The sequence below is a fragment of the Labedaea rhizosphaerae genome (assembly GCF_004362825.1).
Taxonomy (GTDB): domain Bacteria; phylum Actinomycetota; class Actinomycetes; order Mycobacteriales; family Pseudonocardiaceae; genus Labedaea; species Labedaea rhizosphaerae.
Genome location: NZ_SNXZ01000004.1, coordinates 1 through 57,671, shown reverse-complemented (window position 1 = coordinate 57,671; position 57,671 = coordinate 1). Strand labels below are relative to the sequence as shown.

The 57,671-nt window shown below is 71.1% G+C and carries 51 protein-coding genes and 1 pseudogene (1 of these 52 running past the window's edge); 32 read left to right on the top strand and 20 right to left on the bottom strand.

All coding sequences use genetic code 11. The annotated features are described in order from the left end of the window. On the bottom strand, positions 1-925 hold the 5' portion of the coding sequence (locus EV186_RS22940; RefSeq protein ID WP_133851471.1) for a CHAP domain-containing protein. It extends 215 nt beyond the left edge of the window; only the first 925 of its 1,140 coding nucleotides appear in the window; its start codon is at positions 923-925; its stop codon lies off the left edge, out of view. Between the two features lie 129 nt (positions 926-1,054). Then, entirely contained in the window at positions 1,055-2,746 is a 1,692-nt protein-coding gene (locus EV186_RS22935) for an AMP-dependent synthetase/ligase (protein ID WP_133851470.1), read from the bottom strand. Between the two features lie 125 nt (positions 2,747-2,871). Between EV186_RS22935 and EV186_RS22930 the strand changes: the two genes are divergently transcribed. Both EV186_RS22930 and EV186_RS22925 read left to right on the top strand, forming a co-directional pair. Beyond that, positions 2,872-3,246 carry a polyketide cyclase / dehydrase and lipid transport gene (locus EV186_RS22930; RefSeq protein ID WP_208115760.1) on the top strand — a complete coding sequence of 125 codons (375 nt, stop codon included), beginning with the start codon at positions 2,872-2,874 and terminating at the stop codon, positions 3,244-3,246. Between the two features lie 2 nt (positions 3,247-3,248). Continuing rightward, positions 3,249-4,037, top strand: a complete 789-nt coding sequence (locus tag EV186_RS22925) for a metallophosphoesterase family protein (RefSeq protein WP_133851469.1) — start codon at positions 3,249-3,251, stop codon at positions 4,035-4,037. A gap of 87 nt (positions 4,038-4,124) precedes the next feature. Here the strand turns inward: EV186_RS22925 and EV186_RS22920 are convergent, their stop codons facing one another. Then, on the bottom strand, positions 4,125-4,331 hold the full coding sequence (locus EV186_RS22920) for a hypothetical protein (RefSeq protein WP_133851468.1): 207 nt from the start codon (positions 4,329-4,331) through the stop codon (positions 4,125-4,127). Positions 4,332-4,519: 188 nt separating this feature from the next. On the opposite strand from EV186_RS22920, the gene EV186_RS22915 reads away from it, so the two are divergent. The 4 genes from EV186_RS22915 to EV186_RS22900 all read left to right on the top strand — a co-directional run bounded on the left by EV186_RS22915 (position 4,520) and on the right by EV186_RS22900 (position 7,575). Further along, entirely contained in the window at positions 4,520-4,957 is a 438-nt protein-coding gene (locus EV186_RS22915; RefSeq protein WP_133851467.1) for an SRPBCC family protein, read from the top strand. A 5-nt stretch (positions 4,958-4,962) separates the two neighbouring features. Continuing rightward, a complete protein-coding gene (locus EV186_RS22910; RefSeq protein ID WP_133851466.1) occupies positions 4,963-6,090 on the top strand; it encodes an ArsA family ATPase in 1,128 nt (375 codons plus the stop codon). A gap of 73 nt (positions 6,091-6,163) precedes the next feature. After that, positions 6,164-6,589, top strand: coding sequence for a hypothetical protein (locus EV186_RS22905; RefSeq protein ID WP_133851465.1), 426 nt, complete (start codon positions 6,164-6,166; stop codon positions 6,587-6,589). Between the two features lie 23 nt (positions 6,590-6,612). After that, a complete protein-coding gene (locus EV186_RS22900) occupies positions 6,613-7,575 on the top strand; it encodes an ROK family glucokinase (RefSeq protein ID WP_133852114.1) in 963 nt (320 codons plus the stop codon). A 154-nt stretch (positions 7,576-7,729) separates the two neighbouring features. On the opposite strand, the gene EV186_RS22895 is transcribed toward EV186_RS22900, so the two are convergent. After that, on the bottom strand, positions 7,730-8,248 hold the full coding sequence (locus EV186_RS22895) for a hypothetical protein (protein WP_133851464.1): 519 nt from the start codon (positions 8,246-8,248) through the stop codon (positions 7,730-7,732). Next, the gene (locus EV186_RS22890) at positions 8,245-9,030 is read right to left on the bottom strand and encodes an alpha/beta hydrolase (protein WP_243754220.1); all 786 of its coding nucleotides are present in this window, start codon (positions 9,028-9,030) and stop codon (positions 8,245-8,247) included. Before EV186_RS22890 ends, EV186_RS22895 begins: the two co-directional genes overlap by 4 nt. 197 nt (positions 9,031-9,227) lie before the next feature. Here EV186_RS22890 and EV186_RS22885 point away from each other — a divergent pair, with 197 nt between their 5' ends. The 6 genes from EV186_RS22885 (at position 9,228) to EV186_RS22860 (ending at position 14,690) form a co-directional block, all read left to right on the top strand. Continuing rightward, a complete protein-coding gene (locus EV186_RS22885; RefSeq protein WP_133852112.1) occupies positions 9,228-10,004 on the top strand; it encodes a lysophospholipid acyltransferase family protein in 777 nt (258 codons plus the stop codon). Positions 10,005-10,025: 21 nt separating this feature from the next. After that, positions 10,026-10,520 carry a polyadenylate-specific 3'-exoribonuclease AS gene (locus EV186_RS22880; RefSeq protein WP_133851463.1) on the top strand — a complete coding sequence of 165 codons (495 nt, stop codon included), beginning with the start codon at positions 10,026-10,028 and terminating at the stop codon, positions 10,518-10,520. A gap of 126 nt (positions 10,521-10,646) precedes the next feature. Then, positions 10,647-11,672, top strand: a complete 1,026-nt coding sequence (locus EV186_RS22875) for a 6-phosphofructokinase (protein ID WP_133851462.1) — start codon at positions 10,647-10,649, stop codon at positions 11,670-11,672. 23 nt (positions 11,673-11,695) lie between these two features. Beyond that, complete coding sequence (locus tag EV186_RS22870) at positions 11,696-13,054, top strand: amidase family protein (protein WP_133851461.1); 1,359 nt, start codon at positions 11,696-11,698, stop codon at positions 13,052-13,054. Positions 13,055-13,099: 45 nt separating this feature from the next. Beyond that, a complete protein-coding gene (locus EV186_RS22865) occupies positions 13,100-13,816 on the top strand; it encodes an ESX secretion-associated protein EspG (protein ID WP_133851460.1) in 717 nt (238 codons plus the stop codon). A gap of 25 nt (positions 13,817-13,841) precedes the next feature. Continuing rightward, the gene (locus tag EV186_RS22860; RefSeq protein WP_208115759.1) at positions 13,842-14,690 is read left to right on the top strand and encodes an aminoglycoside phosphotransferase family protein; all 849 of its coding nucleotides are present in this window, start codon (positions 13,842-13,844) and stop codon (positions 14,688-14,690) included. 401 nt (positions 14,691-15,091) lie between these two features. On the opposite strand, the gene EV186_RS22855 is transcribed toward EV186_RS22860, so the two are convergent. Continuing rightward, positions 15,092-16,075, bottom strand: a complete 984-nt coding sequence (locus EV186_RS22855; protein WP_166659289.1) for an HNH endonuclease signature motif containing protein — start codon at positions 16,073-16,075, stop codon at positions 15,092-15,094. A 178-nt stretch (positions 16,076-16,253) separates the two neighbouring features. Here EV186_RS22855 and EV186_RS22850 point away from each other — a divergent pair, with 178 nt between their 5' ends. Continuing rightward, the gene (locus tag EV186_RS22850) at positions 16,254-17,474 is read left to right on the top strand and encodes an IS256 family transposase (protein ID WP_424983413.1); all 1,221 of its coding nucleotides are present in this window, start codon (positions 16,254-16,256) and stop codon (positions 17,472-17,474) included. A gap of 28 nt (positions 17,475-17,502) precedes the next feature. Here the strand turns inward: EV186_RS22850 and EV186_RS40555 are convergent, their stop codons facing one another. Next, complete coding sequence (locus tag EV186_RS40555; protein ID WP_279538317.1) at positions 17,503-17,637, bottom strand: hypothetical protein; 135 nt, start codon at positions 17,635-17,637, stop codon at positions 17,503-17,505. A gap of 293 nt (positions 17,638-17,930) precedes the next feature. After that, a complete protein-coding gene (locus EV186_RS22845) occupies positions 17,931-18,965 on the bottom strand; it encodes a DUF2891 domain-containing protein (protein WP_208115758.1) in 1,035 nt (344 codons plus the stop codon). Positions 18,966-19,066: 101 nt separating this feature from the next. Here EV186_RS22845 and EV186_RS22840 point away from each other — a divergent pair, with 101 nt between their 5' ends. Together EV186_RS22840 and EV186_RS22835 are read left to right on the top strand one after the other, a co-directional pair. Then, entirely contained in the window at positions 19,067-20,455 is a 1,389-nt protein-coding gene (locus EV186_RS22840) for a class II 3-deoxy-7-phosphoheptulonate synthase (protein ID WP_133851456.1), read from the top strand. A 17-nt stretch (positions 20,456-20,472) separates the two neighbouring features. Then, the gene (locus EV186_RS22835) at positions 20,473-21,258 is read left to right on the top strand and encodes a hypothetical protein (protein WP_133851455.1); all 786 of its coding nucleotides are present in this window, start codon (positions 20,473-20,475) and stop codon (positions 21,256-21,258) included. Between the two features lie 49 nt (positions 21,259-21,307). Here the strand turns inward: EV186_RS22835 and EV186_RS22830 are convergent, their stop codons facing one another. The 3 genes from EV186_RS22830 to EV186_RS22820 form a co-directional block, all read right to left on the bottom strand. Further along, positions 21,308-22,786, bottom strand: coding sequence for a flotillin family protein (locus EV186_RS22830; RefSeq protein WP_133851454.1), 1,479 nt, complete (start codon positions 22,784-22,786; stop codon positions 21,308-21,310). 44 nt (positions 22,787-22,830) lie between these two features. After that, the gene (locus EV186_RS22825; RefSeq protein ID WP_133851453.1) at positions 22,831-23,046 is read right to left on the bottom strand and encodes a hypothetical protein; all 216 of its coding nucleotides are present in this window, start codon (positions 23,044-23,046) and stop codon (positions 22,831-22,833) included. A 101-nt stretch (positions 23,047-23,147) separates the two neighbouring features. Beyond that, positions 23,148-25,301 carry a Stk1 family PASTA domain-containing Ser/Thr kinase gene (locus EV186_RS22820; protein ID WP_243754219.1) on the bottom strand — a complete coding sequence of 718 codons (2,154 nt, stop codon included), beginning with the start codon at positions 25,299-25,301 and terminating at the stop codon, positions 23,148-23,150. A 95-nt stretch (positions 25,302-25,396) separates the two neighbouring features. Here EV186_RS22820 and EV186_RS22815 point away from each other — a divergent pair, with 95 nt between their 5' ends. Next, entirely contained in the window at positions 25,397-25,762 is a 366-nt protein-coding gene (locus tag EV186_RS22815) for an Rv2175c family DNA-binding protein (RefSeq protein ID WP_133851451.1), read from the top strand. Here EV186_RS22815 and EV186_RS22810 read toward each other — a convergent pair. Then, positions 25,744-26,640, bottom strand: a complete 897-nt coding sequence (locus EV186_RS22810; RefSeq protein ID WP_133851450.1) for a phytoene/squalene synthase family protein — start codon at positions 26,638-26,640, stop codon at positions 25,744-25,746. The genes EV186_RS22815 and EV186_RS22810 overlap by 19 nt on opposite strands. After that, positions 26,637-28,061, bottom strand: coding sequence for a polyprenol phosphomannose-dependent alpha 1,6 mannosyltransferase MptB (gene mptB / locus EV186_RS22805; RefSeq protein ID WP_133851449.1), 1,425 nt, complete (start codon positions 28,059-28,061; stop codon positions 26,637-26,639). The genes EV186_RS22810 and mptB overlap by 4 nt, the downstream gene beginning before the upstream one ends. A gap of 472 nt (positions 28,062-28,533) precedes the next feature. On the opposite strand from mptB, the gene EV186_RS22800 reads away from it, so the two are divergent. Then, positions 28,534-29,991, top strand: coding sequence for a hypothetical protein (locus EV186_RS22800; protein ID WP_133851448.1), 1,458 nt, complete (start codon positions 28,534-28,536; stop codon positions 29,989-29,991). Between the two features lie 91 nt (positions 29,992-30,082). Here the strand turns inward: EV186_RS22800 and crtI are convergent, their stop codons facing one another. Both crtI and EV186_RS22790 read right to left on the bottom strand, forming a co-directional pair. Next, the gene (gene crtI, locus EV186_RS22795) at positions 30,083-31,543 is read right to left on the bottom strand and encodes a phytoene desaturase family protein (RefSeq protein ID WP_133851447.1); all 1,461 of its coding nucleotides are present in this window, start codon (positions 31,541-31,543) and stop codon (positions 30,083-30,085) included. Then, a complete protein-coding gene (locus EV186_RS22790; protein ID WP_424983193.1) occupies positions 31,543-32,655 on the bottom strand; it encodes a polyprenyl synthetase family protein in 1,113 nt (370 codons plus the stop codon). The genes crtI and EV186_RS22790 overlap by 1 nt, the downstream gene beginning before the upstream one ends. A 169-nt stretch (positions 32,656-32,824) precedes the next feature. On the opposite strand from EV186_RS22790, the gene EV186_RS22785 reads away from it, so the two are divergent. After that, positions 32,825-33,709, top strand: a complete 885-nt coding sequence (locus EV186_RS22785) for a methylenetetrahydrofolate reductase (protein WP_133851445.1) — start codon at positions 32,825-32,827, stop codon at positions 33,707-33,709. Here EV186_RS22785 and EV186_RS22780 read toward each other — a convergent pair whose 3' ends face one another. After that, positions 33,710-34,372, bottom strand: a complete 663-nt coding sequence (locus tag EV186_RS22780) for a DUF3153 domain-containing protein (protein ID WP_243754218.1) — start codon at positions 34,370-34,372, stop codon at positions 33,710-33,712. A 68-nt stretch (positions 34,373-34,440) separates the two neighbouring features. On the opposite strand from EV186_RS22780, the gene EV186_RS22775 reads away from it, so the two are divergent. Further along, complete coding sequence (locus EV186_RS22775; RefSeq protein ID WP_133851444.1) at positions 34,441-36,132, top strand: DUF885 domain-containing protein; 1,692 nt, start codon at positions 34,441-34,443, stop codon at positions 36,130-36,132. Positions 36,133-36,166: 34 nt separating this feature from the next. Here the strand turns inward: EV186_RS22775 and EV186_RS22770 are convergent, their stop codons facing one another. Genes EV186_RS22770 through EV186_RS22760 form a run of 3 tightly spaced genes read right to left on the bottom strand, consistent with a single transcriptional unit; the run spans position 36,167 to position 37,989 of the window. Then, a complete protein-coding gene (locus EV186_RS22770) occupies positions 36,167-36,736 on the bottom strand; it encodes a GNAT family N-acetyltransferase (RefSeq protein ID WP_133851443.1) in 570 nt (189 codons plus the stop codon). Next, positions 36,733-37,257: a YbaK/EbsC family protein gene (locus EV186_RS22765; RefSeq protein ID WP_133851442.1), complete on the bottom strand. Its 525-nt coding sequence runs from the start codon at positions 37,255-37,257 to the stop codon at positions 36,733-36,735. Before EV186_RS22765 ends, EV186_RS22770 begins: the two co-directional genes overlap by 4 nt. A gap of 12 nt (positions 37,258-37,269) precedes the next feature. Next, positions 37,270-37,989 carry a hypothetical protein gene (locus EV186_RS22760; RefSeq protein WP_133851441.1) on the bottom strand — a complete coding sequence of 240 codons (720 nt, stop codon included), beginning with the start codon at positions 37,987-37,989 and terminating at the stop codon, positions 37,270-37,272. A gap of 153 nt (positions 37,990-38,142) precedes the next feature. Here EV186_RS22760 and EV186_RS22755 point away from each other — a divergent pair, with 153 nt between their 5' ends. The 4 genes from EV186_RS22755 (at position 38,143) to EV186_RS22740 (ending at position 40,828) form a co-directional block, all read left to right on the top strand. After that, complete coding sequence (locus tag EV186_RS22755) at positions 38,143-38,676, top strand: TetR/AcrR family transcriptional regulator (protein ID WP_243754217.1); 534 nt, start codon at positions 38,143-38,145, stop codon at positions 38,674-38,676. A 191-nt stretch (positions 38,677-38,867) separates the two neighbouring features. Then, entirely contained in the window at positions 38,868-39,311 is a 444-nt protein-coding gene (locus EV186_RS22750) for an SAV_6107 family HEPN domain-containing protein (protein ID WP_166659288.1), read from the top strand. After that, positions 39,308-40,105, top strand: a complete 798-nt coding sequence (locus tag EV186_RS22745; protein WP_133851439.1) for a maleylpyruvate isomerase N-terminal domain-containing protein — start codon at positions 39,308-39,310, stop codon at positions 40,103-40,105. The genes EV186_RS22750 and EV186_RS22745 overlap by 4 nt, the downstream gene beginning before the upstream one ends. 30 nt (positions 40,106-40,135) lie before the next feature. Next, positions 40,136-40,828, top strand: a complete 693-nt coding sequence (locus EV186_RS22740; RefSeq protein WP_133851438.1) for a VOC family protein — start codon at positions 40,136-40,138, stop codon at positions 40,826-40,828. Positions 40,829-40,877: 49 nt separating this feature from the next. On the opposite strand, the gene EV186_RS22735 is transcribed toward EV186_RS22740, so the two are convergent. Next, positions 40,878-45,470, bottom strand: coding sequence for an ATP-dependent helicase (locus tag EV186_RS22735; RefSeq protein ID WP_133851437.1), 4,593 nt, complete (start codon positions 45,468-45,470; stop codon positions 40,878-40,880). Positions 45,471-45,568: 98 nt separating this feature from the next. Between EV186_RS22735 and EV186_RS22730 the strand changes: the two genes are divergently transcribed. The 9 genes and pseudogenes from EV186_RS22730 to EV186_RS22690 all read left to right on the top strand — a co-directional run. Next, positions 45,569-47,245, top strand: coding sequence for an Hsp70 family protein (locus EV186_RS22730; RefSeq protein ID WP_133851436.1), 1,677 nt, complete (start codon positions 45,569-45,571; stop codon positions 47,243-47,245). 63 nt (positions 47,246-47,308) lie between these two features. Beyond that, on the top strand, positions 47,309-49,087 hold the full coding sequence (locus EV186_RS22725; RefSeq protein ID WP_133851435.1) for an Hsp70 family protein: 1,779 nt from the start codon (positions 47,309-47,311) through the stop codon (positions 49,085-49,087). A gap of 203 nt (positions 49,088-49,290) precedes the next feature. Next, positions 49,291-49,938: an ABC transporter permease gene (locus EV186_RS22720; RefSeq protein ID WP_133851434.1), complete on the top strand. Its 648-nt coding sequence runs from the start codon at positions 49,291-49,293 to the stop codon at positions 49,936-49,938. Beyond that, positions 49,931-51,112: a betaine/proline/choline family ABC transporter ATP-binding protein gene (locus EV186_RS22715; RefSeq protein WP_243754216.1), complete on the top strand. Its 1,182-nt coding sequence runs from the start codon at positions 49,931-49,933 to the stop codon at positions 51,110-51,112. Before EV186_RS22720 ends, EV186_RS22715 begins: the two co-directional genes overlap by 8 nt. Next, positions 51,112-51,882 carry an ABC transporter permease gene (locus tag EV186_RS22710; RefSeq protein WP_133851433.1) on the top strand — a complete coding sequence of 257 codons (771 nt, stop codon included), beginning with the start codon at positions 51,112-51,114 and terminating at the stop codon, positions 51,880-51,882. Before EV186_RS22715 ends, EV186_RS22710 begins: the two co-directional genes overlap by 1 nt. Continuing rightward, positions 51,882-52,862 carry a glycine betaine ABC transporter substrate-binding protein gene (locus EV186_RS22705; protein ID WP_133851432.1) on the top strand — a complete coding sequence of 327 codons (981 nt, stop codon included), beginning with the start codon at positions 51,882-51,884 and terminating at the stop codon, positions 52,860-52,862. Before EV186_RS22710 ends, EV186_RS22705 begins: the two co-directional genes overlap by 1 nt. A 294-nt stretch (positions 52,863-53,156) precedes the next feature. After that, a complete protein-coding gene (locus EV186_RS22700; protein WP_133851431.1) occupies positions 53,157-55,100 on the top strand; it encodes an Hsp70 family protein in 1,944 nt (647 codons plus the stop codon). A 139-nt stretch (positions 55,101-55,239) separates the two neighbouring features. Beyond that, a complete protein-coding gene (locus EV186_RS22695; protein ID WP_133852107.1) occupies positions 55,240-57,258 on the top strand; it encodes an Hsp70 family protein in 2,019 nt (672 codons plus the stop codon). A gap of 83 nt (positions 57,259-57,341) precedes the next feature. Further along, positions 57,342-57,671: pseudogene (locus EV186_RS22690) on the top strand (Hsp70 family protein); the annotation flags it as partial.

Below are 57,671 nucleotides of genomic sequence, written 5' to 3'. Positions count from 1 at the left end.
ATGCCAGGTGGTGCTGCTGCCCCCACGTGTAGACGTCGCCGGTGAACGCGTACTGCGGGATGTTCACGCCCGCCTTGCGCCACACCCACGTCGCGAAGAGCGAGCACCAGTAGGTCGTCGGTCCGTACTTCTGCTTGTTGCTGCCCGGCGGGTGCTCGGTGGTGCCCAGTTCCTTGCGGGCCCGGTTCACGATGTCCTTGCCCTTGGCCGAACCGTGGGTCTTCGGCGGCTCGTGCTTGTGGACCTTCGCGGGTGCCTTGTGGTGCGCCTTCTTCGGGTCCGCGTAGCCGTCGTGCTCGACGTGCTTCTCCAGCGCCTTGAGCTGCCGGGCCGCGTGGGCCATCTCGGTGTTGACCTTGTCGAGGTGGCTCTTGGACTCCGCGGTGTAGTGGCGCACCAGGTCGACGACCTGGCCGACGCCCTTCACCAGCGCCGCGTGGGCACCGCTGCCCTGCACGCTGCGGGCCGCGTCGAGGATCGGCGTGGCCTTGCCGACGTACTCGTCGATCAGCCGCACCACCGCGGTGTGGCCGGAGTCGAGGTGACCGGCGACGCCACGCACGATGGCCGCGCCCTTGCTCGCCGACTGGGCGGTCGTGGCGAGCGAGGCGTTGACCTTCTTGGCCCGGGTGTGGAACTTGTCCGCGGTCGCACCCGACCAGTGCCCGGTCAGGCTGCTCGCGTTCTTCGCGTGCGTCTGGTGGTACTCGTCGACGTTCTGGCCGACCGTGGTGAGCACCAGTTCGGCCTTCTGGGCGTCGTCGGCCTTGCCCGCCAGCCGGTTGCGGTGCTCGATCATCTGCGCGGCGGCGGCCAGCGCGATGGACCGCGAGTCGGTGGCCGGCGCGGCCGTCCCGCCGTTCGCCGCCGATCCGCCGTGGGCGGGCTTGTTGTGTCCGACCGCGCTCTTGTCCTGGCCCGCCATCGCTGCTCCTCGCCTCGCGCTGATGAGAGCAACGATCGCCGCAGCACCGCTTCGAGGGCCATCCACCGTGCACGCGTGAGCAGCTCAGCTGCACAGCCGGTCACAGTTGGGCGGTCAGTTACCGACGGGTCAGCCGTACAACGCGGCGATCTCTTCCGCCCGCACCTTCGCGATGACGTCGCGCCGCGGCGACTGCCCGCCGGCCAGCTCGCCGGTGGTCTCGCTCAACTCCTCGTCGAGCACCCGGAACCGGCGGATCCGCACCGACGCACCGCGATTCGCCGCGCTCACGGCCGCGGCCAGTGCGGCGTCGAGGCCGACCCGGTCCTCGCCGAACCACAGGTCGGCGACGTCCTGGTCCACGGTGAGCAGCGCGCCGACGAACGGGCGCTGGTCGCCGACGACGACGCACCGGCTCACCAGCGGGTGGCTGCGCAACCGGTCCTCGAGCGGGCCCGGGGCGACCTCAGGGCCGTCGATCGTGCGGATGGTGTCGCCTTCGCGGCCGGTGACGTGCAGGTACCCGGCGTGGTCCAGGCGGCCCACGTCACCGGTGGCCAGCCAGCCGCCGCTCGCGTCCTCCGCTGGTGCGACCGCGTCGCCGCTGATCAGGATCGTGCCGTCGTCCTCGACCCGGACGGCCACGCCGGGCAGAGGCATGCCGACCGAGCCGGCCACCGCCGCGTTGCCGGGCGTCTCCAGCGCGGCGAACCCGCCGGCCTCGGTGAGGGAGTAGCCCTGGAACACGGGCACGCCCGCGCCGCGGAAGAAGTGGGTCAGCCGCCGGTCGAGCTGCCCGCCCGCGCACAGCACGCCGATGCAGCGCCCGCCGAGCGCGCCCCGCACCCGCGGGTAGACCAGGCGGGTCGCGGCGAGGTGCGCGAGCCGCAGCGACACCCCGTGCACCTGCTCCTGGCTGCGCCGCACGGCGACGTCCGCGGCGAGGTCGAACACCCGGCCGTTGCCGTCGGCGTGGGCCCGGCCGGCCAGCAGGCCGTAGACGCGTTCCAGCGTGCGCGGCACGGTCACCAGGAACGTCGGGCGGAACGTGCCGAGGTCGGTGCTCAGGCTCTCCTCGTCGGGCAGGTGGCCCAGCGTGGTCCGCGCGTACACGCAAGCGAGCGCGGTGGCGCGCAGGTGCGGCTGGGTCATCGCGCCGAAGAGCAGCGTGGAGTGCCCGGGCCGCAACAACTGCGGCACCGCGGCGAGGCAGCCGCGGGCCTGGGCGAGCAGGGTGCGGTGGGTCTGGCGCACGGCCTTCGCCGGGCCGGTGACCCCTGCCGTGTGCACGATGCTCGCCAGGTCGTCGGCCCGGACGGCCAGCCGGCGCCGGTCGACCTCCGTGTCGTCGACACCGGCGCCCAGCGCGGTGAGCTCGTCGATCGCCGGGGCGACGTCCTCTTCCGCGTCGAGCTGCCACACCCAGTCGAGGTCGGCGAGGCGGTCGACCACGCGCGCGACCACCTGCCGGTGCGCGGCCGAGTCGACGACGAGCGCCTTGGCCCGCGACTGGGACATGATGCGTTCGACCTGCTCGGCCGGGGCCGAGGGATCGATCGGGACGCTCACGCACCCCACGGTCCAGCAGGCGAACTCCAGCAGCGACCACTCGTAGCGCGTGCCGCACAGCAACGCGATCTTGTCGCCGGGCGCGAAGCCGACGCTGATCAGCCCGCGGGCGACCGCACGCACGTGCGCGGCGAAGTCGCGGGCGGTGACGTCGAGCCACGAGCCGTCGACGAGCCTGCGGAAGCTGACGGCGTGGGCGAACCGCTCGGCGTTGGCCGTCACCATGTCGGTGAGGTTTTCCTCGGCGCTCACCTGCACAGGGGGCGTCCCGACGCCGGTCTGCCGCACGGTCGGTCCCCCTTCTGCGTGATGGCGTGCCCACGAAAGTAGCGCGCCGTGCCGGGCCGGTCGCAAGCGCCATCTGGGATGCTGGAGCCGTGGCAGCTGTGGACGTCGTCGACGAGACCTTCCTCGCCGTGCCGCCCGAGGTGGTCGCGGCCGTGTTCTCCCGGCCCGAGTCGTGGCGCCGCTACTGGCCGGACCTGCACCTGGACCTCTACGCCGACCGCGGCGCCGAGGGCTACCGCTGGGCCGTGACCGGCGCCCTGACCGGCACGATGGAAGTGTGGCTGGAGGCCGTGCTCGACGGCACGGTGCTGCACTACTTCCTGCGCGCGGAGACCGAGTTGTCTGCCCGGCAGGCCCGCAAGGTGGCGGGGGCGCGGCAGCTGGCGGCCAAGACGCTCGCGCTGGACCTGAAGCAGGTCCTCGAGGACGGCCGGCGGCCGGGCGTGCCGCCCGTCAGGGCCTGACCGTGCGCGTTCACGTGGTGTCCGATGTGCACGGCAACGCGGACGCGCTGGCCAGGGCGGGTGACGGCGCCGACGCGGTGGTGGTGCTCGGTGACCTGATCGACTTCGTCGACTACCACGACCACGGCAGCGGCATCCTGGGCCGGCTCTTCGGCCCCGAGAAGGTCGCGGAGTTCGCCGAGCTGCGCAGGCAGCGGATGCACGGGGCGACCGCGTCGTTCGCGCGGATGCTGTGGGAGAGCCTGGACAACGCGGCCGAGGCGGTCGAGGAGGCGTTGCGCGAGCAGTACGCCAAACTCTTCGCCGCCCTGACCGCGCCGACGTACGCGACACCGGGCAATGTGGACGTTCCGGAACTCTGGCCGGACTACGCGGGCGAGAACGTCCACATCCTGGACGGGGACGTGGCGACGATCGGCGGCCTGCGCTTCGGCTTCGTCGGCGGCGCGTTGCTCGCCCCCGGCGCGCGGCTGCGCCGGACCGGCGTGTGGGCGCCCTACCTGAGGCCCGCTGAGGACTTCGCGGCCCGCATCGCCCAGTTGGCGTCGGTCGACGTGTTGTGCAGCCACATCCCGCCCGACGTGCCGGAGCTGGCGTACGACGTGGTCGCGCGGCGGATGGAGTTCGGGTCGCGTGAGCTGCTGAAGGTGATCAGGGAGCAGGCGCCCCGGTGGGCGCTGTTCGGCCACGTGCACCAGCCGCTGGCGCCCCGGATGCGGGTGGGCCGGACGGAGTGCGTGAACGTCGGCCACTTCCAGCGAACCGAGCGCCCGTACGTCCTCGAGTGGTGACATGCCCACGTCATGTGGCGGCGCAGTCAGCCGATCATTTCGGCCATCTGGTCTCCCGTGCTTGCGCAGGTGGGTGGGTATTAACGGCTACTTGTCCGCGTGTTCGGCGCTCGCCTCGCGCTCCCGCACTGCACTGAGGCCGTACATGCCGCCGAGCAGGAGGCCGAGACCGCCGCAGAGCATCAGGGCCTCGAACCCGGCACCGAGCTTGCCGATCATCGTCATCAGGACGATCGAACCGATCACCGAAAACAGGCCGGTGTAGATGAGTGTGTACGCGGTCTCGCGAGACATGGGTGACCTCCTGCCGTCCCACCAGGGTCGCGGCCTGACGATGGGCTGTTACTCACTTCGCGCAGTCCACGATTGGCGATTACCCACCCGGCGTGTCTCACGCTTCGACGTGGGACTCGGCCGCGCTGGATGTGGGACACGCCCACGTCATCAACTGCCGAACCTACTGGCCAGGTAACCTTCTTCGCATGGCCGACGAGTCGACGCAGTCCATCGTGGTTGACGCGGAGCCCGACGAGATCATGGCGGTGATCGCGGACTTCCCGGCCTACCCCGAGTGGGCCGCCGCGGTGAAGAAGACCGAGGTGCTCTCCGAGGACGCCGACGGGCAGGCCGAGCAGGTCCGGTTCACGCTGGACGCCGGGCCCTTCCGCGACGTCTACACCCTCGAGTACGACTGGGCCGACGACGGCCTGTCCGTGCGCTGGCACCTGGTCAAGGGCCAACTGCAGAAGGCCCAGCGCGGCGAGTACGCCCTCGCCGCCCAAGGCGACAAGACCAAGGTCACCTACACGCTCTCGGTCGAGCTCGCGGTGCCGATGATCGGCCTGTTCCGCCGCAAGGCCGAGAAGATGGTCATGGACACCGCGCTCAAGGAGCTCAAGCGCCGGGTGGAAGGGCGCTAGCCCGGGTGCGAATCCTGCTCTTCACCGGCAAGGGCGGCGTCGGCAAGACCACCATCGCCGCCGCCACGGCCGCGCGCCTGGCCCGCGACGGCCGCAAGACCCTCGTGGTCTCCACCGACGCCGCGCACTCGCTGGCCGACGCCCTCGACACCCGGCTGCGACCCGATCCGTCCGAAGTGGACTCGAACCTGTTCGCGTCCCATGTGGACTCCCGGGAGCTGGTGGACCGGTCGTGGCCGCGGCTGCGCGAGCAGGCCCGCGGCGTGCTCGCCGGGCTCGGCATCGACGAGCTGGACGCTGAAGAGCTGACCGTCCTGCCCGGCGTCGACGAGCTGCTCGCCCTCGGCGAGGTCGCCCGGCTGGCCGCCGCGGGCACCTGGGACGTGGTGATCGTCGACTGCGGACCGACCGCCGAGACGCTGCGCCTGCTCGCGTTGCCCGAAGCCATCGCCCGCTACGTGGATCGCCTGTTCGGCAAGCGGGTCCTGCGCGAGGCGTTGCGCACCCTCGCCGACCACCTCACCGAGCTGCGCCGCGTGCTCACCGACCCCGACGTGACCAGCGTCCGGCTCGTCTTCACACCCGAACGCGTGGTCGTCGCCGAGACCAGGCGCACGCTCACCGCGCTGGCCCTGCGCGGCATCCAGGTCGACGAGCTGATCGCGAACCGGCTCGCGCCCAAGGCCCGGCGCTGGGGCGGGCCCGCCGGCGCGTGGCTGCGCACCCGGCGCGGCGAGCAGGACGTGGTGCTCGGCCAGCTGGAGTCGTCGGTGACCGCGCCGGTCCGCGTGCTCGAACACCGCGCGGCGGAACCGGTCGGCTCGGCGGCGCTGCTCGAACTCGCGGACGAGCTCTACGCGGAATGGGGCCCGCTGGACGGTCCCGGCGGCGAGCGCGTCCCGCTGCTCGACGTGCAACGCACCGGCGACGGCTACCTGCTGCGCATCGCGTTGCCGCTGCCCGACGACTCGGCGCTCAACCTCGCGCGGGTCGGCGACGAGCTGGCGATCACCGTGGACGGCCTGCGCCGGCTGATCGCGTTGCCCGCGGCGCTGCGCCGCTACGAGGTGGTCGACGCCGAGGCAAGCCAAGCGGGACTGGTGCTGCGGTTGCGACCGGAGGTGACCGCGTGAGCGAGCTTGCGAGCGAACCATTCAACACAGCGCCCAGGCGGTCGCCTGGTCCGAGCGACAGCGAGGGCCTGGCATGACGCAGTCCACAGCGGACCCGGGGACCCGGCTGGCCGAGGAGGTCAGGCTGCTGCTCGACGCCGTCGCCGACCGGGCCGGCCCGTGGCTGGACCGGCTCGCCGCGAGCAGCCACGAAGACCACGACCGGCCGGTCGCCTGCGGCTGGTGTCCGTTGTGCGCCTTGGTTTCCGTGCTGCGCGGCGAACCGAGTGAGCTCGCGGGTGTGGTGCTGGAGCGGGCGGCCGAGCTGGTCGCGTTGCTGCGGGCCGTGCTCGCCGACCGGTGGGAACCGGGGACCATGCACATGCCCGGGTTCCGGCCGTCGCCGTCATCGTCACCGTCGTCACCTTCGCCGCCGGAGGAGCGCTACCCGGGTGATCAGGCGCTGCGCGTGCAGAAGATCCCGGTGCGCCGGGCCGGGAAGGCACAGGACGAGGATTGATGGTCTTCCCGTGGATCGGCCCCATGGTGACCGTCGGGGTCGACGTCGGCGGCACGAGCGTGCGGGCCGGGGTGGTCGACAAGTACGGCGAGGTGCTGGACACCGCGCGGGCCCCGACGCCCGGTGACGAGCGCGCGCTGGAGGACACCATCGTGACGGTGGTGTCCGAGCTGGCGGCGCGCCACCGCGTGCGCGCCGCGGGCCTGGCCGTCGCCGGGTTCGTGGCCAACGACCGGCGCTCGGTGATGTTCGCGCCGCACCTGGCGTGGCGGCACGCGCCGGTGGCCGACCGGATCGCCGAGCGCGTCGGCGTGCCGGTGGTGCTGGAGCACGACGCCAACGCGGCCGCGCTCGCCGAGTACCGCTTCGGCGCGGCCCGCGGCTGCCGGGTCGCCGTGCTGGTGGCGATCGGGACCGGCATCGGCGCCGGATTGTTGTTGGACGGCAAGGTGTTCCGCGGGGCGAACGGCGTCGCACCCGAGCTCGGGCACCTGCGCCTGGTGCCGGACGGTCGGCCGTGTTCATGCGGCAAGGCCGGGTGCTGGGAGCGGTATTGCAGCGGCACGGCGCTCGCGGCCACGGCGATCGAGCTGATGGGGCGGCACCCCGGGCAGTCGACCGTGCTGGCCCGGGTGGCCGGCGACGAGGGTTCGATCACCGGGCGCCGGGTGGCCGGCGCCGCCCGCGACGGCGACGTGGTGGCCCAGCGCGCGATGGCCGAACTCGCGCGGTGGCTGGGCGAGGGGCTGTCGATGGTCGCGGACATCTACGACCCCGAGGTGATCGTGATCGCGGGCGGGGTGTCGCAGTCGGCCCCGCTGTTCCTCGACGACGCGCGCGAGCACTACCGCAGCATGATCACCGGCGCCGGGTACCGCCCGCTGGCCCGCATCCGCACGGCCCAGCTCGGCGATGACGCCGGACTGGTGGGCGCGGCGTCCCTGGCCCGGGACGTGGTCGCCGTGCGCCCACACCCCTCCCGCTGACGCCCCGCCGGGCGTGTCCCACATTCCCGCCGGGTGTGTCCCACACTCGCGCTGGGCGTGTCCCCCTTTCTGACCGGGTGTGTCCCACGCTCGGGCTGGGTGAGTTCCACGTTCGGCGTCTTGCGCGCGAAGCAAAAGATGGGGTCGCGAACCCTCAGATCTGGGCGCCGTTGTCGTCGTCTCCGCTGCGGTCGCGGGACGGGTCGTTCTTGATCCGCAGCAGCAACAACACGATGCCGGCGCCGATCGCGACCAAGGCGATCGGCGTGCCGAGCCGGGGCACGAGGCCGAACAGGCTGGGCACGACCATCAGCACCAGCCCGAGCACCAGCAGGATGATCGCCAGGATGGTCACCGGGCGCAGCCGCGGCAACGGCGGCGGGTCCGGCGGCACGTAGTGCTCGTCGTCGGACTCCCAGGACCAGTCCCACTCGGTGTCGGTGCCGCGCCACGTCGCCGGGCGGGTGGCGGGCAGTTGCTCGGTGTCCGGGCCGGCGTCGGCCGCGGGTTCGTCCTTGGCCTTCTTCTCCGGCGCCGGTGCGCGCTCGCCGGCCTCCTCGGGCTCGTCGAGCAGCGACGACCCGAAGCCCTCGCGCTCCAGGTCCGCGATGATCTCGGCGAAGGCCGCGTCCACGTCCTCCGGCCCGTCGGGTCCGCCGTGCCGGTCCTTCACGCGCGGTCACCGGCCCGTTCTGCGTGCACCCGCCGGACGAACTCCGTGCTGCGCTCGAAGATCAGCGGCGCGTCGTGGTCGAGGGTGGCCACGTGGTAGCTGTTGGCCAGCACGACCTCGGTGACGTCGGTCGAAGCGATCCCCGCCAGGACCGCCGCCGAGTTCTCCGGCTCGACGACGTGGTCGACCGCGGAGTGCAGCAGCAGCGTTGGCTGGACGACCTTGCCGAGATCGGCGCGCACGACCCGCCAGAGCAACGACAGGCTCGCGGCCGCCCGCAACGGCATCCGCTCGTAGCAGCCCTCCAGCACACCTGGCTTGGCGATGTCGTTGCCGATGCCCGGCAGCGACGCGAGCACCTTCGACAACACCGGGAGCAGCTTCGCGTCCTTGCGCAGTGTCAGCACCGACGGGTTCACCAGCACGATGCCGGCGATCTCGGGGTGCTCCTCGGCCAGACGCAGGGTGAGCGCGCCGCCCATCGACAACCCGAACACGAACACCGACCGGCACCGGCCGGTCAGCTCGACGAACGCCTTCTCGGCGTGGGCGTACCACTCGGTCCAGGGCGTCTTGTTGAGGTCACGCCAGTGCGTGCCGTGGCCGGGCAGCAGCGGCAACCGCACGGTGAAGCCCGCCTCGGCCAGGTGGTCGGCCCACGGCCGCATGCTGACCGGCGAACCGGTGAAACCGTGGCACAGCAGGACGCCGATCTCCTCGGATCCGTCGTGCGCGAACGCCGCGGATGCCGCGGATGCCTCGGATGCCTCAGCACTCGACACCGGAGCCCTCCTCGTCAGGCGGGGCGTGTGGTGTGGCCATCGTCGCACGCATCGGCACCGCCAGGACAGTTCCCCGGGAGTTGTTGTGTCGTTGTGCAGTGCGGCGTGGTGTTGTGCCACCCACACCTGGTTCGTACGCTCACAGGCGGCGTACCCGGTGGTACGTGCGTGACGACGAGCGGGAGGCGCTGGCCCGAGTGCTGTACTACCTGATGAAGTGGGTTTTCATCGGTCCTCTGCTGCGGTTGTTCTTCCGCCCGGAGGTCGAAGGGCTCGAGCACTTGCCCGCCGAGGGCGGCGCCATCCTCGCCAGCAACCACCTCGCCGTCGCCGACTCGTTCTTCCTGCCGCTGATGCTGCCGCGCCGGGTGACGTTCCCGGCGAAGCTCGAGTACTTCACCCAGCCCGGCCTCAAGGGCAAGTTCAAGAAGGCGTTCTTCACCGGCGTCGGCCAGATCCCGATCGACCGCTCCAGCGGGTCGGCCGCTCAGGCCGCGCTGGACACCGGCATCCGGCTGTTGCGTGAGGGTCACCTGCTCGGCATCTACCCCGAGGGCACCCGCTCGCCCGACGGCCGGCTCTACAAGGGCAAGACCGGCATGGCCCGGATCGCGCTGCAGGCGGGCGTGCCGGTGATCCCGGTGGCGATGTTCGGCACCGACAAGGCCAACCCGATCGGTTCCAAGATGTGGAAGCCGACCAAGATCCGGATCAAGCTGGGCGCGCCGATGGACTTCTCCCGCTACGAGGGCCTCGCGGGCGACCGGTTCATCGAGCGGTCGATCACCGACGAGATCATGTACACCCTGATGGAGCTGTCGGGTCAGGAGTACGTGGACATGTACGCCGCGAAGGCCAAGGAACTGGCCTCGGCCCAGGAGAAGGGCCAGCCCGCCGACCTGCCGAAGCAGACGCAGCGCCAGGTGCCCACGGCCACCGAGGCCGACCGGGTCCCGCAGACCGAGGCGGGCTGAGCCGCCCGTAAAGTGCCCGGCGTGCGGTTTTTCTACGACACCGAGTTCATCGAGGACGGCCGGACCATCGAGTTGGTGTCCATCGGCGTCGTGGACGAGAACGGTCGCGAGTTCTACGCCGTGTCCACCGAGTTCGACCCCGAGCGGGCCGGGCCGTGGGTGCGCGCGAACGTGCTCGACAAGCTGCCGCCGCCGGCGGACAAGGCGTGGGCCGATCGCGCGACGATCCGGGAACGCCTGCTGAACTTCCTCAGCCCGCACGGTGAATCCGTGGAGCTCTGGGCGTGGTTCGCCGCGTACGACCACGTCGCGCTCGCCCAGCTGTGGGGCGCGATGCCGGCCCTGCCGCGCCAGCTGCCCCGCTTCACCCGTGAGCTGCGCCAGCGCTGGGAGGACGTGGGCAAACCGACCCTTCCGCCCGCGCCGCAGGACGCGCACGACGCCCTTGCCGACGCACGGCACAACCTGCGCCGCTGGGCGGTCATCGACGAGCACTGGCGGCGCAAGCGCGCCTGACCGCACCGACCAGGTCGTGGAACCCACCTTGCTGCACCGATCCAGTGGATGGCAGGCTGGATCCCGGTCGAGGGTGATCGCGACCACACCACGAGTCGACCACAACCACGATCAAGTGAGGTGTAGATGCGGATCGGCGTGCTCACCGGCGGCGGCGACTGTCCCGGGTTGAACGCGGTCATCAGGGCGGTGACCCGCAAGGGCATCGAGACACATGGCTGGGAAGTGGTGGGTTTCCGCAACGGCTGGCAGGGGCCGCTCGAAGGCGACTCCCGCCCGATCGGGCTCAACGACGTCGAGGACATCCTCGCGCGGGGCGGCACCATCCTCGGCTCGTCGCGCACCAACCCGTACAAGACCGAGGACGGCCCGGAGCGCATCCGCAAGGTGCTCGCCGACCAGGGCATCGACGCGCTGATCGCGATCGGCGGCGAGGACACGCTCGGCGTCGCGAAGCGGCTGACCGACGACGGCATCGGCGTGGTCGGCGTCCCCAAGACCATCGACAACGACCTGGCCGCGACCGACTACACGTTCGGCTTCGACACCGCCGTGCACATCGCGACCGAGTCGCTCGACCGCCTGCGCACCACGGCCGAGTCGCACCACCGGGCCCTCGTGGTCGAGGTGATGGGCCGCCACGCCGGCTGGATCGCCCTGCACTCGGGCCTGGCCGGTGGCGCGAACGTCATCCTGGTGCCCGAGCGCCCGTTCAACGTGCAGACCGTGATCGACTGGGTGCAGCGCCGCTTCGAGCGCCAGTACGCGCCGATCATCGTGGTCGCCGAGGGCGCGGTGCCCGAGGGCGGCGCCGAGGTGCTGGTCGCGGGGGAGAAGGACTCGTTCGGCCACGTGCGCCTGGGCGGCGTCGGGACTTGGCTGGCCGACGAGATCGCCCACGCCACCGGCAAGGAGTCGCGTGCGGTCGTGCTCGGCCACGTCCAGCGCGGCGGCACACCCACCGCCTACGACCGGGTGCTGGCCACGCGCTTCGGCCTGCACGCGGTGGACGCGGTCGCCGACGGCGACTTCGGCGTGATGGTCGCCTTGCAGGGCACCGACATCGTGCGGGTGAAGCTCGCCGACGCGACCGCCGAGCTGAAGACCGTGCCGCTCGAGCGCTACGCCGAGGCCGAGGTCTTCTTCGGGTAAAGATCGGGGCTAGGGTCGGTGGCGTGGACGTTGATCAGCTCCTGACCGCGGGCGCGCACGCGCAGGCAACCGCCTTGGCCGACGGTTCCGTCACCGCCCCTGCCCTGACCGAGGCCGCCCTGGCCAAGATCGCCGCGCACGACCGGGAGCTGAACAGCTTCCGCGTCGTCTACACCGACGCGGCGCGGGCCGCGGCGGCCGACGCGCAGCGCCGCCTCGACGCGGGCGAGCGCACGCCGCTGCTCGGCGTGCCGGTCGCGATCAAGGACGACCAGGACGTCGAAGGCGACATCACCGGCATGGGCGGGCGCCCGCAGCTGCCGCCGGCGGCCCAGGACAGCCCCGTGGTCGCTCGGGTGCGGGCATCGGGCGCGGTCGTGATCGGCCACACCAACGTCCCCGACCGGTGCCTCTGGCCATTCACCGAGACGCTCACCCACGGCGCGACCCGCAACCCGTGGAACCTCAACCACACGCCCGGCGGCTCGTCGGGCGGTTCGGCCGCGGCCGTGGCCGCCGGGTTCGTCGGCGCCGCAACGGGTTCCGACGGCGGCGGCTCCGTCCGCATCCCAGCGGGCAACTGCGGCCTCTACGGCGTGAAGACCACCCGCGGTCTCGTGCCGATGCAGGAAGAAGGCTGGCAGGGCCTGTCCGTGCTCGGCCCGCTCGGCCCGAACCCGGCCGACGCCGCCGCGCTGCTGGATGTGATGGCCGGGGAGAACCGTTACGTCGCCGCCACCGAGATCGACCCGCAGCCGATGCGCATCGCGCTGTCCTGGACCACGCCGCTCGGGCGCCCGTACATGGTGGCCGAGCGCAAGGCCGCCGTCCGCCGGGTGGCCGACGAGCTGCGCGCCCTCGGTCACGATGTCGTCGAGGCCGATCCGCCGCTGGGCATCCGCCCGCTGCCGCAGTTCCTCATCCGCTACCTGCGTGGCGTGTCCGGTGACGTCGACGGCCTGCCGCACCCCGAATGGCTGGAGTCGCGCACCCGTGCCATCGCCCGCGTGGGCCGCCAGGTGCCCGATCGCGTGCTGCGCTGGGCCCGTGACGCCGAGTTGGACCTGCGCGCCATCATGGACGGCTTCTTCAAGGACTTCGACCTGGTCCTGCAGCCGGGCATCACCGGCGCGCCGTTCCGGATCGGCCGCTTCCACAACGCGGGCGCCGTGCACACCCTGGGCGGCGTGACCCTGTCGATCCCGTACTTCCCGCTGTGGAACACGCTCGGCTACCCGGTCGTGGCCATCCCGGTCGGCGTCGACCGCGCCGGCCTGCCGATCGGTGTGCAGGTCGGCGGCCCGGAGTTCAGCGAGGCGACGCTGCTGTCGCTGGCCGGGCAGTACGCCCGCGCCCACCCGCCGCAGCGGCCGCCGCGCTGACCAGGTCCGGGAGGGCTCCCGAAGGTTCCGCCTACCGTTTCGACCATGCGAGACGGAGTGGAGCTGACAACCGACCAGTTGGGCCACGCGATCGCGCATGCCCGGCTCGGCGATCCGCACCCGTGCGTCGCAGCGCTCCCCCAGGAGCGCACCGGCGAACAGGAGCGGGCCGCGAAGAAGGCGGCGTGGCAGGAATTCGTGCGGCTGGGCCTGGTGTCGCCGAGCGGTGCGTTGCTGCCGGAGTTCGTCGACGTGCTGGCGATGCTGGTGCGCCCGCAGACGGAGTGCAGTGCGTGGATCGCGGGCGCGCCCGGCGGTGACGTCGCGGTGCTGGGAGCCGGCACCGGTGACGCGGCCGTGCTGGCACGGCGCACGGGGGAGCAGGTGTCGTTGCGTTCGGCCGATCCGGCGACGTTGATCGAGCGCGTGGTGCGCGAGCTGCCGCGGTTCCCGGACGGGGAGGGACCGCGGATCGCCGTGCGGCAGACCGAGTTCAGCTCGGGCCGCGGGGGACCGGCGGAACTCGTCGCGTTGCGCTCGATCGTCGCCCAGCCGAGGTGGGGGTGCGCGCAACTCGCCGTCGCCCGGCGCCGGCGCAACGGCACCCGCCTGCGGGTCCAGCAACCGCTGACCGTGCTCGACACCAAGGGAGCCGGGCGCTGGTGCACGTACCTGGACGAGCCGTGGATCGTCGCGGCGCCGGGCCGGCAGAGCTGGCTGGTCGACAAGCTGTCGGACTGGGAGAAGTCGCTCGCCGGGTGAGTGGCGCCTCGCCTACTGTGACCGGGTGTCCCAGCCAGCGGAGTCCTTGCAGGTCCGGCTCGTCCGGCGGTTCGGCGACGAGATCATGGACTGGGTCGCGGCGGCGCCCGGCGAGGCCGTCCGCCTGGCCGCCGAGTGGGGCCTGACCCTGGGCGAGACCATCCCGCACGGCTCGACGTCGCTGACCGTCGCGTGCACGACCGCGGCCGGGCGGCCCGCGGTGCTGAAGCTGAGCCCGCAGACCGCCGTGCTGGCCGAGCAGAACCGCGTGCTGCGGGCGTGGGCGCCGGGCGGGCACGTGCCCGAGGTGCTGGCGGCGGCGCCGGGGGCGTTGCTGCTGGAGCGCGTGCAGCCAGGGACGCCGGTCTCCGCGCCATCGCCGTCGGCGTTCGCCGAGCTGCTGGATGCCCTGCACAGCGCGCCGGTGCCCACCGACTTCGTCCCGATCGACCTGGCTTACGGCACCGAGCAGTTCCTGTCGCGGACCGAGCGCATGGGCTCACCCGTGGTCGGCCCCGACGACTTCGCCCGGGCCCGCGCCGAACGCGACCGCCTGCTCGCCACGGCGCCGGAACCCGTGCTCCTGCACGGAGATCTGCACTACAGCAACATCCTGGACGGCGGCCCGCGCGGCCTGATCGCGATCGACCCGAAGGCGACGCTGGGCGAGCGCGCGTTCGACGCCGTCGATTTCGTGCTGGACGCGACCGCGCCGGTCGCCGAGCGCCTGCCGGTGGCCGCGGCGGCGACGGGACTGGACGAGGACCGGCTCGCGGGCTGGTGCCGAGTGGCGGCGCCGACGATCGCGGCGTCCCTGGCCCGTCGCGGCCTGGACTACGAGGACGTCCTCCGGTTCGCCCGATCCACCTCGTGAGTCGTTACCGCTGGTGGCCGCTTCGAGTTGGTGGCTGACGGGGGTTGGGTGGTCGTGAGCGGTTGCTCTCGTGTGGGTGTTGCGGCCGCGGGGTGGCTGGGTTTTCGTAGGTGGTTGTTCTCGCGGTGGAGTTGCTTGCCGTGGTTGGTGGCTGGGAGTGGGTGGCTGATGGGGGTTGGGTGGTCGGGGTGGTTGCTCTCGTGTGGGTGTTGCTGCCGCGGGTGTTCGCCGCCGGTGGCTGGGTTGGTCTCGGGGTTGGTGGCGGCGAACACCCTTGCCACCGGTTTCCGCTGGTTGCGTGGCGTGGGTGGCCCGGCTGAGGGGTTGCGTTGCGAGGACAGCCGGCGGTTCGCCGGGTGGTCCCGGCGGTGGCTGAGTTACAGGAATTTACGCTGCGTCTTTTAGCCGGCGCGTTGCAGCCAGGGCGGTGGGGTGAATACCGGCAGCCCGTTATCCATGTGCACCGACCATTCGGTGTGGTGGATTAGCCGATGGTGGTACGGGCACACCAATACCAGGTTGTCCAATGTTGTTGGCCCGCCGTCGGCCCAATGTTTGATGTGGTGTGCGTGGCATTGATGGGGTGTTCGTGCGCATCCCGGGGCAGCGCATCCTCCGTCTCGGATGGCGAGGGCTCTGCGCAATCGTTTATCGGCTAGGCGGCGGGTTTCCCCGATATCCAAGGGCTGCGATTGGCCGCCGAGAACGACGGGGATGATTTTCCCCTCGCAGGCCACGCGGCGGGCCTGCTCCGGGGTCAGCGTGCGGGCATCGTCCAGCATCGCCTGGCCGATCCGGGTCTGCAACGTGTCCAGGGAGACCGTCACGGCGATGTGCGGGCGCTCGCCACCCTCGGCGGGAGCGTTACCGGAGTCGGCGGCGAAGCCGATGATCTCCGCCAGGGCGTCACCCTGACGCTCGCTCAGCGTCCGGTCGTCCTGAGGCTGCGGCTTGGCCAACGGGGACAGCAGCGCGCGGAGCACGCTCGCGTCCTCGGCACCGAGCCGGAACCGGCCGGACAGCGATCCGTCGCGGTTTTCGCACAGGTCCAACGTGTTCTGGCCATCGACCACGGTGGGGTCGAGGGGCTTGGAACCGTCGGGGTTGAGGGCGGCGACGATGCGCTCGCCCAGGCGGATGAGCTGGGTGGGGTTGAACTTCCGCGCCAGCCCGGTCATGTCCGCCTCGACTTGTTCGGCGTGCTCGACAGGGACCGACTCCACTGTGGTGGCGATCTTGTCCACGTGCGCGCCGGAGATCTCTCCAGCGGCCATCGCTGCTCGCGCGGCAGGCAGTCGGGGCGGGATGGGCTGTCCGGTGATCCCGATCTTCGGGCACAACAACTCGACGTGGTGTTCGAGGCGCTTGGCCTCCTGGGCGGTCACGTGCAGGACGTCTTGCAGGAACCGCCACAACTGGGGGGGCGTGTCATGACAACTGTGTAAGCCGCGGGTGGACCAAGATCGGCCGCTGATCAACTCGGCGGCTGGGAAGGACACCCACGTGAGCGAGAATCAGGCCGATCCTGCCGCTGAGACGGCGGCTCAGCGGCTCAGCGCGGCTTTGGACCCATCGGCGATCGACGCCCTGTTGGCTGATGCGAAGGCGGCCGGCACGCCGATCGATGGTGTTGACGGCCTGCTCAACCAGATGACCAAGGCGGTCTTGGAACGAGCCTTGCAGACCGAGATGACCCAGCATCTCGGATACGACCGTGATGACCCGGCCGGTGTTGGGACTGGGAACTCACGTAACGGCACGTCGCGGAAAACGGTGTCGACGGTGAACGGGCCGGTGACGATCACTGTTCCCCGCGACCGTAACGGTGAATTCGAGCCACAGATCGTGCCGAAACGCGCACGACGGGTCGGTCAGATCGATGAGCTCGTCCTGTCCTGTTATGCCCGTGGCATGTCGACCAGGGATATCGAAGCCCACCTGTTCGAGGTTTACGGCGTGACAGCGTCTCGTGAGCTGGTCTCCAACATCACCGATGTAGTGACCGACGAAATCGAGATTTGGCGTAACCGGCCGGTCGATGAGGTCTATCCGATCGTGTATGTCGACGGCATCCGGACCAAGGTCCGAGACAAAGGCGCAGTCGCCATCAAGAGCGCGCACCTGGTCATCGGGGTCGACGTGGATGGCCGCAAGCACGCTCTGGGTTGCTGGATCGCCGAAACCGAGGGCGCGAAGTTCTGGCACTCGGTGCTCACCCAGCTGCGTAACCGTGGACTGCGTGACATCCTGATCGCCTGCTGCGACGGCTTGGCCGGGCTGCCCGACGCCATCACCGCGGTCTTCCCGGACACCGTCGTGCAAACCTGTGTCGTGCACGTGATCCGCAACGCGATGCGGTTCGTGTCCTACCAAGACCGAAAGAAGATCGCGACGTCGATGCGCGCCATCTACACCGCACCCACCGTCGAGGCCGCCGACCTCGCGTTGAAAGACTTCGACACCGAATGGGGACGCCAATACCCCGGCGTCACCGACGTGTGGCGACGCGCCTGGAACGAGTTCATCCCGTTCCTCGACTACCCAGTCGAACTCCGCCGCATCGTCTACACCACCAACGCCATCGAATCCATCAACTTCCAACTCCGCAAAATCACCAAAACCCGCGGACACTTCCCCTCCGACGAAGCCGCCATGAAACTCATCTACCTCGGACTACGCAACATCTCCAGCAAACGAGGAGGAGAATCAGGAACCGGAACCCACGGCTGGAAAACAGCACTCAACACACTCGTCGTACTATTCCCCGGCCGACTTCCCCTGTGATACGTTAACAACATTAGCCATCCGTGGCTTACACGGAAATCGTGACAGGCCCCAACTGGGGGTACCCGGACTCTTTCCACTCGATCTGGGAAATGTCGTCGAGCAGCTTCAACTCCAGTTGTCGCATCTGCGCGACAGTCGAGTAAAGCTCCCCCAGCTCCATGCCCCGATCATACCACAACAATCGACCAAACGGCCTAACCGACAATGGTGGAATATTCCGGTCTTTCACGCCATTCAGCCACCATCGGGACCACTCGACAAACGGTAGGTAACAGCGCAACGCAACCATTCAAACCGGCCACCCAAGCAACGGAAACCGCCGGCACCGTGGGCAAGGGTGTTCGCCGCCCCAACCCCGAGGCCAACCCAACCACCCGGCGGCGAACACCCGCGGCAGCCGCCCCTGATAGCTCCCAATAGCGGCCCAACAGAGTGCTACCCGAACCGCAGCAGCTAGAGGGTGACGCGATCCTTGAAGGCGCCGATGTCCAGATAAGCGGCGAACGTACCCAGCCAGTGCTCCGCGCCCTCGTACCCGTAGCCGAACACGTACTGCCAGCCCAATTCCGCGTGTGTCTCGGCCGCGGCGGCGGCGAGGCTTGCGTACGGGTGACCGGCGGGCAGGGACTCACCGATGCCACGCCACGCCCACGATCGCGACAGGGCCAGGCCGGCCAGGTGTGCGCCGTACGGGTCGGCGGGGTCGTCCACTGTGGCCGGTTCGCGCAGTCGCGCCCAGCGCGCTTCGGCCAGGTCGGGCACGAAAGCGGAGAGCCAGGCGCCGAAGTCCGAAGCGGGCAGCACGCGGCGCAGCAGATCGGCCTCGGTCAGCGCGGGGGAGAGGAAGTCCGCCGCGTCCGGCTCGAATCCGCCGTAACCCTTGTCGTCCAGGTACCAGCGGGTTGCCGCGGCTCGACAAGCGGAAGCCAGTTCGTCGTCGCCGGTGGCGAGCGCCGCCTCGAGCACCAGCATCGTGGCGAAGGCCGTGTTGCCGTGCGTGCCGACGCGCACGGGCAGCCGCGCTCCGGTGATCCAGTTCAGCCACCGGTCGCGCACCACCGCGCCGAGCGGCGCCAGGGCGGCCGACCACTGCGCGCCCCCGGACCACGTCCGCAGCTCCGCGTCCAGGGTCAGCAGCCACGCCCACCCGTAGGGCCGCTCCCACCAGGCGCCGAGACCACCGCGGAAGAAGTCCGCTTCCACCGCGCAGTTCTCCGGCGTCAGCAAGCCGTCGAGCACCTCGCGTGCCTTCGCCGCGCCGGGTAAGTCAGCGTTAACGCGTAAGAGGCGGACCGCCAGCCAGGTTTGGTGCACGCACGAGTGCCAGTCCAGCGAGCCGGCGAACACGGGGTGGAGTTCGCGCTGGGTCCGCAGGTCCTCGGGCGAGGTGATGACATGGGTCCAGTGCACGGGGTAATCGCGCTGGACGTTGGCGATGGCCGAGTCGAGTAACGCCGCGGCGGTCTCCGGGTCGAGGGTGCTCGTCACGGGTCGCATCCTGCCTCGTGCCGAGCGTCGTGGGAACGTCCGGACTGTGGGAGATGTGTCCCGGTTTTCGTGGCGTCCGCCACCCTCCTTAGTCTTGACGTGTGAACTGGACCGTCGATGTGCCGGTGGACACCCTTCCCGAACTACCGCCACTGCCGCCCGACATGCGTTCCCAGCTGGACGACGCCCTCGCCCGGCCCGCTGCTCAGCAGCCCGAGTGGCCCGACGGCGAGCACGTCCGCCAGGTGCGCACCGTGCTGGAGAGCGTCCCGCCGGTGACCGTGCCCTCGGAGGTGGACCGCCTGCGCGACCGGCTCGCCGACGTCGCGAACGGCGAGGCGTTCATGCTGCAGGGCGGCGACTGCGCCGAGACCTTCGCCGACAACACCGAGCCCCACATCCGCGGCAACATCCGCACGTTGCTGCAGATGGCCGTCGTGCTCACCTACGGCGCGAGCATGCCCGTGGTCAAGGTGGGCCGGATCGCCGGGCAGTACGCCAAGCCGCGCTCCAACGGCACCGATGCGCTGGGCCTGCCCGTGTACCGCGGCGACATCGTGAACTCGCTGGTCGCGACGCCCGAGGCCCGGGTGCCCGACCCGTCGCGGATGATCCGCGCCTACGCCAACGCGGGCGCGGCCATGAACCTGCTGCGTGCCCTGACCGGGGCCGGCATGGCGAGCCTGGCCCGGGTGCACGACTGGAACAAGGACTTCGTGCGCACCTCGCCCGCCGGTGAGCGTTACGAGGCGCTGGCCAAGGAGATCGACCGCGGCCTGCGCTTCATGTCGGCGTGCGGCGTGACCGACCGGTCGCTGGACTCGACGGAGATCTTCGCCAGCCACGAGGCGCTGCTGCTGGACTACGAGCGCGCGATGCTGCGCCTGGACAAGGAGAGCGGTCAGCCGCAGCTCTACGACCTGTCGTCGCATTTCCTGTGGGTCGGCGAGCGCACCCGCCAGCTCGACAGCGCCCACATCGCGCTGGCCGAGCTGCTGTCGAACCCGATCGGCGTCAAGATCGGCCCGACGACCACCCCCGAGCAGGCCGTCGAGTACGTGCACCGCCTCGACCCGCACGACACCCCCGGCCGGCTCACGCTGATCAGCCGCATGGGCCACACCAAGGTCCGCGACGTGCTGCCGCCGATCATCGAGAAGGTCGAGTCGACCGGCCACCGGGTGATCTGGCAGTGCGACCCGATGCACGGCAACACCCACGAGTCGTCCACCGGCTACAAGACGCGGCACTTCGACCGCATCGTGGACGAGGTGCAGGGCTTCTTCGAGGTGCACCGCCGGCTGGGCACGCACCCCGGCGGCATCCACGTGGAGCTGACCGGCGAGGACGTCACCGAGTGCCTGGGCGGCGCCCAGGAGATCTCCGAGGAACAGCTCGGCGGCCGCTACGAGACCGCTTGCGATCCGCGGTTGAACACCCAGCAGTCGCTGGAACTGGCGTTCCTGGTCGCGGAGATGCTCCGATCCTGAGCCCACGGTTCGACCGGGTGGCTGCCCTGCTCGACCCGGAGCGGGGCACGCTGCCGGACGGGTACGTCACCGGCACCGGTCCGGACGACTGGCCGGCCTTCTTCGACCTGGTCCGGACCCGCGGCTGGGACGCGGAACCCGGTCACTACGAAGAGGTCCACCACGTCCGGCCGGTCCCGGGCATGGAGCTCAACTTCTTCCGCCGCGACGGCGAAGGCATCACCTTCGACGTCGACCTGCGCGAGGTGCGTGACCAGGAGCGGCTCGACGTGCTCTGCGCGGTGCTGGCCGACCTCGGCCGTGCGTTCGGCAACGACGTGCGGTTGGTCCCCGAAGGCGGGTCGGACTGGGAGTTGCTGCGCTACGACGCGGGCGCGGACCGGATCGTGGTGCCGTCGGTGGATGTGCCGTCGTGGGCGGAGTTCGGCGACTTCCTGCGGGCGGAGCTGCCGCGCGCCGACGGCCTGCTGGTGCGCCTCGGACCGCGGCAGTGGCAGGGCTTGCTCGACCGGGTGACCGAAGCGGGCTGGGCCGTCGACCGCGAAGACCTCGACGGTGTGGTCCGCTACGAGCTGCGGGCCAAACCGCACCTGGGGCTGGAGTGCTACCCGGGGGAGTCGGACGTGCTGGTCGCGCCGATCCTGCCCGAGGTGACCGAGGAGTCGTTCGCGGAATTCTGTGTGCTGTTGCGCGCGATCGGCCGGGCCGCGGGCTGCGACATCGAGTTCGTCCCCGAAGGTGGCGAGGCGCCCATGCTGCGCTACCGCGGGTGGGACGAGTCGATCACCGCCGAGCTCGTCTGACAGCGAAAGGGGCGCTCCCGCAACGGAAGCGCCCCTTTGCCGGAACCCACTAGTCGATCTTGGTTTCCGTGCCGGTCAGCGAGGTCGGGACGACACCGTTGGTCGGCGGCGTGTCCGTGTCCTTGACCTTCATGCCCTCCATCAGCTGGCGGGCCAGGCCGAGGCCGGTGCCGCCGAGCGACAGCGCCTTGGCGAAGATGTCCGACACACCGTCGGCGCCGTTCAGCACCACCATGTGGTCGATGTTGCCCAGCGCCTGCGCACCCGCGGCCACGATCTCCGGCCACTTCTCCGCCAGCTGCTGCGCGACGACCGCTTCCTGGTTCTCCGCCAGCGCGTCCGACCGGGCTTTGATCGCGTCGGCCTCGGCGAGACCCTTCGCCTTCGCCGCTTCGGCCTCCGCGAGACCCTTGGCCCTGGCCGAGTCGGCCTCGGCGAGACCAGTCGCCTTCGTGGCCGCCGCCGACGCCTCACCGCGGGCGCGGGTCGCCTGGGCCTCCGCCTCGGCCGCCGTCTTGACCTTGGTCGCGTCGGCCGCCGCACGCAGCTCGGTTTCCTTGGCCTGCGCCTGGGCGCGGGCGATCTGCGCGTCGCGCTCGGCGTCGGCCGTGGTCCTCGTCTCGTACGCGCGGGCGTCGGCGGGCTTGCGGACCTGCGACTGCAGGCGCTGCTCGGAGAGTTCGGCCTCCAGCTCGGCCGCGCGGGTCTCCTGGACGACGACCTCCTGGCGCGCGGTCGCCTCGGCCAGCGGGCCGGCCTGCGACGCCTTCGCCTTGGCCTGGTCCACCTCGGCGGTGTAGCCGGCCTGCTTGATCTGGCTCTCGCGGATCGCGCCGGCCTTCTCGGCGGCCGCGATCTGCTCGGCCTGCGTGGCCTCCTGGTCGCGCTGCGCCTCCGCGATGCGGGCCGAGGCGGCGACCGCGGCCGCGTGCGGCTTGCCCAGGTTCAGGATGTAGCCCGACTCGTCGTCAATCTCCTGGATCTGCAGCGAGTCGACGACCAGGCCCAGCTTGATCATCTCGGCCGCCGACGACTGCCGGATCTCACCGGTCAGCGCGTCGCGGTTGTGGATCATGTCCTCGATGGTCAGGCCACCGACGATCGAGCGCAGGTGACCGGAGAACAGCTCGTGGATCGTGCTGTTCATGCCGTCCTGCTGGTCGAGGAAGCGCCGCGCCGCGTTGGCGATCAGCGAGAAGTCGTCGCCCACCTTGTAGATGACGACCGCGCGCACGGTGACCGGCAGCCCCTGCTTGGTCACACACGACACCTCGAGGTTGGCGCCGCGGGTGTCCAGCGACAACCGCCGGGCGGTCTGGAAACCGGGCAGCACGAGGACACCGCGCCCGGTCACGATCTTGAACTTCAGGCTGTCCTCGGTGCCCGTGCGCTGCTGGTTGATGCCGAGGCCGGAAATGATGAGCGCCTCATTCGGCTCAGCGACTTTGTAGAACGCTTTGAGCAACGCGAAAAGCACGATCAAGACGACGATCGCGCCGCCGATGACCACCAATAGTGTGCTCGACACGACGAGCCCCCTCTGAATGTGAAAAGCCGTATACCGCTTGGAACTCAGCCGGTCAGCCTGGTCGGCCGCCACGGCTCCACGTAGACCGTGTTGGGCTCGTCGAAGTCGACCACCAGCACCTGCGTACCGATTGTGATCTTCGTGTCCGGGTCGGCGGGGTAGGCGTAGAACGCCTCGACACCGCCCCGAACACTGATCAGGACCTCACCGATCAGACCGGGGCCTATCGTGCCGGTCACCCGGCCCCGGCTGCCGATCATGGTCCTCCCCCTGGCGCTGCGCCCGGAACTGTCCGGGCGTGAACTGTCCGGCGAGCATAGGACGCGGCGATGCCCTCAGGGGTTTCGGATCGCCCTATCCGTTATGGAAACGCAGTGAGGACGATTTGCGAGCCCGGCTGGACCCGGGAGCCCGGCGGCGCGGACTGGGCGTAGACCCGGCTGCCCGGGTTCCCCGCCTGCCCCGACACGTTGACCACCTGGACGGTCAGCCCGAGATCGGTCAGCGCCTTTTGCGCGTCCGTGACCAATTGCTGGCCGAGGTCCGGGACGGTGACCGCGTTCGACGAGATGACCGTGATCTGCGTGTTCGACGAGTCGAGCATCGTGTTGGCGGGCGGGTCGGTGCGGATGACCTTGCCGCCGTCGACGTCGGCGGAGAACTCCGCGGGCCCGTCGACGGGGGTCAACCCGGCGGTCTGCAACGTCTGGAACGCCTGGTCGTGATCCATGCCGGCCACGTCGGGCACGGGCTTGGGCTCGGGGCCCTTGCTCAGCACGAGCAACACGTCGGTGCCGATGTCCAGCGCGCTGCCCGGCCGCGGGTCGACCCGGATGACCTTGCCCTGCGGCACGTTCGGGTTGTACTCGTCCTTCGCCGGATCCTTCTTCGCGACGAGCTGGACGTCCGCCAGCGCCTTCGCGGCGTCCTTGGGATCCGCGCCCTGCCCGATGTTCGGCACGACGGGCTTGCCCCCCGACACGACCAACGTCACCGTCGTGCCACGCAGCAGCCGGCCCCCGCTGGGGTCGGTGCTGATCACGATGCCCTTGGGGATCTTGTTGTCCAGCCTCGGTTTGTCGGCGAGCCTCGGGGTCAGGTGCGCGTCGGAGATCTCCTTCAGCGCCTCTTCCTGCGTCTTGCCCGCGACCGAGGGCACCGTGCTGTAGCGGCCGCTGGTGAACCACCACGTCGCTGTGCCGCCCGCACCGAGCAGCAACGCGCCGACCACGATGAGGGTGATGAGCAGACCCTTGCGCCGGCCGCGCTGCTCGGGCTGCGCCCCGGTCTCCGGATAGCCGTCGTAGCCGTTGTAGCCGTCGTCGTAGTCGTCACCGGGTGGCGGGAAACCGTTGGGCGGTGGGTAGTTCGGCGGGTTCGGCCGCATCGGCTGCGGGCGCACGGGTGGCCGGCGCTCGGTCAACGCGTCGAACTGGGACCGGGCCATCGTGCGCGTGCCCTGCGGGCCGATGCCGACCGTGTGCACGGCTTTCGGCCGGGCCACGACGGAGGTGGCCTGACCCGTCACCTGGGTGGCGAGCGCGCCGTCCAGCGAACCCTGCACGGAGCCCTGCGCCGAACCCGCGCCGGCCGCGATCGCACCGGACACCGGCATGGTCTTCTCGTTCTCGTGCTCCGGGATCGGCACCCGCACCGGGCGGATCGCCAGCGCCGAGCAGACCCGGCGCAACGCCGAGAGGAACTCGTCGGCGTCCATCGGCCGGTCCGCCGGGTCGCGACGGGTGGCCTGCACGACCAGTTCGTCCACCGCGGCCGGGATGGTCGGCGCGACGGTGCTCGGGGCGGGGACGTCGTCGTTGACGTGCCGGTAGGCCACCGACAACGTCGTGTCGCCGACGTAGGGCGGCCGGCCGGTGAGCATCTCGTAGAGCACGATGCCCGCCGAGTAGACGTCGCCGCGGGCGGTCGCGGTGCCGGTGGTGACCTGCTCGGGGGAGAGGTACGCGACCGTCCCCATGATCACGCTGCCCTGCGTCATGCTCGAGCCGGACACCGCGCGGACCAGGCCGAAGTCGGCGACCTTCACCACGCTCCCGCCCGAGGACGTGCGCCCGATCAGCACGTTCTCCGGCTTCACGTCCCGGTGCACCAGCCCGGAGCGGTGCGCGGCACCCAGCGCGGCGAGCACCGGCTCCAGGATCGCGCACGCCAACTCGACCGAGAGGGGACCGCTTTCCAGCAGGTCGCGCAGCGTCCCGCCGTCGACGAGCTCCATCACCAGGTAGATCTTGTCGCCGTCGACGCCCTGGTCGTGCACGGCGACCACGTTCGGGTGGTGGATGCGGGCGGCTGAGCGGGCCTCCTGCTCGAACCGGTCGACGAACGACTTGTCGGCGACGAACCGCTCGTCCATCACCTTGACGGCGACGGGACGGTCCAGCCGGGTGTCCTGCGCGCGGTAGACAGCGGACATGCCGCCACGCGCCAGCAGCCCGTCGATGCGGTAGCGCTGGTCCAGCAGCGTGCCGATCAGGCTGGAACCCCGGTCCTCCACAACTGACGATCGTACGGAGGTCCCGGCGCTCGCGTGGCGGGTGTCGGACATCTGGTCGCCTTGTCGTGAGCAGGGCTTGTGGCATTGTGTCGAGCGTGAGTTCGATCCCAACCGCTGACGACGTGCTCGACCCCCAGGTAGACGTCCTCCCCGTGGAGGAGGTTGCAACGGCTCTCGGGGTGCCCGTCAGCCGGATCTACCAGTCCGTTCGCGACGGACACCTGATCGCCATGCGGCGTGCCGGCCAGCTGTGCATGCCCGCCGTGCTCATCGACGGCTCGGAACCGGTCAAGGGCCTCTCGGGGACCCTGACGCTCCTGCGGGACGCCGGCTACACCCCGACGGAGATGCTGCGCTGGCTCTTCGCCCCCGACGAGTCGCTGCCGGGCACGCCGATCGACGCGCTGCGGTCCAACCGCGGCCGGGAGGTCAAGCGGCGCGCTCAGGCCCTCGGGTTCTGAAGGTCGTGCCAGCGGGCCCGCAGCAGACCTGTGCCCGCGACCCGCAGCCTGCGCCCGAGCGGGACCACGGCCCGGCGGTTGAGCACCTCGTAGCCCGCGTCCTGGATCTCGTCGAGGATGCCGCGGTAGAGCGTCGTCGCCACCCGTACACACGGGCGTGATTCCGGGCGCAGCAGCGCGATCCCCGGCTCGGCCCGCCGGTAGACCGCCCGCGTGTACCCGACGAGGTGGGCGATGGCGCGGCGCACCCGCGGGTCTGGCTTGCCGCTCGACCGCGCCCACACCAGCCGGTCGCGGTCGACGCCGAACGCGGCCAGCTCGTCGGCGGGCAGGTACAGCCGGCCGCGGTCGAGGTCCTCGCCGACGTCCCGCAGGAAATTGGTCAGCTGGAACGCCTCGCCGAGTGCGCGCGCCGGCGCCCGTGCCGGTTCCTCGGGACCGACGGTGCCCAGCACCGGCAGCATCTGCAGGCCGATGGCCGCCGCCGACCCCCGCATGTAGGCGGACAGATCGGCCATCGTGGCGTAGCCGGTCACCGCGAGGTCCATTCGCATGGACGCCAGAAAGTCGTCGAAAAGCCCCTGGTCGATGCCGTAGCGGCGGACGGTGTCGGCCAGCGCGAGCAGCACCGGGGTGCTCGGGCGCCCGGCGAACGCGTCCTTCACCGCCGTGGCCAGTTCGTCCAATCGGGCCGCGGGGTCCGCGCCCGGGGTGTCCACAACGTCCACGATGTCGTCGGCCAGCCGCGCGAACCCGTAGAGCGCGTGCACGGCCGGCCGGCGTGAGGCGGGCAGCAACCGGGTCGCCAGGTAGTAGGTGCGGCCGTGCGCCGCGTTGATCTCCCGGCAGGCCGCGTAGGCCGCGGACAACTCAGTCACACGGCCACCTCTACCCGTTCCGGCTCCAGGTAGACCGCCGCCGCCCCGATCAGGGCCGCGATGGCGAGGGTGATGCCGACGTAGTTCCAGTCGTAGACCGCCGCCTCACCGGTCGGGTAGTCGCACACCACCAGCCACACCGCCCCGGCACTCGCGCAGGCCAGGCGGGCCCTGGTCCACGACACCGCAGACCACGGGAGCACGGCGCCGAGCGCGATCGCCCAGCTGAAGTACCAGGGCAGGGTGGCCGGCAGCAGGATGGCGGCCAAGGTCAACGCCAACGTCGCGTTACGCAGCACGACCGCGGGCGCGCCGGACCGCGAGCGCCACCACAACACCACCACGAGGACGGCGAGGGTGGCCATCCCCACCGCCCGCATGCACTCGATCAGCAGTTCGCGGTCGCCCCAGTCCAGGCTCAGCGCCTGCCCGAGCACCTCGCCGAGCCCGGTGGGCAGCGACATCCAGTTCACGATCAGCGACGTCGAGCCCAGCGCCTGCACCCAGCCGAAGCCGTGGCCCGCGAGCACCGTGGCCACGACGAACGTCGGCACCATCGCGGCCAGCGCCTTCCCGACCGCGAGGTGCAGGCGCCGGGACACCGACCACAACAGGAACGGCAGTGCCACCAGCATCGTGGCCTTGACCGCGACCGCGAGCGCCAGCAGCGCGAGGCCGGCGAAGTGGTTGCGGCGCAACACGAACAGCGTCGCCGCGGCGAGCAACCCGATGGCCAGCATGTCGTTGTGACCGCCGCCGAGCACGAGGACGAGCATCAGCGGGTTGGCCACGGCGAACCAGAGCGCGAACTCCGGACGGGTGCCGACGACCCGGCAGATGCCCGGCAGCGCGGCGGCCAGCAACACGAGCCCCGCGGCGAACACGAGCCGGGTCAGCAGCACCCCGGCCACGACGTTCTCGCCGGTGACCGACGCGATCGCCCTGGTCAGGATGATGTGCACCGGACCGTACGGGGTCGGCGTGTCCTGCCAGACCCAATGCACGTTCTCGTGCAGCGCGAGCGGCAGCCGCGACGAGCCGGTGGTGTACGGGTCGAGACCGTGCGCGGCGAGCGCTCCCTGGGCGACATAGCTGTAGAGGTCGCGGCTGAACAGCGGCGGGCAGGTCAGCAGCGGCAGCGCCCAGAGGGCCGACGTGCGGAACATCCCGGCCGTGTCGATGGCGCCGTGCCGCACCGCGATGCCCAGTTGCACCCATGCGACGGCGAGGACCAGGACGCCCGCGTACACGCAGCCGACGGCGAGCATCTGGCCGTGGCCGTAGCGCAGTGCCTCGAACGGGGTGCCGACGAGCGGGCCGTCGCCGACCGGTGTCCCACCCGCCCCGGCCGCGCCGAAGGCGGTCAACAGCGAACCACCGAACCCGACGATCGCGGCTCTGGTCAGGGGGAACGCTGGCATGGCGGGGTCATCGTCGCACACCCGCCGGACGCCTCCGGATGCCCAGGTGGCGCACCAGGTACACCGCGCCCGGCTGTCCCGGGGTGACCGGCAGGTGGAAGGCGGCGGCCGCGCCGTCGGTCAAGTCCAACGGTCCGAGCGCGACGAACGAATCCGTATTGCCCGCCGACTGAGCCGCCGCACCCGGACCATTGACACAGGACCATTTGACAGAGGGGTCATTGACACAGGGCTGTTCGCACCGCGGCGACAATGAGGGCTGAATGTCGGAAATCCACGCGATCAGGGTTTGTGTGGCAGGGGTCGGCATCGGCGCCGTTGCGGGATCCGGGAAACTGACTGCGCCACATTGTTGGCTCGCTTCGGCGAACCGCACCGGGCATGCCGACCGGGTGGCCATACTGGGGACGACCAAACGTGATCTGGGCCGGTCAGGTGGGAGCGGCGGATGCGGGTTCGGCGACGAGGGCCGGTGGCGCGTGCCCGTGCGCGCCGGTGGCCGCTCGGCGTCGGGCTGACCGTCACGTCGAGGACCAGGCCGCGGGTCAGACGCGGGGCCGGTGTGGTGCTGCCGCTCGTGCTGCTCGCCGCCTGCGACAGCAGCGTCGCCGGGCAGGCCGGCGTCGGCGCGCCGCCGCCGCCGACCACCGCGCAGGTGGCCGGGCAGTCGCTGACCGACCTCGCCGAGGCCGGTGCGTTGCACGTGACCGGCGGGCTCACCACGTTGTCGGGCGACAAGGTGACCGTGGACCTGCGGGTGGCGAGCACCGGCGAGGCGCTGGGCACGCTCACCGTCAACGGGCAGCGGGCCAAGGTCGTGCTGCTCAGCAAGACGCCTTACCTGAACGGGCCCGCCGCTTTCTGGGCCGCTTTGCCTGGTATCCCGGACGCGAAGTCCACAGTGGTCGCCGACCGCTGGGTGAGCGTGCCGCCCGCGCTGCTCGGCGTCCAGATCGAGGACCTGTTCAGCCCACCCGCGCTCGCCCAGCTGCTCGCCGACGGCCCGGCTCCCACCGCGCAGCAGCCGCCGGAGGCCAACCGGCGCCAGAAGGTCGGCGGGGTGGACGCGCTCGCCATCGACCTGAGCGCCGGTACCGAGTTCGTGACCCCGACCGCGCCCCACCGGGTGGTCGGCGCCAAGCTCGCTTCGGTGGGCCAGGCCGGCCCGTCGGCCGCCCGCGACCTCGACCTCGCCTTCACCGACGCGACCGCCGCGCTCCCCAGCCTCTACCGCGACGTCGACGGGCAGGCGGCCACCCTCGCGGCCCCGGTCGACCTGATCACGCCCGTCGAGGAGGGCTCGCACCGTTTCGCCGAGTGCGGGCAGGCGAGTTGTGCGGTGATCGTCGACCTGACCAACGGCGCCAAGGTCGCCGTGCGGGTGTCGGTGTCGGCCGACTGGATCGGCGACGGCAAGCCGCTCGGCCGCTGCGACACCCAGACCGGTCTGGTGGCCCCCGGCGAGCAGATCAGCGCCACCTGCACGATCACCTCACCCCAGTGGACGGCGTTCTACCAGAACGCGCACTCGGTGCCCGGTCAGCACCCGTACCGCGCCGAGTGGTCGGCGGTGAGCCTGGCCGACCCGCCCGACCGCAAGGCCGTGCACGCGCACGCCACCGCCAAGGCGCCCGCCAAGCCGGCCAAGAACGGTGCGTACGTGGTCTACGCCATCGACCACGCCAAGGGCGGCCACGCGCGGGACATGTGGAAGTACGGCGTCGTGGCCAGCGGGTACTGGCGGGACCAGGCCGCGCAGCAGCTGGACGCGTGCCAGTCCGCGACCGGCCGGATGTGCGCGTTCCACCAGGTCACCACGGCCAACGACGCCCCTACCGCCTATGCGGCGCAGCAGCAGCTGATCGCCGACTACCGTGCGTCGGCCAAGCGTTGCCCCGCAGGCCAGGCTGTGGCCTGCGATCAGAAGTAGTGCCACTGTGTAGTTGACAAGGTACGTTCCGTGTTCGACCAGTGTGCCACAACCTCGAACGCACGTTCGTCACTCGATCAGGTGAAACGGCTCAGTCGGCGATCCGCGCCGCCGCCAGCTTCCCCGAGAGCACCACCGGCGGGATCCCCACGCCCGGCGTCGTCCCGCACCCGGCGAGGACGACGTTCTCCGCGCCCCGCACCAGGTTCCGTGGCCGGAACGGCCCGGTCTGGGCGAACGTGTGGGCCAGCGAGAACGGCGTCCCGGCGCCCATCCCGCGCGCGGCCCAGTCCGCGGGCGTGACCACCTCGTGCACCTCGGCGTCGCCGATCCCGCTGAGCCCGCGCCCGGCCAGCGTGCGCAGCAATTCGTCGCGGTAAGCCGGGCCGACGCGTGGCCAGTCGATCCGGCCGGTCGCCAGGTTCGGGCACGGTGCCAGCACCGAGAGCGGTCGGCCGCCGCCGGGGCGCGGATCGGTCGCGGCCGGATTGGTCACCAGCAACGACGGGTCGGTCATCAGGGAACCGCTGGTGATCTCCGAGAACGTCCGGTCCCACGCCTGGCCGAAGAAGATCGTGTGGTGGTCCAGCGCCGGCCACTCGTGATCCACCGTCAGGTGCATCACCACCGCCGACGGCGACCAGCGCAGTCCCACCGGGCGCCGCGGTGTCAGGCCCAGCAAGCGATACGCGGCAGGCAGGTCCGCGGTCACCACCACGGCATCGCACGGGATCCGTTGCCCCGTCGACGTTCGCACCGCACGCACCCGCCCGCCGACCCGCTCCAGCCAGGCCGCCGTCGTCGCGTACCGCACGTCGGCCCCGGCCTCGACCGCCGCGTCCGCGAGTGCCGAGGCCACCGTTCCCATGCCGCCCTTGGGGTAGTAGACCCCGGCGACCGTGTCCATGTACGCGATCACGGCGTACGCGGCGAGCGCGCGCTGCGGCGGCACGCCCGCGTACAACGACTGGAACGAGAACAACCGCCGCAGCCGCTCATCGGGCAGGAACCGGGCGATCGCCGGGCTCAGCCGGCCGAACCCGCCGAGCGCGACCAGCCGGGCCAGCTGCGGGCCGAGCAGGTCGAGCGGGCTGTCGAAGTTGGTCGCGATGAACCGATCCCGTTGCGCCACATAGAGTTTGGTCAGCCACTGGCGCAGCCGCAGGTAGCCATCGGCGTCGCGTGGTCCGGCGAACCGGCGGATCTCCGCGGCCATCGCGTCGGCGTCGGTGTGCAACGCCAGCGTCTCCCCGTCGGCGAAATGGGCCCGGTACGCGGGGTGCAACGGGACGAGGTCGACCCGCCCGGCCAGCTTCGCGCCGACCGCGTTGAGGGCGTCGTCGAGGTACTCGGGCATGGTCAGCACCGTGGCGCCGGTGTCGACCCGCTGCCCGCCCACGAAGGAACTCGCGGCGCGCCCGCCGGGCCCGTCGGCCGCCTCGAGCAACGTCACGGACCGACCGGCGCCCAGCAGGTGCAGCGTGGCGGAGAGCCCGGCGAGCCCGGCGCCGATCACCACAACGTGGTCGGTGCGTCCCGGCACCGTGCGCATCAGTACGACCGGCGGGTCGCCGCGTCGGCGAGGGCCGCGAGCCGGTCCCCGGCGGGCGCGGCGAGTTCGGCCGACGCGAGCGCCTCCAGGGCGGTCCCGGTCAGCCGCTCGATGCGCGCCTCCACCTCGGCGACCGCGCCCAGGTCGACCAGCGCCTCGCGCACCCGGTCGAGGTCGTCGGCGGACAGCTTCGGGTTGCCGAGCGCCTCGTGGATCATCTCGACGGTCGCGTCCCGGCCGGCCTGCTCGGCGTTGGTGACGGCCACCGCGATCAGCAGCGTGCGCTTGCCCTCGCGCAGGTCGTCGCCCGCCGGTTTGCCGGTCACGGCCGTGTCGCCGAACATGCCGAGCAGGTCGTCACGCAGCTGGAACGCCACGCCGATGTCGCCGCCGAACGCCCGCAGCGCGCCGACCGTCCGCTCACCGGCCCCGGCGAGCGCCGCGCCGAGGTGCAGCGGGCGCTCCACGGTGTAGGCGGCGGTCTTGAGTCGGGCGACCCGCATGGCGGCCTCGGCCGGGGGCAGCGGCGCGCCGCCGTCGGACTGGGTGAGCACGTCCAGGTACTGCCCGGCGAGCATCTCCGCGCGCATCCCGCGCCACGCGGGGCCGGCGGCCAGCAGCTGAGCGGCGGTGAGCCCCGCCTCGGTGAACAGGTCGTCGGCCCACGCGAGCGCGAGGTCGCCGATGAGGATCGCGGCCGCGGCGCCGAACTTGTCGGGGTCGCCGTGCCAGCCGGCCGCCCGGTGCCGCCCGGCGAAGTCGACGTGCACGGTCGGCTTGCCCCGGCGCAACGCGGAGTCGTCCATGAGGTCGTCGTGCACCAGCGCGCAGCCCTGGATCAGCTCGAGCGCGCTGATCGCGGTCAGCACCTTCTCGGCTTCGGCGCCGTCGGCCGCGCCACCGGCGCCGCGCCAGCCCCACCAGGCGAAAGTCGGGCGGATGCGCTTGCCGCCGCCGAGCACGAAGTCGGCCAGCGCGTCCACGGCGTCGCCCGCCGACGGCTCCGCCGCCGTCAGCTGGGCACGCTTGGCCGCGAGGTACGTGGCCAGCACGTCCTGGACCGCGGTGGGCAACGTGTCGTCGATCGACTTCGGGTCGGACGCCGTGTGCACCCCTACATGGTCCGCCGTGTCGCCGATCACGGCCGACCGGGGGTCCGGTAACCCCGCCGACCGGTCCAGGGACGCCCGGCGGAGTTCGCGACCCGGCCATCCGCCGGAGCGAGCGTCCACCTTTCGGACGCTTGTCCCAGTTCCTGGACGCTCCGTTACCCTCGGGCCCATGACCTCCGTCCTCGAGCGCATTTCGGTGGGCAGGCCGGTGTTCTCGGTCGAGTTCTTCCCGCCGCGGGACGAGGCCGACCAGCAGATCCTCGGCCGGGCGATCCGTGAGCTCGAGTCGCTGGACCCGGCGTTCGTCTCGGTCACCTACGGCGCGGGTGGCAAGAGCCGGCGCGGCACCATCGAGGCGACCCGGCTGATCGCCGAGGAAACCACGATGACCCCGATGGCCCACCTGACCGCGGTGGACCACTCGGTGGCCGAGCTGCGCAACATGATCGGCTGGTACGCGGCCGTCGGCGTCCGCAACATCCTGGCCGTGCGCGGCGACCCGCCCGGCGACCCGTACGGCGACTGGATCGCCCACCCGCAGGGCCTCAACTACGCCGAGGACCTGGTGCGCCTGGTGCGTTCCCTGGGTGACTTCTGCGTCGGCGTGGCCGCGTTCCCCTACGGCCACCCGCGTTCGGCGGACCTGGACACCGACACCCGCCACCTGATCGCCAAGTTCCGCGCCGGCGCGCACTTCGCCATCGCCCAGCTGTTCTTCGAGCCGGACGACTTCCTGCGCCTGCGCGACCGCGTGGCCACTGTGGACCCGGACGCGCTGCTGCTGCCCAGCGTCATGCCGTTGACCACGGTCCGGACCCTGCACAAGACCGCGGAACTGGCCGGCGTCGACGTCCCCGCGTGGATTGCCGAGCGGATGGACCCGCTGGCCGGGGACCCGGCGGGCTTCCGGGCCGCGGGCATCGACCTGGTCACGAACCTCTGCGAACGCCTGCTGGCCGAAGGCGTGCCGGGGCTGCACTTCATCACGATGAACCGCTCGAAGGCCACCCGCGAAGTGGTGGCCCGCCTGGGGTTGCTCCCGACGCGGGCCTGACTACTGGACTTGGCGCAGGCTGACTCGCCGCGCGGCGTAAGCGAGGATCGCCACCAGCAGGGCCACGCCGATCGCGCTGGCCGCGACGATCATCACCCAGCGCGTCCACGAGCTCTGGCCCTTGGTCGAGTACTCGGCGGTCGCGGTGAACTCGGTGACCTCACCAGCCTTGGGCTTCCACGTGATCGCGCCGTCCTCGTCGATCCCGTCGGTCTTGGTCACCCGGCCGGGGAACGCGAGCTTGATCTGCACGTCGGCCTTGTCGGTGGGCAACCCGGTCAGGTCCACCGAACCCGACATGGTCACCAGGTCGCCGGAGCGGCGGAAGCTCATCTGGAAGTGCTGCGAGTTCGGGTTGATGCTCGAGCTGAGCTCACGCACCTCCTCGAAGGTGAGGTCGTGGAAGCTCAGCGTGTTGCCGACGTAACCGTCCACGTTGTACGCCTTGGTGCTGGTCCGCGCCTTCACGGCGTCCGGGATCTCCAGCTCCGGTCCCTGGTCCCCGGCGCGGGTCGGCTGCGCGGCGATCACGATCTCGCCGGACACGAGGTCGTTGGGCGACACCGCCATCGCCGCTCGTACCCGTACGCAGCCCGAGAGGCAGAGCATCGTCAGCACGCCGAGCACGAGAACGGACAGCCACCTGCGGGGTCGGGTTCGCACGCGTTCATCCTGCCAGCAGCGCGAAAAGGCCAGGGACGGCGCGCCGCGACGCGGGTAGGTTCGCGGCCATGCCAGAAGACCAGCACTCGGATCGCACCATCCACGCGCTCAGCGACGAGTTCGTCGGCCACTACGCCGCGCTCGACCCGCTCACCGCGACCGCCGTCGGCCTCCCGGGCCACGACGCGGAGATGACCGACTTCTCCCCGGAAGCGCTCGAACAGCGCGCGGAGCTCGGCCGGGCCGCCCTCGCCCGGATCACCGCCGCCACCCCCGCCGACGACGGCGAGCGGGTGGCCCAGGCCGTGTTCGCCGAGCGCATCGGGCTCGAGCTGGAGATCTACGACAGCGGCTGGGCGCACGCCGACATGAACGTCATCGGCAGCCCGGTGCACCACGTCCGGCAGATCTTCGACCTCATGCCCACCGAGACCGCCGACGACTGGGCCGTGATCGCCGGCCGCATGTCGGCGGTGTCCGACGCGGTCGACGGCGTCATCGAGTCGATGCGGTACGCGGCCGCGCGCGGCAAGGTGGTGGCGTTGCGCCAGGTCACCAAGGTCGCCGAGCAGTGCGACGTCTGGTCCGGGGCGAGTGACGAGAAGGCGTTCTTCGCCGCGCTGGCCGACCAGGCGAACACCGAGGACGAGGCGCTGCGCAAGAAGCTGACCGCCGCCGCTGGGGACGCCTCCGCCGCGTTCGCCCGGTTCGCGTCCTTCCTGCGGGACGAACTGGCCGCGAAGGCACCGGAGAAGGACGCGGTCGGCGAGGAGCGCTACCGCATGTGGTCGCGGCAGTTCCTCGGGTCCCGGCTGGACCTGCAGGAGGCCTACGAGTGGGGCTGGGCGGAGTTCAGCCGCATCGAGACCGAGATGAAGCAGGTCGCCGACCGGATCAAGTCGGGTGCGACGCTCAAGGAGGCGGCCGCGGCGCTCGACGCCGACCCGCGCTACCGCGTCACCGGCAAGGCCGGCCTCGAGCAGTGGATGCAGCAGCTCTCCGACGCGGCGCTCGCCGACCTGCGCGGCACCCACTTCGACCTGCCCGACGAGCTCATGAAGCTCGAATGCCTGGTCGCGCCGCCCGGCGGGGGCGTCGGCGCGTACTACACCGGGCCCAACGACGACTTCTCCCGGCCGGGCCGGATGTGGTGGTCGGTCGAACCGGGCCGCGAGGACTTCTCGACCTGGCGCGAGGTCTCGACCGTCTACCACGAGGGCGTTCCCGGCCACCACCTGCAGATCGCGACCGCGGTGTACGAGCGGGAGCGGCTCAACGACTTCCAGCGGATGCTGTGCTGGGTCTCCGGGCACGGCGAGGGCTGGGCGCTCTACGCGGAGCGGCTGATGCGCGAGCTCGGCTACCTCGAGGACGACGCGAACCTCTTCGGCATGCTCGACGCCCACCTGTTCCGGGCCGGGCGCGTCATCGTCGACCTCGGCATGCACCTGGAGCTGGAGATCCCGCGGGGCACCGGGTTCCACGAGGGCGAGCGGTGGACCCCGGAGCTGGGCCTGGAGTTCATGCTGAACCGGACGATCACCGACCCGGCGCAGGTCACCGACGAGATCGACCGCTACCTCGGCTGGCCGGGCCAGGCGCCCGCGTACAAGCTGGGGGAGCGGCTGTGGCTGCAGGCCCGCGAGGAGGCACGCGCCCGCCACGGCGCCGCGTTCGACCTCAAGACCTTCCACCAGCAGGCGCTGGCGCTGGGTTCGATGGGCCTGGACACGCTGCGCGAGCAGCTCGCCCGGCTCTGAGCGGTCGCGGCGCGCGACCGTCCGGCACCGGCCCTCAGGCCAGCGGCAGGGTCGCCCCGAGCACGCCGAACAGGCGCGGGTCGCCGCTGAACTGGTAGTCGCGCAACACGTCGACGAAGCCGACCCGCCGGTAGAGCCGCCACGCCCTGGACGGTCCTTCCGGCGTCGACAGCAACACCCGGCCCTCGGTGGCACCGGCGAGCAACGCACGCAGCAGGTTCTCGCCGGTGCCCCGGCCTTGCCGGTCGGGGCGCACGTGCAACTCGGTGAGCTCGAAGTAGTCGAGCGTCCACTGGTCGGCCGCGGCCGGGCCGGAGCGTTCGATCAGGCCCCGGCGCACCTGCTCGTGCCACCACTGCCCGGGTGAGCCGCGGTAGCCGTAGGCGATGCCGGCGAGGTTGCCGTTCGGGTCGAACGCGCCGATGCAGCGCCAGCCCGTGCGCATCATGTGCGCCAGCCACATCGGCGCGCGTTGCTCCGCGGTGCCCTTCGGGTAGCGCATCGCGGTCACATACAAGTCCAGCGCCTCGGACAGCCGCGCGCGGAGATCCTGCGCGGACAGCTCAGCGAGGCGGTCGGGGCTGGAGGACTCGGCCGCGGTCACGAAGGAAGATGATCCTCCTCCGCCGCGACGTCCGCAGCCGTGCCCCCGGTCAACGCGACCAGCTCGGCGAACGTGGTCGGGAACACCGACTTCGGGTGCCCCGCCGCGGCCCAGACCTCCGGGTAGGTCGCGAGGTGGTTGTCCACCACCGTGCGCACCGGTTCGGGGTGGCCGACCGGCGCGACGCCGCCGATCGGCTGACCCGTGTGCTCCCGCACGAACTCCGCTCGCGCCTTGGTGACCTTGTCGGCGCCGGCCAGCGCGGCGAGGCGGCCGGTGTCCGCGCGGTGCGCCCCGGAAGTCAAGGCCAGCAACGGTTCCGTGTGGCCGTCGGCGAAGTGCGCGACGAACACGAGGCTGTTGGCGATCGCGCCGACCTCGATGCCGAGCGCCTGCGCGGCCAGCGCCGCCGTGCGCGCCTCGTCGTCCAGGATCCGGATCCGGTCGGCGCCGTCGGTGACGCCCGCCTCACGCAGGATCGCGGCGACCTTGCTGACAGAAGGGTGGTCGAAACTGCTCACCCGACCATCAGATCACGCCGCGACCACGTGGCGCCTCCGGCTTTCCCGCGCGAGCGCGCCCATCCTGGTCATGCTCACCAGGTGCAGCCCGATGGCCAGCGGCACGGCGGCCAGCGGGATCAGGACGAGCGGCAGCGTGCTGACCAGTTCGCTGGACGGGCTCACGGCGAGGATCTGACCCTGGCCGACCCCGGTCAGAAGACCCAGCGCCAAAGCGACGACCAGGTCGAGCAGGCCGACGATGTTGAGCCACAGCACGCGGCCGCTGCGGATGGCGAACGGCGCGGCCAGCCCGGTGACGATGTCGCCGATGCCCGCCGGCAGCGCGAACGCGGCGGGGATTCGGCCCATGGCCATCGCGATCAGGAACACCACGCCCACGACCCGCAGCACTTGGGGCCACGCCAGCAGGCGCAGCGCTCCGGGATCGGCGAGGATCGCGCGGGCGGCCGGGCGCCTGCTCGCGGCGACCACGATGACCACCCCGAGGACGACCGCGACCGGGATCCAGGGCTGGGGCTGGGTCGGCGGCAGGTGGAACAGCCCGGCGGCCGCCAACGCCCAGATGAGCGCGGTCCACGCGGCCCACGCGACGCCTGCCAGCACGGCGATGCGCCGTGCGTCCGGGCCTGATCTGCCGACGACCAGGGCGCCGCGGTAGAGCGCCGCGCAGGTCACGGCCGGGATGCCAAGCGCTCCCACGAGCACGAGCAACCAGATGGAGAACGGCATCGGAGTCCCTCCTCTTGTGAACATGACGTCCGATGCTGAACACTCTGTTCGGTTCTGCCGTAGGGGTTCAACAACCAAAACCGGCGGGGTGTGCGGTTCCGGACAGTTGCCGCGAAGTGTTCGGGAGGCGTTGTGGTCCAACAGGATCGCCGGGTGCGACGGACCCGCCGGGGGCTGCAGGAGGCGCTCTTCGCGCTGATCTTCGAGAAGGGCTACGACCGGGTCACCGTGCAGGACGTGCTGGACCGCGCCGACGTCGGCCGGTCGACCTTCTACACGCACTTCCGGGACAAGGAAGCGTTGCTGCTCGCGGCGTTCGACGCGCTCAGCGAGGACCTTCGTGGGGAACTCGGCGCGGTGGCCTCGGATCCGGCGCGGCCCGCCGAGGCCTTGTTCCGCTTCGCCTACGAGCGGCAGCCGGCGTTCCGGGCGTTGTGCGGCAAGCAAGGCGGCGAGGTCGTCCAGCGCCACCTGCGGCGGATGCTGACCGAACTGCTCATGGCGCAGTTGTGCCTGGGCAAGCCCGTGGTGCCGGCCGAGGTGGTCGTCGAGTTCTGCACCAGCACGACGCTCGGTCTGCTGGGCTGGGCGGTCGACAACGGCTTCCCGCACGACGCCGCGTGGCTGGCCGCGGCGTACCGCCGGCTGGTCGAGCCGGGGGTACGGGCGGTGCTTCGTCCGGCCTGATCAGGGTCACCCGGGTGTGGGTTGAGCCCGCTCTGGCGACGAGTTATGCTGGACTTGTTCGAACAGATGTTCGAGCTAGTCGCCTGGCGGTGGGGTGGGGGAAGCGCCTCACCGCCAGGCCCGCCGGCTCCCCACGGCGAGCGCATGCGTGGCACCCCCAGCATGCCTGACCCGACCGCCAGGAGGCCGCGATGTCCACCACACTCGACTTCCCCGCACCCACGCTCGGCGCCGGTCGGCGGTACGTACCGTTCCCCGGCGACAGCGAGTCCGCGGGAGCCCTGCTCGCCCAGGCCGAACGGGGCCTGGCCGACGCCGAACTCGAGCGTGACGCCGGGCAGCGGTTCGCCGCCGCGTACCTGTCCGCGCTGCGGGCCGCGGCCGCCATGCTCGCGTTGCGTGGTCGCCCGCACCGGGGGCGGGCGCGGCCGACCAGCGTGTGGACGCTGCTGTCGTCGGTGGCCCCCGAGTTCGGCGAGTGGGCCGCGTTCTTCGCCGCCGGTTCGGCGACCCGGGCGCGCGTGCAGGCGGGCATCACCCGGCACGTCACCGCGCGGGCGGCCGACGACCTCGTCCGGCAGGCCGGGCAGTTCATCGAACTGGTGGGCCGTGCCGTGCACGGCTCATCGACATGACCCCGCGGCTGGACCACGAGCAGCTGTTGCAGGTGCTGGCGATCGAGGCAGGCGTGCTCGCCGGCGTGGCGAGCGACGCGCCCTCGCGCGCCCGCGTGCCGCACTGCCCGGGGCTGACGCTGGGCGAGACGGTGCGGCACCTCGGTGCGTTGTACCGGGCGTCGCTGTCGTGGATCACCACCGGGCGCAAGCCGGTCGAGTGGCAGCGGGAGCCGGGGCCGGACCAGTCGTTGCTGGAGTTCTACCGGATCGGTCTGCGTGACGTGATGACCGAACTCGCCGCGCACGACCCCGCCGACCCGTGCGCCTCGTGGTCCAAGGACAAGACGTACGGGTTCTGGATCCGCCGGCTCGCGCACGAGACGACCGTGCACCGCATCGACGTGCAGGGCGCGGCGGGGCTCCCGATCGCCGCGGTCGACGACGACGTCGCGCTCGACGGTGCCGACGAGGTGCTGACCGAGTGGTTCGTGTCCAAGCTGCGCGTGCTGGGCATCCGCAACACGCAAGACGCCGTGTTGACGGTGCGCTGCGAAGGCGTGGACGGCGGTTGGATGGTGCGGGCGCCGCGTGGCGTGGACACCGCGGCGTGGTGGATGCCGGACCTCGACCACGCCCGCGAGTCGGTCAACGGCACGGTCGTCGGACGCAATCCGCAGGCGTTGTACCTGTGGTTGTGGGGTCGCAAGAGCCCATGGGGTGACCCGCAGCCCGATGGCCGGCGGGACCTGACGTTCACCGGCATGGACGCGGTCGGCCAGCTGTGGGCGTTGCTGCGGTTGGCGACGCGCTGAGTGTCGGTGGTCCCGGCTACCGTCCGGGACATGCTGGTCAACGTCGTTGTCGATGCCGCTTCGCCTGCGCACCTCGCCGAGTTCTGGTCGGAGATGCTGTCCGGCTGGTTCGTGCGCGAGGAGCCCGAAGGCGAGGTCGACGTCGTGGCGCCGTCCGCTGACGGCGCGACGTTGGACCTGGTCTTCGTCCCGGTCGCTTCGCCGAAGCGCGGTAAGAACCGCGTGCACCTGGACCTGGCGAGCAACGGCCCGGAACACCAGGCGGAGCTGGTGGACCGGGCGTTGACGGCGGGCGCCACCCACGTCGACATCGGCCAGGGCGACGTGCCGTGGGTGGTGCTCGCGGACCCGGAAGGCAACGAGTTCTGCGTGCTCGAGCACCGGGCCGTTTATGCGGGATCCGGTCGCCTGGCCTCGATCGTCATGGACACGCCGGACCCGGCGGCCCTGGCCCCGTTCTGGGCGACGGCGACGGGGTGGGAGGTCGTTCGCGCGGAGCCGCGGTTTGCGTCGCTGCGTGCCCCGGACGGGCGGGGGCCGTGGCTGGAACTGTTACGCACCAACGATCCCAAGGTGGGGAAGAACCGGGTCCACCTGGATGTGCGTGGCGTTGAGGTGGAGCGGTTGGTGGGGTTGGGAGCAGGTCGGGTGGATGTCGGGCAGGGCGATGTGCCGTGGGCGGTGTTGGAAGATCCGCAGGGCAACGAGTTCTGCATTCTTTGACCGGTTGCCACCGCTGGGTGCTCACCGGCGCTCGGGTGATTGCTCCGGGTCAGGCGCGCAGGCGTAGGCCCTTGGGGGTGGCGCGGAATCCGGCCTCGCGGAGGGTTTCGGCCAGGGCGGCGTTCTGGGCGCTTGTCCGGATGTCGTCGCCGTCGGCTCGCTGGACGGCCAGCTGGCCCAGCCAGCCTTCGCGGACGGCTCGGGACAGGGCGTGCGCCGCTGTCGACAGGACTTCCTGGTCGTCGGTGAACGACAGGAGTGACTTGCCACCGCGTTCCACGTAGAGGGCGGGGACGCCGTCCACCAGCACAGCCAGGGCCCCGGCCTTGCGGGCCGGGCGGTGCTTGCCGTCGCCCAGCGGCTGAGGCCAGGGAAGCGCCGCACCGTAGGGCTGGGCGGGGTCGGCGGCGGCCAGGACCACCGCGGACGAACCCTTCGCGTTGGGGGAGTGCGGGTTGAGGGTGTCGGGAGTGTCCGAACGGGACACCGCGCGCAGGCGATCGACCGCGCCGCGGGCGGCGAACTGGGCGGCACCCAGACCCTCCACCACGTAACCCCGGATCAGCTGGCCCGACTCCTCCATCGCCCGCAGCACCTTGTACACACCGCTGAACCCGCCGGTGACCCGCTCGGTGTCCAACGCGCCTCGGGTCAGCACGCCGTGGCGTTCGAGGAAGGTCTCCGCCCGGGCATGGGCCCGGCGGGTGGCGTCCGGCTCGCGTTCAGGCACCAGGGACCAGCGGCCCGCGGCCGTCGGCGGACCGGTGCGGCTGGGCATCACCGCCCGGCTCGAGCGCATGCGGGCATAGCGGCCGCGAGGTTGGGCGGCGCGCGGGCGGTGGGTCGCGCCCCGGCCGGACACCAAGGCACGCAACGGGGTCATGGTGTCGTTGGTGACCAGGCCGGCCCACACGAGATCCCACACGACCGCGACCAGGTCCTGGTCGTTCGGCGGTTCCTCGCCGTGTTCGATCATGATCATGCCCGCGCGGTCGGCCAGCTGGCGGAAGAACAGCGCGCCACCGTCCAAAGCGGACAGCACGGCTCTGTGCCGGGGCGTGTCCGGTGCGGACTCGGCCACCTCGGGCAGCACCAGGTCGGCCAGGTCGCCCGGCGCCAGCGCCAGCCAGCCGTCGCCCGCACCCAGTGCGCCGCACCCGGCCCAGGTGACCTCGCCGGCTGCGGTCAGCTCGTCCAGCAGGGCGGGGGAGTAGCCCGGCAGGCGGGCGGGCAGGATCAAGGATTCGAGAGCGCTCGCCGGGAGCGGGGCGCCGGCCAGCTGCTCCACAACGGACAGAACATCGTCCGCGGTTGGTGCGGACCGCAATCGCCTGCCGATGCCGTGCCAGGACGGCAGGAATCGGCCCAGCGCTGCCGGTTCGACCGGTTCCACCTCGGCGCGCAGGCGAGCCAGCGACCCGCGGCGCAGGCGGCGCAGGACGTCCGCGTCGCAGTACTCGGTGTGGGTGCCGCCCGGACGCAATTCGCCGCGGACCAGGCGACCGGTGCCGGCCAGCCGTTCCAGGACGCCGGTCACCACCGCCACGCCCAGGCCGAACCGTTCGGCCGCGTCATGGGCGGGGAAGGGACCGTGGGTGCGCGCGTAGCGGGCGAGCAGGTCGCCGAGGGGGTCGGCCACCGGCTCGGTGAAGGCCTCCGGGACACCGACCGGCAGGGCAACGCCCAGGGCGTCGCGGACCCGCCCGGCGTCCTCGATGGCCAGGAAACGTTCCTCGCCCGCGATGCGCACCCGGATCGCGCGGCGCGCGCTTTCCAGTTCTGCCAGCCATTCCGGGGCCACACCGCGCAACGCCGCCTCCGGAATGGACAGGTCGCCGACGAACCGCAACAGGTCGGCCGTGCCCTCCATGTCCCGCACCTGGCGGTCCGGCGCCAGCCGTTGCAGTTGCCGCTCGAGCTCGTCGACCACGTCGGCGTCGAGCAGTTCGCGGATCGCCTCGGAGCCGAGCAGTTCGGCCAGCAACGCCGAGTCCAGCGACAACGCGGCGGCCCGGCGTTCGGCCAGCGGCGTGTCGGTCTCGTAGAGGAACATGCCGACGTAGCCGAACAGCAGGCTGCGGGCGAACGGCGACGGTGCGGGCGTCTCCACCTCGACCACCCGCACCTTGCGAGCCCGCACGTCGGACATCAGCTCGCGCAACCCGGCCAGGTCGTACACGTCCTGCAGGCACTCCCGCATGGCTTCGAGCACCACCGGGAACCGTTCGTACTTCGCCGCCACCGACAACAGTTGCGCCGCTCGCTGCCGCTGCTGCCACAACGGCGTCCGGCGCTTCGGGTCGCGGCGCGGCAGCAGCAAGGACCGAGCCGCGCACTCTCGGAACCGGGACGCGAACAACGCCGAGCCGCCCACCTCGGCCACGACGATCTGCTCCACTTCTTCGGGGTCGAGCAAGACGTCCTCGGCGCCGGTGACCACCTCCGTGCCGCTGTCGTCGAGGGCGTCCGGCAGCCGCACGACGATGCCATCGTCGGAGTGCGCGAGCTGGGCCTCCACCCCGCGCCGCTCGCGCAGCCGGGCCGCGATGGCCAGCGCCCAGGGCGCGTTCACCTGCGCGCCGAACGGCGAGTGCACCACCAGCCGCCAGTCGCCGAGCTCGTCGCGGAACCGTTCGACGAGCACCGTCCGGTCGTCCGGGACGTGGCGGGTCGCCTCGCGTTGTTCACCGAGGTAGGTGATGAGGTTGTCGATCGCCCACTCGTCCAGGCCCGCTCGTGCCGCCCGCGCCCGGGCCGCCTCGGTGTCCAGTGTGGACATCTCGCGGACGAACTTCCCCAATGCACGGCCGAGTTCGAGCGGACGACCGGGCGCGTCGCCCTTCCAGAACGGCATGCGGGCCGGTTCGCCGGGTGCGGGCGTGACGATGACGCGGTCGTGGGTGATGTCCTGCACCCGCCACGCGGACGTGCCCAGCAGGAACGTGTCACCCACCCGCGACTCGTACACCATCTCCTCGTCCAGCTCACCCACGCGTGAGCCGGGCCCGTTCTCCGATCCCGGCGTCGTCACGGTGAAGAGCCCGCGGTCGGGGATGGTGCCGCCGGAGGTCACGGCCAGCCGCTGCGCACCGGGCCGGCCGTGCAGCTCGCCGTTCACCCGATCCCACGTGATCCGCGCCCGCAGCTCGCCGAACTCCTCGCTGGGATAGCGCCCGGCGAGCATGTCCAGCACCGAGTGCAAGGCGGACTCCGGCAGCGACGCATAGGGCGCGGCCCGGCGTACCACGGTCGCCAGGTCCTCGACCGTCCACGACTCCAGCGCGGTCATCGCGACCACGTGCTGGGCCAGCACATCCAGCGGGTTGCGGGGGTAGCGCACCGATTCGATGGCGCCCGACGCCATCCGCTCCGCCACGACCGCGCACGACACGAGGTCGCCGCGGAACTTCGGGAACATCACGCCCTTCGACACCGCACCGACGTGGTGCCCCGCGCGCCCGACCCGCTGCATGCCAGACGCCACCGTCGGCGGCGCCTCGATCTGCACCACCAGGTCCACGGCCCCCATGTCGATGCCGAGCTCCAACGAGGACGTCGCCACGACGCACGGCAGCTTGCCCGACTTGAGCTCTTCCTCGACCGTGGTCCGCTGCTCACGCGACATGGAACCGTGGTGTGCCCGCGCCACAACAGGATCCGAGCCGGTGGAGAACCCGGACTGGCCGATCGCCTCGGCCGGGAACTCCTCCAGCTCTCGTTTCTCGCCGGCGAGTTCGTTGAGCCGCGCGGTCAGCCGCTCGGCGAGGCGCCGCGAGTTGGCGAACACGATGGTCGACCGGTGCGCCTGGATCAGCTCCAGCACGCGCTGCTCCACCGACGGCCAGATCGAGTTCTGCACCCGCTCGGGGTCGTCCTCGGACTGGGTGAGCATGCTGGCCATGTCCTCGACCGGCACCTGCACGCTGACCTCGACGGTCTTGGGCGTGGCCGGTTGCACCACGGTCACCGGACGGCCGCCGCCGAGGAACCCGCTCACCTCGTCGACCGGGCGCACGGTCGCCGACAACCCGATGCGTTGCGCGGGCGCGGGCAACAACGCGTCGAGCCGTTCCAAGGACAACGCCAGGTGCGCGCCACGCTTGGTGCCCGCCACCGCGTGCACCTCGTCGAGGATCACCCACCGGACTCCGCGCAGCGACTCCCGGGCCTGCGAGGTGAGCAACAAGAACAGCGACTCCGGCGTGGTCACCAGCACGTCCGGGGGCGTGCGGGTGAACTGGCGGCGTTCCTCGGCCGGGGTGTCGCCCGTGCGCATGCCGACGGTGATGCCCGGCTCGGGCAGGTCGAGCCGGTGCGCCGCCTGCCGGATGCCGGCCAGCGGCGCCCGCAGGTTGCGCTGCACGTCGACGGCCAGCGCCTTGAGCGGCGACACGTACAGCACCCGGCACCGGTGCTTGCGCTCGTCGGGCGGCGGTTCGACGGCCAGCCGGTCCAGCGCCCACAGGAACGCGGCCAGCGTCTTGCCCGACCCGGTCGGCGCGATGACCAGCGCGTGCTCCCCGCCCGCGATCGCACGCCACGCACCCGCCTGGGCGGGCGTGGGCGCGGCGAACGCCCCGGCGAACCACTGCCGGGTCGCCGGTGCGAACAGGTCGAGCACTTCCTCGGTCACGCTCCCCATCTTGAACCCACCCACCGACAGTTTCGAGAACCCCCTGGTCACGCTGGGTGCGGGGCCTGGCACCATCGGTGTTGGCGTCCAGGGGAGGGGTAGCGCTGATGACGGTCCTGTCGGTCGATCTCGGCACGTCCAACACGGTTGCGGTGCTGTCCGCGCACGGCATGCCACCGCGGGTGGTGGAGCTCGACGGGGCCTCGATGATGCCGTCGGCCGTGTTCGCCGCCGAGGCGGGCACGCTCGTGGTCGGCAAGGAGGCCGAACGCCGGGCCCGCACCGACCCGGCCCGCTACGAACCGAACCCGAAGCGGCGCGTCGACGAGGGCACGTTGCTGCTCGGCGACGCCGTGGTCCCGGTGACCGATGCGTTCGCTGCCGTGTTGCGGCGGATCGCGACCGAGGTGAAGCGCCAGCTCGGCGGCGCCGTGCCGGACGAGGTGCGGCTGACCCATCCCGCGCAGTGGGGACCGGTGCGCCGCAACGTCCTGTTGTCCGCGGCGCGGCAAGCCGGGTTCGGGCCGAACCTCGTGCTGGTGCCGGAGCCGGTGGCCGCGGCGGCGCACTTCGCGTCGTTCCCCAGCCAGGACCCGGCGCGCAGGAACCGGGGTGAGGGGCAGGCGCTTGCGGTGTACGACCTCGGCGCGGGGACCTTCGACGTGGCGGTGGTCGGCGCGACCCAGCAGGGTTACGTGGTGCTCGCCGAGGCGGGGCTCGCCGACCTCGGCGGTCTCGACGTGGATCAGGCGCTGCTCGAGCACATCGGCCGCCAGGTCGCGTCGCGGGACCCGGTCCGCTGGCAACGGGTGCTGCGCCCCGAGTCCACAGTGGACCGGCGAGCGCAGCGGGCGCTGCGTGAGGACATCCGGGCCGGCAAGGAGGCGCTGTCCACGCACCCGCAGACCGAGATCGCGCTGCCTGAGCCGTTCGATGAGGTGCTGGTCACGCGGGCCGAGCTGGAAGAGTTGATCACCGTAGGCCTGCTGCGCTCGGTCGAGTTGATGGCCGCGACGATCCGATCTGCCGGGCTGAGCCCCGATCGACTCGCGGGCATCTACCTGGTCGGCGGCTCGAGCCGGATCCCGCTGGTGGCCACGCTGATCGCGCGGCACCTCGGGGTTGTACCCATCAACCTCGACCAGCCGGAGACAGCGGTGGCCCGCGGCGCGCTGCACGTGTCGGCCAACGGCGTGAGCCTGCGCACCGGGACCGTGGCGCCGCCCGCACCGCGGATCACTCGGCCGCAGGTTCCGCAGCCGGTCCACGCGGGGTGGCAGCAGTCTCACGTGCCGCCGCCCCAGCCGCAGCAATGGTCCAGTCCGCCCAGTCCGCCGCTCGCGATACCGATTCCGCAGAGCCCGCCACGAAACCCACCGACGGCGCTCGTCGCCGTCGTGTACCTCGCCGCCGCGCTCTGCACCGTGATCGGCTACTGGCCGACCATGATCGCCGGCATCCTCCTGCTCTACGGTGCGGGTGCGTTTCGCAAGCAGGGCAAGGGCATCGTCCAGACCGCCCTCGGCGCCCTGATCACCACCGTGTTCGTGGCGCTGCTCGTCGGGCTCCGCGAAACAGCGACCTGCCTCGAATACACCGACTGTCACGGCGACGCGATCGACCAGAGCAACCTCAGCGGCTGGCTCTACTCGCACACCCACTTCGTGGCGACGTTCTACGGAACCGACACCGTCGACGTGCTCGCCCGCTGCGCCGCCGCGCTGCTGGCCTTGGCCGCCCTGGCGGTCACCATCGGGTGGCGGAGGCGGCAGTCGCGCGGTTGACCAGCGCAAGCGACGGCGGGCATGGCACCATTCGTCCCGTTCGGCACTGGGGAGGAAAAACGCATGACCGTCTTGTCGGTCGATCTCGGCACGTCCAACACCGTCGCGGTGCTGTCGCAGGAGGGCAGGTTGCCGCGGGTCGTCGAGGTGGACGGGTCCTCGACGATGCCGTCGGCGGTGTTCGCCGAGCACGGCGAGCTGATCGTCGGGCGGGAGGCCGAACGCCGGGCCCGGCTCGACCCGGCCAGCTTCGAGCCCAACCCGAAGCGGCGCGTCGACGAGGGCACGTTGCTGCTCGGCACGCAGGTCGTGCCGGTGACCGACGCGCTGGCCGCGGTGCTGCGCCGGGTCGGTGACGAGGTGCGCCGCCAGCTCGGCGCCAACCCCGACGAGGTGCGGCTGACCCACCCCGCGCAGTGGGGACCGGTGCGGCGCAACACCTTGCTCTCCGCCGCCCGCCAGGCGAAGCTCGGGGGCGAGCTGATCCTGGTGCCCGAGCCGGTCGCGGCCGCGTCGCACTTCGCGTCCTTCCCCGGCCAGTCGCTCGAACCCGGCCAGGCGCTGGCCGTGTACGACCTCGGTGCGGGCACGTTCGACGTCGCCGTCGTCGGCGCGACCCGGCAGGGGTTCGTCGTGCTGGCCGAGGGCGGGCTCGCCGACCTCGGCGGTCTCGACGTCGACCACGCGCTGCTCGAGCACATCAGCCGCCAGGCCGCCGGCCGCGACCCCGGTCGCTGGGCCGACCTGATGCGCCCGACCCGCACCGAGGACCGGCGGGCCCAGCGCGCGCTGCGCGAGGACGTCCGGGTGGCCAAGGAGTCGCTGTCCAACCACCCGCAGACCGACGTGCCGTTGCCCGAGCCGTTCGAGGACGTGCTCGTCTCGCGGGCCGAGCTGGAATCGTTGATCCGGCCCAACCTCATGCGCAGCGTCGAACTGATGTCCAGCACTGTGAAGGCGGCCGGGCTCACCCTGGACGGCCTCGCGGGCATCTACCTGGTCGGTGGCTCCAGCCGGATCCCGTTGGTCGCCACGCTCATCTCGGAGCAACTGCACGTCGTGCCGACCCGGCTCGACCAGCCGGAGACCGCGGTCGCGCTCGGCGCGCACCAGCTGCCCAAGGCGAGCCTCGGCCTGCGCACGGAGGACCTCGCGGGCACCTTCAGCAAGGCGAGCGCCGCGGCGACGACGCACATGCCATCGCCGCCACGCCCGCAACCGCAACAACAACCCGTGCCACCACCCCAGCAGCGGCCGCAGGTGGTCAGTCCACAACCGACACCCGTTGCGCCACAACCGTTCTACCCGCAGCCGCAACCAATGCCGCAGCCAATGGCGTGGCAGCAACCGCCCATGCCCTACGGCATGCCGATGCGCGGGCCCAGCAACGCGATGGCGTACGTGACCGCCGGTCTGTTCCTCGTCGTCAGCGTGCTCACGCTGATCTGCGGCTTCATCAACACCGACAGCAGCCCCGAGGTCGACGACAGCTTCGTGGCCCTGGTCGGCTTCCAGTTCACCGAGGACGTCACGGGCAACGGCGACTTCGCCATCTCGGCGTCGCTCACCGTCGGGTTCACGGTCATGTTGTTCGCCGGGCTCCTGCTGACGCGCGTGGGCGTCTTCCGCTGGATCCTGGTCGCCCTGGGCGCCGCGTTGACGATTTCCTATGTGTGGGGCCTGATCTGGGTCATCGACAAGAACGGCGAGGACTACCTGAGCCTGCTGATCATCTGCCTGGTGCTGTGGCTGGCCGCGACGATCGCCGCCGCGATACCGCCCACGGGACACGCCATGCGTGGCTACCAGCGCCGGTTCGCAACCGCGCCAGGGTGGCGCTGAGCTTCCCTCACGGTTGTCCAGCCGAACTTTTTCAACTCGTTGTCTGTCCAGGTCAGACGGTGAATACGCAACGGACTCACGTTCGGCCCGGTTGCCAACGAACCGTGACATAGGCGACGGTGAGGCCGCAGAGGACAATGCCGGACTCGTCGGGGAGGACGCATGGCTCCGCCGTTGCGGTCACGATCGCGGGGGTCGCGATCGTGAGCATCTGGGAATTCATCGGCCAGCGGTGGAACGTGCTCGTACCCGAGGCGTTGTTGCACGCGAGCGCGGTGTTGCAGTGCACCTTGATCGCCGCCGTGCTGGGCGTCCTGCTCGGCGTTCTGGTCTACCGCAGTCCCGCTGGTTCGGCGATCGCGACGGCGCTCACCAGCGCCATCCTGACGATCCCGTCGTTCGCGCTGATCGGCCTGCTGATCCCGGTGCTCGGGCTCGGCGTGCCGCCCACGGTCGTCGCCCTGGTGCTGTACGGCCTGCTGCCCATCGTGCGCAACACGATCGTCGGCCTCGACGGCGTGGACCCGGCGATCACCGACGCCGCCCGCGGCATCGGGATGGGCCGGGCCGTCGTGCTCACCCGGGTCGAGCTGCGGCTGGCGTGGCCGGCGATCCTCGCCGGGATCCGGGTCAGCACGCAGCTGCTCATGGGCATCGCCGCGATCGCGGCCTACGCCAAGGGCCCCGGGCTCGGCACCGAGATCTTCTCCGGCCTCGTCCGCGCGGGCAGCGCGAACGCCACCAACGAGGCGCTCGCCGGAACGCTCGGCGTCGTCGTGCTCGCGCTCGTCGTGGACGGCATCTACGTGATCATCAGCAGGCTCACCACCTCGAGGGGCATCCGTGTCTGAGACGACCGACCAGAAGATCAGCGGTGTCGAGATCGAACTCGCCGAGGTGACCAAGCGCTACGCCGGGCAGAAGACGCCCGCCGTCGACGGGTTCTCCATGACGATCCCGGCGGGCGAGACCATCGTGTTCGTCGGGCCGTCAGGCTGCGGCAAGACCACCACGATGAAGATGATCAACCGGCTGATCGAGCCGACGTCCGGGCAGATCACCATCGGCGGGGAGAGTGCGCTCAAGATCGACCCCGACCAGCTGCGCCGGCGCATCGGGTACGCCATCCAGCAAGCGGGTCTCTTCCCGCACCTGACCGTCGCGCAGAACATCGCCGTGGTCCCCGGGCTGCTCGGCTGGGACAAGAAGAAGGTGCGCGACCGGGTCGTGGAGATGCTCGACCTGGTCGGCCTCGACGAGGAGTTCGCGGGTCGCTTCCCGCGCCAGCTCTCCGGTGGTCAGCAGCAGCGCGTCGGCGTCGCCCGCGCGCTCGCCGCCGACCCGCCGGTGTTGTTGATGGACGAGCCGTTCGGCGCGGTGGACCCGATCACCCGCGGCAACCTGCAGGACGAACTCCTGCGCCTGCAAGCGGAACTGCGCAAGACGATCGTGTTCGTCACCCACGACTTCGACGAGGCGGTCAAGCTCGGCGACCGGATCGCGGTGCTGGGCAACCAGTCCAAGATCCTGCAGTACGACACGCCCGAGGCGATCCTGGCCAACCCGGCCGACGACACCGTCGCCGGTTTCGTCGGCGCGGGTGCCTCGCTCAAGCAGCTCACCCTGATGCGCGTGCGCGACGTCGAGCTGAAGACCGACCTGGTCACGGTGTCCACTGAGGACACACCGGCCGACGTCCGGCAGAAGCTGACCAACGCGCGCAAGACGTACGCGCTGGTGCTCGACCGGCGCAACCGGCCGCTGCGCTGGCTGCACGTGCGTGAGCTCGCGTCGGCGGGTTCGCTCGCCACCGTGGGCCGCCCCGTCGGCGACACGGTCAGCGTGCAGTCGACGCTGCAGGACGCGCTCGAGGCGATCCTGACCGAGGGCGGCAACGCCGCGGTGACCGGCGGGCGCGGCGAGTACGTCGGGACGATCGACATCCGCACCGTCACCGACACCATCCAGCAGGTCCGCGAAGAGCACGAGAACGACCACGAGAACTCGGCGGGCGGGGCGGGCTGATGGCCACCGACACCGCGTTCTCCACGTCGTCGGGGTCCAAGCGGACCGAACGCATCCGGCTGCTCGTGCAGCCGGCGGTCGTGGTCATCGGTGTCGCGGCGACCCTGCTCTGGGCGTTCAGCCGCGACCTCGACGACATCGAGAAGAACAACATCAACGCCGAGTCGCTGCTCACCGACACCTGGGACCACCTCAAGGTGTCGTTCGTGGTGATCGTGCTGGTCGTGGTGATCGCCGTGCCGCTCGGCGTGGTGCTGACCAGGTCTTGGGCCAAGATCGCCGCGCCGTTCTTCCTGGCCATCGCGACCATCGGCCAGGCCGCGCCCGCGATCGGCGTGCTGGTGCTCTTCTTCCTCTGGTCCGGCTGGGAAGGGCTGTGGGCGGCGGCGTTGCCGATCGCGCTCTATTCGCTGCTTCCCGTGCTGCGCAACACGATCGTGGGCTTGCAACAGGTCGACCGGACGCTGGTCGAAGCGGCGCGCGGCGTCGGCATGTCCAGCCCCACGGTGCTCTTCCGCATCGAACTTCCGCTGGCCGTGCCGCTGATCCTCGCGGGCCTGCGCACCTCGCTGGTGCTTGCGGTCGGCACCGCGACGCTGGCCGCGTTCGTCAACGGCGGCGGGCTCGGCCTGCTGATCGACGCGGGCTACAAGCTGAACCGGATCACGATCCTGGTCGTCGGGGCGGTGCTGGCCATGGGCCTGGCGCTGCTGGTCGACTGGCTCGGCGCGGTCGCCGAGCGGTTCCTGCGGCCGAGGGGGCTGCGCTGATGCGGATCAGGACGAAGCTCACCGCGTGGGGCTGTGCCGTGGTGGCGGGCGCGTCGGTGCTGACGGGCTGCGGGCTGAGTTCCAGCTTCGCGCTGCCGTTGGACATCGAGCCGGGCACGCTGCCGGCGCACGCGCTGGACGGCGTGCACCTGGTGGTCGGCTCGAAGGACTTCACCGAGGAGATCATCCTCGGCCACATCGCCGAGTTCGCGCTGGCCGCGTCGGGTGCCGACATCGAGGACCTCACGAACATCCAGGGGTCCAACAGCGCACGCAACGCGCTGGTCAACGGCGACGTGGACCTCTACTACGACTACACCGGCACCGGGTGGATCAACTACCTCGGCAACGACAAGCCGATCCCCGACCAGCAGAAGCAGTACGAGGCCATGCGCGACGCCGACGCCAAGAACGGCATGGTGTGGCTGCCGTACTCGCCGCTCAACGACACCTACGCGTTCGCGATGAACCCGCAGGTGACCAGGAAGCTGAAGATCAAGTCCATTTCGGACATGGTGGCGAAGATCAAGCAGGACCCCAGCATCGGCACGTTCTGCCTGGAGACCGAGTTCGCCAGCCGCAACGACGGGTTCCCCGGGGTCAAGAAGACCTACGGCTTCGAGGTGCCCGCGGCGAACGTGAAGAACTTCGGCACCGGCGCCGTGTACGCGGCGACGGCGTCCGGGTCGTGCAACTTCGGCGAGGTGTTCACCACCGACGGGCGCATCCGCGCGCTGAACCTCACGGTGCTGCAGGACGACAAGCAGTTCTTCCCGCAGTACAACGTGGCTCCCGTGGTGCGCAAGGAAGTGCTGGACGCGCACCCGGCGATCGCCGAGGTGTTCAACAAGATCGCGCCGAAGCTCAACAACGACATGATGATCGACTTGGCCGCCAAGGTCGACGTCGACGGCGCGGACCCCGTGACCGTGGCTCGGGACTGGCTGGCCAAGGAGGGGTTCATCAAGCTGCCGAAGTAGGCCCGGCCGCCCGGTTTTCCACAGGCGAGCAGTTGTCCACAGATCCGCCCACGGCCCCCTTTCCGCAGGTCAACCCCGATAGACTGGCTGAGGGGGGAGCCCCCCTGGGACGGGTGGGGTCTGGCTTCGCGCGCGCGAAAAACACAGTGTGGGCAGCGTCGGCGGGTGGCTTCGACCGACCGGCGTCACTGTGCGTGGTCGACCAGGGACGGATTCGTCAACTTGCCCAAATGAGCCCTGGTCCACCAAGTAGGCTCGGCCCGCATCCCAGCCAGCCGACTCACAGGAGCCCGAGTGCGCGTACTGTCCGTCGACCTCGGGACGTCGAACACGGTCGCCGTGCTCTCGGCCCACGGTCGTCCACCGCGGGTGGTGGACGTCGACGGCGCGTCGATGATGCCCTCGGCGATCTTCCTGGCGGAGGACGGCGCGATCGTGGTCGGCCGCGAGGCGGAGCGGCGGGCCCGGCTCGACCCCTCCCGGTTCGAGCCCAATCCCAAGCGGCGCATCGACGAGGGCACGCTGCTGCTGGGCACCGACGTCGTGCCGGTGACCGACGCGCTGGCCGCAGTCCTGCGCCGGGTGGCCGAGGAGACCTCCCGCCAGCTCGGCGGCGCGAAGCCGGACGAGATCCGGCTGACCCACCCGGCGCAGTGGGGTCCGGTGCGGCGCAACGTCCTGCTGTCGGCGGCCCGGCAGGCGGGCATGAGCACCCGGCTGGTGCTGGTGCCCGAGCCGGTCGCCGCGGCCGCGCACTTCGCGTCGTTCCCCGGCCAGTCGCTCGCGCCGGGCCAGGCGCTGGCCGTGTACGACCTCGGCGCGGGCACGTTCGACGTGGCCGTGGTCGGCGCCAACCAGAAGGGCTTCACCGTGCTCGCCGAGGCGGGCCTGCCCGACCTCGGTGGTCTCGACGTGGACCAGGCGCTGCTCGAGCACATCGGGCGCAGCGTCGCCCGGCGCGACCCGACCCGGTGGAGCCACCTGCTGCGCCCCGAGTCCACTGGGGACAGGCGGGCGCAGCGCGCGCTGCGTGAGGACGTCAAGGCCGGCAAGGAAGCGCTCTCCCGGCACCCGCAGACCGAGGTGCCGCTGCCCGAGCCGTTCGGCGACGTCCTGGTCACCCGGCTCGAGCTCGAGCAGCTGATCCGCCCGTCGCTGTTGCGCTCGGTCGAACTGCTGGCCGGGACGATCCGCTCCACCGGCCTCACGCCCGACCGCCTCGCCGGCATCTACCTGGTCGGTGGCTCGTCGCGGATCCCGTTGATCGCCACGCTCATCGCCGAGTCGGTGCGGGTGGTGCCCGCGAGCCTCGACCAGCCGGAGACCGCGGTCGCGATGGGCGCGCACCACGTGCCGCAGGAGGGCACGAGCATGCGCACCCCGCAAGGCTCCGCGCCCGCCCGGCCGACGCCACCGCGCCCCGGTGCCGTTCCGGTCGCGCCGCCACGCCCGCGCACCGGTCCGCAGCCGGTCGCCCAGCAGCCACCTCCACCGCGCACGGCCGCACCAGGGCCCGCACCGGGGCCCGCACCAAGGCCCGTGCCCCGGCCCGCGATCGCGCCACCCGCCCCGGCCCCGGTGCTGTCCGCGCCACAGCCGGTCGTCGCGATGCACGGCCCACCGCCGCTTCCGCCGCCACCGCCGCCGACCCGCGGTTCGAGCAGCAAGCCGTGGCTGATCGTGGTGGGCCTGGCCGTGGTCGTGGCCATCGGCGTGCTCGCCGTCGTGCTGGTCAACCGCAACTCGGGTGGTGGCACGGCCAGTGGTAGCGGTGGTGGCGGAGGCACGACGACCCTCAGCTGCGATGACACGACCACGGACAGCAGCGGCTTCACGCCCTGCATGAAGCAGTTCGCCCAGACCCCGCTGGACGAGGGCGCGTCGTGCCACAAGGGTTCGGCCGGCATGTCCGAGAGCAGCGACGGCACCATCGCGATCGTCGAGTGCGACTTCCACGAGCTCACCATGAGCTACGCCCAGTTCAAGTCGACGTCGACGATGCAGTCGCAGATCGCCGGCCTGACCAAGGAGGGTGGCGCCTCGCCACCCCAGGACTGGTCGGGCGGCGGGATGGACGGCAAGTACTACGTGCTGACCGAGGGCAGCCTGTCCGGCGTGCTCGCGGTCGTGGACGGCCAGCCGCTGGCGATGTTCGTTCTGGACACCAAGGGTGACGGCCCGGACTCGTCCGGTGGCAGCCTCGAGACGTTCTTCAACGAGCACGTCAAGCCGAGGTAACCGGATGTCCGGGCCGGACGACCAGTTCTGTTGACCCGGACCCATGGGCGGGGGACGACATGGCAGCATTCAGGCATCAGCGTCCGGTGGCTCCACGACACGGGTGGCGCTGTAGCCGGTGAAGGGGAGCAGTCCTGTGGTGAACATCCTGTCGGTGGATCTCGGTACGTCGAACACGGTTGCGGTGTTGTCGGCGCATGGGCGTCCGCCGAGGGTGGTGGATGTGGATGGTGCGTCGACGATGCCGTCGGCGGTGTTTGCGTCGGAGGATGGGGGTTTGGTTGTTGGGCGGGATGCTGAGCGTCGTGCTCGGTTGGATCCTGCTCGGTTTGAGCCGAATCCGAAGCGGCGTATTGATGAGGGGACGTTGCTGTTGGGGGATTCTGTTGTTCCGGTGACGGATGCGTTGGCTGCGGTGTTGCGTCGGGTGGTGGAGGAGACGTCGCGGCAGTTGGGTGGGGGTCGGCCGGATGAGGTTCGGTTGACGCATCCGGCGCAGTGGGGTCCGGTGCGGCGGAATGTGTTGTTGTCTGCGGCGCGGCAGGCGGGGATGGGGTCGAATTTGGTGTTGGTGCCGGAGCCGGTGGCGGCTGCGGCGCATTTTGCGTCTTTTCCGGGTCAGGGGTTGGTGCCGGGTCAGGCGTTGGCTGTGTATGACTTGGGTGCGGGGACGTTTGATGTTGCGGTGGTGGGGGCTACGCAGTCGGGGTTTGCGGTGTTGGCTGAGGCGGGGTTGCCTGATCTTGGTGGTTTGGATGTGGATCAGGCGTTGCTGGAGCACGTGGGTCGTCAGGTCTCGGCCCGCGATCCCGGTCGCTGGCAGCGGTTGTTGCGTCCGGAAGGGACGAACGACCGCCGTGCGCAGCGGGCGCTGCGCGAGGATGTCCGCTCCGGCAAGGAAGCGCTCTCGCGCCACCCGCAGACCGAGGTCCCGCTTCCCGAGCCGTTCGGCGATGTTCTCGTCACGCGGGTTGAACTGGAAGCGTTGATCCGTCCTTCGCTGCTGCGCTCCGTGGAGCTGCTCGCCGGGACGATCCGCTCCACCGGTCTCACGCCCGAACGCCTCGCCGGGATCTACCTGGTGGGTGGTTCCTCGCGCATCCCGCTGATCGCCACGCTCATCGCCGAAGGGCTGCGCGTGGTGCCGACCAGCCTCGACCAGCCGGAGACCGCCGTCGCGCTCGGCGCGCACCACGTGCCCCGCGAGGGCGTGTCGATGCGCACCACCGACATCAGCGGTGCCGTCGGTCCGTCGGCTCCGAACACCGGCGCCATGAACTCCGGTGCCGTGCCGATGCAGAACGCCGGCCTCTCGCAGCAGGTGCCGCAGCAGGGGATGTCCGGTCCGATCCCGGTGGGCCACCAGGGTCCGCCGTCCACGCCGTTCCCGCAGAGCGGGCCGCAGCCGATCGGTCCGCAGTCCGGCCCCATGTCCAACCCGATCCCGCAGCAGATGGTCTCGGGCCCGCCGCCGCAGTTCCCGTCGACGACGCCGTCGCAGGGCTCTTCGTCGAAGAAGCCGTGGCTGATCGTCGGCGCGGTCGCCGTGGTGGTGCTGGCCCTGGTGGGCGTGCTGCTCGTGGTGAACTCGAACTCCGACAACGGGGGCGGCACCGCGCAGACCGGCGGTAACAGCGGTACCAACGGTTCCGGGACGCACGGCAACACCGGCGGTGGCGGCACCAGCGGGCTCGCCGACTGCTCGGACACCTCGCAGGACGACAAGGGCTTCACGCAGTGCATGGCGGCGTTCGCCGGCTCGCACGCCGACGACCCGGAGTGCAAGAAGGGCATGTTCCTCAACGGCCAGGACATGACCAGCACGATGGAGGCCGCGAACGCCCAGGCGTCCACTTGCGACCTGTCGGACAAGCACTCGCTGATCTACCTGCAGTTCCCGTCGCCTGCGATGGCCGACCAGATGGTCGAGGGCTTCAAGCAGGGGGCCAACCAGCAGAACCTGCAGCCGGTCGACTGGAGCGGTGGCGACTACAGCGGCCAGTACTGGTCGATCGACTTCGCCGGTGTCGGTGCCCTGCTGTACACCGTGAAGGACAAGCCGCTCGCCGGGTTCGTGATGAACCTCGACTCGTCGAACACGTCCAGCTCGACCAGCCTCGCCGACTACTTCGAGCAGAACGTCAAGCCGGGTAGCTGAGCGCGGCCGGACGTGCGGTAATCAGCACGGGCAACCAGTAGGCACGGGGCGCCAGGCGCGCGTAGGGGAGAGTCGGAGTCTTGGTGAACATCCTGTCGGTGGATCTCGGTACGTCGAACACGGTTGCGGTGTTGTCGGCGCATGGGCGTCCGCCGAGGGTGGTGGATGTGGATGGTGCGTCGACGATGCCGTCGGCGGTGTTTGCGTCGGAGGATGGGGGTTTGGTTGTTGGGCGGGATGCTGAGCGTCGTGCTCGGTTGGATCCTGCTCGGTTTGAGCCGAATCCGAAGCGGCGTATTGATGAGGGGACGTTGCTGCTGGGGGATTCTGTTGTTCCGGTGACGGATGCGTTGGCTGCGGTGTTGCGTCGGGTGGTGGAGGAGACGTCGCGGCAGTTGGGTGGGGGTCGGCCG

Excerpts from the sequence above, each read along its gene's own strand:
- EV186_RS22920 (WP_133851468.1), bottom strand. The coding sequence starts at position 4,331 with ATGTCTCGCGAGACCGCGTACACACTCATCTACACCGGCCTGTTTTCG.
- EV186_RS22915 (WP_133851467.1), top strand. The coding sequence starts at position 4,520 with ATGGCCGACGAGTCGACGCAGTCCATCGTGGTTGACGCGGAGCCCGAC.
- EV186_RS22905 (WP_133851465.1), top strand. The coding sequence starts at position 6,164 with ATGACGCAGTCCACAGCGGACCCGGGGACCCGGCTGGCCGAGGAGGTC.
- EV186_RS22900 (WP_133852114.1), top strand. The coding sequence starts at position 6,613 with ATGGTGACCGTCGGGGTCGACGTCGGCGGCACGAGCGTGCGGGCCGGG.
- EV186_RS22875 (WP_133851462.1), top strand. The coding sequence starts at position 10,647 with ATGCGGATCGGCGTGCTCACCGGCGGCGGCGACTGTCCCGGGTTGAAC.
- EV186_RS22865 (WP_133851460.1), top strand. The coding sequence starts at position 13,100 with ATGCGAGACGGAGTGGAGCTGACAACCGACCAGTTGGGCCACGCGATC.
- EV186_RS40555 (WP_279538317.1), bottom strand. The coding sequence starts at position 17,637 with ATGGAGCTGGGGGAGCTTTACTCGACTGTCGCGCAGATGCGACAACTG.
- EV186_RS22825 (WP_133851453.1), bottom strand. The coding sequence starts at position 23,046 with ATGATCGGCAGCCGGGGCCGGGTGACCGGCACGATAGGCCCCGGTCTG.
- mptB (WP_133851449.1), bottom strand. The coding sequence starts at position 28,061 with ATGCCAGCGTTCCCCCTGACCAGAGCCGCGATCGTCGGGTTCGGTGGT.
- crtI (WP_133851447.1), bottom strand. The coding sequence starts at position 31,543 with ATGCGCACGGTGCCGGGACGCACCGACCACGTTGTGGTGATCGGCGCC.
- EV186_RS22785 (WP_133851445.1), top strand. The coding sequence starts at position 32,825 with ATGACCTCCGTCCTCGAGCGCATTTCGGTGGGCAGGCCGGTGTTCTCG.
- EV186_RS22775 (WP_133851444.1), top strand. The coding sequence starts at position 34,441 with ATGCCAGAAGACCAGCACTCGGATCGCACCATCCACGCGCTCAGCGAC.
- EV186_RS22760 (WP_133851441.1), bottom strand. The coding sequence starts at position 37,989 with ATGCCGTTCTCCATCTGGTTGCTCGTGCTCGTGGGAGCGCTTGGCATC.
- EV186_RS22750 (WP_166659288.1), top strand. The coding sequence starts at position 38,868 with ATGTCCACCACACTCGACTTCCCCGCACCCACGCTCGGCGCCGGTCGG.
- EV186_RS22745 (WP_133851439.1), top strand. The coding sequence starts at position 39,308 with ATGACCCCGCGGCTGGACCACGAGCAGCTGTTGCAGGTGCTGGCGATC.
- EV186_RS22740 (WP_133851438.1), top strand. The coding sequence starts at position 40,136 with ATGCTGGTCAACGTCGTTGTCGATGCCGCTTCGCCTGCGCACCTCGCC.
- EV186_RS22735 (WP_133851437.1), bottom strand. The coding sequence starts at position 45,470 with ATGGGGAGCGTGACCGAGGAAGTGCTCGACCTGTTCGCACCGGCGACC.
- EV186_RS22730 (WP_133851436.1), top strand. The coding sequence starts at position 45,569 with ATGACGGTCCTGTCGGTCGATCTCGGCACGTCCAACACGGTTGCGGTG.
- EV186_RS22725 (WP_133851435.1), top strand. The coding sequence starts at position 47,309 with ATGACCGTCTTGTCGGTCGATCTCGGCACGTCCAACACCGTCGCGGTG.
- EV186_RS22710 (WP_133851433.1), top strand. The coding sequence starts at position 51,112 with ATGGCCACCGACACCGCGTTCTCCACGTCGTCGGGGTCCAAGCGGACC.
- EV186_RS22705 (WP_133851432.1), top strand. The coding sequence starts at position 51,882 with ATGCGGATCAGGACGAAGCTCACCGCGTGGGGCTGTGCCGTGGTGGCG.